We start from the raw sequence: 51,057 nt of genomic DNA on the forward strand, positions 1-51,057 counted from the left end.
CACCCGCCCCTGCACAACCCCCGCGCCCCCCCCCCCCCCCCACCCCGCCGGGCCCCCGCCGCGGCGCCCCACCCCCGGGGGCCCCGACGAGAGGAGTCCGGCTGTGCGCAGCACGGCGGCGAAGGTGGCCCTGGGCACGGTCGCGGCGACGCAGGCCGTCGCGGCGGCGGCCGTCGCAGGTGTCCTCGTGGCGATGCCGGTGGGAGTGGAGGGGGCCGGCGCGGTGCTCGCCGAGCTGCAGGGGCACACGCGGACCACGTCCCGCGCCGAGGCGGCGGAGACCCCGAGGGGAACGGTGCCCTACTGGACCCGCGCGGTGGGCTCCGCCGTCACCGTAGTCCGCCCCGGCGTGGCCTCCGGTGCCGACGACCGGAGCGTGCGCGTGGACATGGACCTCGCACCCGGCGCCGCTCCTCCCGCGGAGTGCAGGCCCGTGGCGCAACCCGGTCCGCCGTGGGACGGCGGCGGCTCGTGGCCCGACCTGAGCGGCGAGCGGGTGCTCCTGTGCGAGGGCTGGGCGACCGTCGTCGTCGACGGCCGTCTCTACGCCTGGACCGTCGGGCACCCGCAGGGCTGACGCGCCGTCCTCCCTCACCGCAGGGCGTCCTCCCCCACGTCCCACCGCGAGGGAGGACGCCCCACGATCAGGTCACCTGATCGTGGCGCACGCCGCCACCGCCTCAGCCGGCCAGCCGGGCGGCGCGCTCGGCCACCTCGGCCCGCAGCGCCTCGGCGTCCACGCCGGTGACCGTCCCACCGGCGACGACCTGCCGGCCCCCGACCCACACGTCGCGGACCAGCCGGGAGACGCCGGACCAGACCAGGTGGGTCAGCAGGTCCGCGGCATCGCCCACCGGCTCGAAGGCGAGGTCGCGGGTGTCGACGTGCACCAGGTCGGCCCGCCGCCCGGCCTCGACCTGGCCCAGGTCGGGCCGGCCGATCGCGTCCGCGGCCGCGCCGGTGGCCAGCCAGAACGCCTCGGCGGCGGTGAGCGCGGTGGCATCCCGGCCGGCGAGCCGCGCCAGCTGGGCGGCCAGCCGGACGTCGGCGAGCAGGTCCAGCCCGTCGTTGGAGGCCGGCCCGTCGGTGCCCAGGCCGACCCGGATGCCGCGGTCGAGCATGTCCCGCACCCGGGCGACGCCGCTGGCCAGCTTGGCGTTGCTCGCCGGGCAGTGCGCGACGGCGACGTCGTACTCGGCCCACAGCTCCAGGTCGGCGTCGTCCATGTGCACGCAGTGCGCGGCCAGCACCCGACCGCCCAGGACGTCGTGCGCGGCCAGCAGCGCCGGCACCGACGCTCCGTGCGTGGCCAGCAGGTCGGCGCCCTCGGTGGCGGTCTCGGCCACGTGCAGGTGCAGCAGCAGCCCGTGCTCGCGGCACAGCTCGGCGGCCCGCCGCAGCAGCGGCAGGGGCACGGTGTAGGCCGCGTGCGGGCCCAGCCCGTACTCGACGGTGCCGTCGTCGCCGACCCCGGCGGCCAGCTCGACGGCCGCGGCCATCTGCTCCTCCAGGGGCGGCATCCCCGGCAGCGGCACCATGGGCGCCGGGATCACCGCGCGGGCGCCGGTCCTGCCGACCGCCGCGGCGATCCGCTCCGGCGAGAAGTACATCTCCACACTGGTGGTCACCCCGCCGCGCAGCATCTCCGCCGACGCGGCGGTCATGGCCACCTCGACGTCGTCAGGCGTCAGCCGGGCCTCCCGCGGCCACATCACCTCGCGCAGCCAGCGGTCCAGCGGCAGCCCCTCGCCCTGGCCGCGGAACAGCACCATCGGCGCGTGCGAGTGGGCGTTGACCAGTCCCGGCACGAGCAGCCCGGGCAGGTCCACGACCTCGGCGTCCCCGGGCGGCGGGGCGTCGGCAGCCGGCCCGGTCCACATGATCCGGCCGTCCTCGACGTCGACGACGGCGTCCGGGACGACGGTGCCGGACCGGTCCCCCACGACGACGGCCCGGGCGGCGAGTCGCTGGCGCATGGCCGAACGCTAGCCCCAGCGGCCCCGTCGGTCCGGCCGACGTCCGGGCAGGTCGCCGGAGGCGCCCTTACCGTGGGGACATGTCGTTCCTCGCCGCCGCGGCCTCCTCCGACCAGGGCGGGATCACCGGCTGGCTGCTCGAGCTGGTCGAGACCCTCGGACCCGTCGGCGTCGGGTTCTCCATCCTGCTGGAGACGGTGATCCCGCCGATCCCCAGCGAGGCCGTGCTCGGCCTGGCCGGCGTGCTCATCAACGACGGCCAGATGGACATCGTGCCGGTCATCCTGTTCGCGACGCTGGGCTCGGTGCTCGGTGCGGTCTTCTTCTACTACGTCGGCCGCGCACTGGGCCCGCGCCGCTCGCACGCCTTCCTCGACCGCCTCCCGCTGGTCGAGACCGCCGACGTCGACCGGACCTTCGCCTGGTTCGAGCGGCACGGCCGCTCGGCGGTGTTCTTCGGCCGGATGGTGCCGATCGTGCGCAGCTTCATCTCCGTGCCCGCCGGCGTCGTGAGGATGCCGTTCCTGCAGTTCGTGCTCTACTCCGCCGCCGGCAGCCTCATCTGGAACAGCCTGCTGGTCACCCTCGGCGTGCTCGCGGGCGACTTCATCCAGGACAACCTCAAGTACTTCGACTACCTCGTCGTCGGCGTGTTCGTCGTCGGCATCGGCTACCTGGTGACCAAGCGGCTCAAGGACGTCCGTCAGCGCCGTCAGCGCGAGGCCACCGTCGGCCGGCCCGACGGCGGCCGCCCGGCCGCGTGAGCCGGGGCCGTCCGGAGGTCGTCGCGCTCGACGTCAACGAGACCCTGCTCGACCTCTCCCCCGTCGGCGCCGCGCTGGTCGAGACCGGGCACCCGGCGCACCTGCTGCCCACGGTCTTCGGCCGCACGCTGGCGACCGGCTTCGCCGCCACCGTGGCCGGCGCCTGGCTGCCCTTCCGCGCCGCCTTCGAGTCGGCGCTGGCGCAGGTCACCGAGCTGTCCGCGGCCGACGTCACGCGCGTGGCCGACACCTTCCTGGAGCTCGTCCCGCACCCCGACGTCGAGCCCGCGCTGCGCCGGCTGGCGGCGGCCGGCGTGCGGGTGGTGACGCTGTCGCACGGCTCTCCCGGGGTGGCCGAGGCCGGCCTCGAGCGCGGCGGGATCGCGCCGCTGGTCGAGCGGACGCTGACCAGCGAGACCGTCCGCGCGTGGAAGCCCTCGCGGGAGGCCTACCTGTGGGCCGCCGGCGCCTGCGGCGTGCCGCCGGAGCGGATGGCGCTGGTAGCCGCGCACGGCTGGGACGCCCTCGGAGCCGAACGGGCGGGGCTGACCGGGGCCTGGTTCCCGCGCAGCGAGCGCGTGTACCCGCCGGCGTTCCCCGCGCCGACCGTCGTCGCCGCCGACCTGGCCGGCGCGGTCGACGCCCTGCTGGCGCTGTGAGCTCGCCGGCGCTGGTCGACACCCCGCTCGGCCCGGCCGCGGTGCACGCCGACGGCCCGGTCGCGGGGGCCCGCGGCACGCTCGTGCTCGGCCACGGCGCCGGTGGCGGGGTGGCCTCCGCCGACCTGGTCGCCGTCAGCGGCTCCGCGGTCGCGGCCGGTTGGCGGGTGCTGCGGGTGGAGCAGCCGTGGCGGGTGGCCGGGAAGCGGATCGCGCCGGCCCCGCCGAGTCTCGACGTCGCCTGGACCGCCGTGCTCGACGCGCTGCGGGCCGGCGGCACGCTGACCGGGCCGCTGGTGTTCGGCGGCCGCAGCGCCGGCGCGCGGGTCGCCTGCCGGACCGCGGCGGGCGCCGGCGCCGACGGCGTGCTCTGCCTGGCGTTCCCGCTGCACCCGCCGGGCCGCCCCGAGCGCAGCCGGGCGGGCGAGCTGACCGGCGCCGCGGTGCCCGTGTGCGTCGTGCAGGGCGAGACCGACGCCTTCGGCCGCCCGGAGGAGGTCGCCGCGGTGCTCACCGGCGTGCCGACCGCGTCGGTCTACGCGGTGCCGGGCGACCACTCGCTGGGCCGGGCGCCCGAGGTGGTGGCCGCCGCGGCGACCTCGTGGCTGGAGGACCTGCTCGGCAGCTGATCATCGGCTGCGTGCACGCGACACGCGCGGACACGCCGCGGAACCGTGCACGCAGCCGGTGATCGACACCCAGGGGGTCGTCAGCGACGGCGGCGCCGGACGGCGAACAGGACCAGCAGCAGCACCGCCAGCACGCCCGCCGCGGGTCCGGCGTAGCGGGCCACCGCGGCGCCGCCCGCCACCTCGAGCAGGTCGATCGGCTCGGGCTCGGCGACCGGCTGGTCGCGCACCGTCGCTGCCGCCGGGGTGCTCCGCGGCGGGGCGCCGGTGGCCGGGCGGCTCGGCGGGGCGGTGTTGCCCGACGGCGGCGTGCTGGGCGCCCGGCCCACCGCGGCCACCGGCGCGGTGTCGGTGGCCGACGGCGTGCTGTCCGCGGCCACGGGAGCGTCGTCGGCGCCGACCGCCGAGATGGAGACGGTGTCCGTCGCGCCCACCGGCGTGATCGGCGCGGTGTCGGTGGGCGGCGGCGGGGCATCGGCGGTCGAGGTGCCCGACGACACCGCGTCGGTGGCCGCGGCCGCCGCCTCGCGGGCCTTCGTGCCGGCCTTGCGCACCGTCGCCGCGGCGGCGTTGTCCCCCGGCACCTGCTCGACGGACTGGGCGACCTCCTCGGCCGCCCCGGTCGCGGTGGCGGCGACCTTCCCCGCCACGGTCGGCTCCTGCTTGCCGGCGGCCGCAGCGGCGTCGACGGTCACGTCGTCGCCGCTGGCGAGCTGGGCGGCGAGCTTGTCGGCGAACTGGCCCAGCAGCTTGTTGCCGACGTCGGTCATGACACCGCGGCCGAACTGCGCCGGCCGGCCGGTGATGTTGAGGTCGGTCAGCACGTCGACCCGGGTGGTGCTGCCCTCCTCCTTGAGCTGGGCGGTGATGAGGGCGGCGGCGGTCCCGTTGCCCCGCTGGTCCTTGCCGCGGCCGTCGATGACCGCGCGGTGCGCGGCCTCGTCCTTCTCGACGAACGACGCCTTGCCCTGGTAGGTCAGGTTGATCGGGCCGAGCTTGACCTTGACCCGGCCGGTGAACGAGTCACCCTCGACCGAGTCCAGGGCCGCCCCGGGCATGCAGGGGGCGATGCGCTCGATGTCGAGCAGCACCCGCCAGGCCTCGTCGACGGGGACGGGGACGGTGAAGGAGTTCTCCAGCTGCACGGTGCGACCTCCGGGGTGGGGAACGGACCTCGGCCGGTCCGCCCGGGCAGGGGCGGGCCGGCCGAGGGCGGGCGGGTGCCGGGTTGTGTCGGAAACTACAACCCGGCGGCGGCGGTCACCGCCCGGCGGGTCAGCACCTGCGCGAGGTGCTGGCGGTAGTCGGCCTGCGCGTTGAGGTCGCTGCTCGGGCTGGTGCCCTCGGCGGCCGAGTGGGCCGCCGCGGCGACCGCGTCCGGTGACGCCGACGCCCCGGCGAGGGCCGCCTCGGTGGCCGCGGCGCGCAGCGGGACCGGGCCCATGTTGGTCAGCCCGATGCGCGCCTCGGCGATGTGCCCGTTCTCCCGCCGCACCGCCGCGGCGACCGCGACGATCGACCAGGCCTGCGCCACGCGGTTGAACTTCTGGTAGCGCACGCCCCAGTCCCCGGCGAGCTTGGGCACCCGGATCTCGACGAGCACCTCCCCCTCGTCGAGGGCGGTGGTGAGGTAGTCGACGAAGAACTCGCTCGCCGGGACGGTGCGCCGCCCCCCGGGCCCGGCGACCACCATCTCGGCGTCCAGGGCCAGCGCCACCGCGGGCAGGTCACCGGCCGGGTCGGCGTGCGCCAGCGCTCCGCCGAAGGTGCCCCGCCGGCGGGTCTGCCGGTCGGCCACCGTCTCGGTCGCCTCGGCGATGAGCCGCGCGTGCCGGGCGATCAGCGGGTCGGCGATGACCTCCGCGTGGGTGGTCATCGCGCCGATCACCAGCACGTCGCCCTCCTCGCGGACGCCGCGCATCTCGGCGACCCGGCCGAGGTCGACGATCGTCTCCGGCGCGGCCAGCCGCAGCCGCATGACCGGGATGAGCGACTGCCCGCCGGCCATGACCTTGACGTCCTCACCGCCCTGGGCGACCGCCTGGACGGCCTCCTCGACGGTGGTCGGCCGGACGTACTCGAACGGTGCGGGGATCACAGGTCACCTCCGGAGGACGACGTGCCGGTGGACGGCGCCTGGGCCGACTCGGCCCCCTGCGCGTTCGTCTTGGCGGTGGCCCGGTCCCCGCCGTCGCCACCCTCGTGGACGGCCCGCCAGACCCGTTCCGGGGTCAGGGGCATGCGGATGTCGCGCACCCCGAGGTGCCGGACGGCGTCGAGGGCGGCGTTGACCACCGCAGGCGTGCTCGCGATGGTGCCCGCCTCGCCGACCCCCTTCGCGCCGATCGGGTTGCCCGGCGCCACGTGGACCGTGTTGTCGGTGTCGAAGTGCGGCAGGTCGGCGGCCGAGGGGACCAGGTAGTCGACGAAGGTGCCGGTGGTGAGGTTGCCGTCGGCGTCGTAGACGGCCTCCTCGTAGAGCGCCTGCGCGATGCCCTGCGCCAGGCCGCCGTGGATCTGCCCCTCGACGATCAGGGGGTTGACGATCGTGCCCACGTCGTCGACGCAGGCGTACTTGCGGATCGTCACCATCCCGGTGTCGGTGTCGACCTCCAGGGCGCAGATGTGCGTGCCGTGGGGGAAGGAGAAGTTCACCGGGTCGAAGGTCGCCTCCGCGTCGATCGACGGCTCGACGTCCTCCGGGTAGTTGTGCGCCGCGAAGACGGCCAGGGCGATCTCCTGGATCGACAGGCCGGTGCCCGGCGTGCCGCGGACGGTGAACTTCCCGCCGGAGAAGTCCAGGTCGTCCTCGTTGGCCTCGAGCAGGTGGGCGGCGACCCTGCGGGCCTTGGCGATCACCTTGTCGGCGGCCTTGACGACGGCGGTGCCGCCGACGACCAGCGAGCGCGAGCCGTAGGTGTCCATGCCCTTGGGCGCGACGGCGGTGTCGCCGTGCAGGACCTCGACGTCCTCGAACGGCACGCCGAGCTGGTCGGCGACCAGCTGGCTCCACGCCGTCTCGTGGCCCTGGCCGTGCGGCGTGGAGCCGGTGACGACCTCGACCTTGCCGGTGGGCAGCATCCGGATCGACGCCGACTCCCAGCCGCCCGCGCCGTAGGACAGCGAGCCGAGCACCCGGGAGGGGGCCAGGCCGCACATCTCGGTGAAGGTGGAGAAGCCGATGCCCAGCTGCACCGGGTCGCCGGACTCGCGGCGGCGGCGCTGCTCCTCGCGGAGCTCGTCGTAGCCGATGAGCTCCAGGGCCCGCTGCGTGGCGCCCTCGTAGTCGCCGCTGTCGTACTCCAGGCCCGCCACGGTGGTGAACGGGAACTCCTCGGCCCGGATCCAGTTCCGGCGGCGCACCTCCAGCGGGTCCATGCCCAGCTCGGTGGCGAGCTCGTCCATGATCCGCTCGACGGCGAACGTGGCCTCGGGCCGGCCGGCGCCGCGGTAGGCGTCGGTGGGCACCTTGTTGGTGAAGATCCCGTCGCACTCGAACCGGTAGGCCGGGAACTTGTAGATGCCCGGGAACATGAACGCGCCCAGCGCCGGGACGCCGGGGGTGATCAGCCGCAGGTAGGAGCCCATGTCGGCGAGGATCCGCACCTTGAGGCCCTTGACGTGGCCCTCGCGGTCGGCGGCGACCTCGACGTACTGGATCTGGTCGCGGCCGTGGTGGGCGGTCATCAGCGACTCGCTGCGGGTCTCGGTCCACTTGACCGGCTTGCCCAGCCGCCGCGCGATCAGGAGCGCGAGGATCTCCTCGGGGTTGACCTGCAGCTTGCCGCCGAAGCCGCCGCCGACGTCGGGGGCGACGACGCGCAGCTTGTGCTCCGGGATGCCGGTGACCATCGCCAGCATCACCCGCAGCACGTGCGGGATCTGGGTGGCCGACCACATCGTGAAGTTGTCGCCCTGCGGCTGGACGACCACCGAGCGCGGCTCCATGAACGCCGGGATCAGCCGCTGGTTGACGAACCGCCGGCTGACGACGACGTCCGCGGAGGCGAAGGCCTCGTCGGTGTCGGTGCCCGTGCCGGCCTCGCCGGCGTCGAAGACGAAGTGGTAGCTGGTGTTGGTGTCGAGGTGGTCGTGGCAGAGCTCGGCCTCCTGCCGGACCGCCTCCTCCATGTCCAGGATCGGCGGCAGCAGGTCGTAGTCGACGTCGACCAGCTCGATGGCGTCGGCGGCCGCGGCCCGCGACCGGGCGACGATGACCGCGACGGCCTCGCCGACGTGGTTGACCTCCTCGACGGCGATCGAGGGGTGGCCGGGGTTGAGCATCTCCGGCGTCACCGGCCAGGCGCAGGGGATCGAGCCCTGCTCCTCGGCGAGGTCGCGGCCGGTGTAGACGGCGACGACGCCCGGCGCCTCGAGCGCGGCGCTGACGTCGACGTTCGTGATCTTCCCGTGGGCCACGGGGCTGCGGACCACGGCCATGTGCAGCATCCCGGGCAGGACCATGTTGTCGGTCCAGGTGGTCCGCCCGGTGATCAGGCGGGCGTCCTCCTTGCGGCGGCGGGCCTTCCCGACCTCCTTCTCCGGGCCGGGGGTCTGGGTGGTGGCCGCGTCCTCGGTGACCGTCACGACTGCGCTCCCAGGGTCTCGGAGGTGCCCGACATCTCGCCGGCGGCCTGCTGCACCGCGCGGACGATGTTCTGGTAGCCGGTACAGCGGCAGAGGTTGCCCTCGATGCCCTCGCGGACCTCGTCCTCGCTGGGGGCCGGGTTCTCCTTCAGCAGGTCGATCGAGGCCATGATCATCCCGGGCGTGCAGAAGCCGCACTGGAGACCGTGCATCTCGTGGAACGCCTTCTGCACCGGGTGCAGGGCGCCGGCGCTGCCGATGCCCTCGATGGTGGTGACCTCGGCGCCGTCGGCCTGCACGGCCAGGACGGTGCACGACTTCACCGCCTGCCCGTCGAGGTGCACGGTGCAGGCGCCGCAGTTGCTGGTGTCGCAGCCGACGACGGTGCCGACCTTGCCGAGCGCCTCGCGCAGGTGGTGGACCAGCAGGGTCCGGGGTTCGACCTCGTCGGTGTAGGTCACGCCGTCGACCCGCATGCTCACCCGTGTCATGGATCCTCCGCTTGGTTGCAGGGGGCGAGTGCACCCGGTGGCCGGGTGCTCCACGGCGGAGTCAACCAACGCGAGAGTGACTTAGGCCACGCTTACCTGCGGTTCGGGGTGGGCCCGTTCCGCGGATGCGGAGCTGTACCACGTCACGACCCGCGCGTGCGGTCGCGCCCGCCCGGGGCGTCGCCGCAGTGGAGAGGTTGCAGGCCCGTTGCAGCGGGGGCTCAGGCCGCCGGGACGGCGCGCAGCTCCCGGCGTCGCAGCAGCGCGCTGGCGGTCAGGGCGACCAGCCCCAGCCCGGCCAGCCCGGCGCCCACCAGGCTCGGCGCGGTGTAGCCGTACCCCGCGGCGATGACCAGGCCGCCGAGCCAGGCCCCGAGCGCGTTCGCGGCGTTCAGCGCCGAGTGGTTGAGCGCGGCGCCGAGCATCTCGGCCTCCCCGGCGACCTCCATGAGCCGCAGCTGCAGGCAGACGACGAGCGTCGAGGCGCTCACGGCGAGCAGGAAGACGACGGCCAGCAGCGTCGGGGCGGTGGTCGTGGCGGGGGCGACGAGCAGGAGCAGCACGGCCAGCGCGACGAAGGTGCCGACCATCGACCGGAACAGCGCCAGGTCGGCCAGCCGCCCGCCCAGCGCGGTGCCGATCACCCCGCCGACACCGAAGGCGAGCAGCACCCACGGGACGGCGCCCCGGGACAGGCCGGTGACCTCGGTGGTCAGCGGCGCGATGTAGCTGTAGAGCGCGAACATGCCGCCGAAGCCGACGGTGGCGACGGTGAGGGTGAGCAGCACCTGCGGCCGGCGCAGCGCGCCGAGCTCGCCCCGCACGGTGGCGTGCGGGTCGCCGGGGGTGGCGGGCACGACGGCCGGCAGCGCGGCCAGGGTGAGCAGGGCGAGGACGACGACGGCCCAGTACGCCGAGCGCCAGCCGAGGGTCTGCCCCAGCCAGGTCGCGGCCGGGACGCCGGCCACGGTGGCCACCGCCAGGCCGAGCATCACCGTGCTGATCGCGCGGCCGCGCAGCGCCGCCGGCACGAGCGAGGCGGCGACCAGCGAGGCGACCCCGAAGTAGGCGCCGTGCGGGAGGCCGCTGACGAAGCGGGCGAGCAGCAGCGTCGTCGACCCGGGCGCCACCGCGCTGAGCACGTTGCCGGCGAGGAAGGCGGCCATCAGCCCGACCAGCAGCCCCCGGCGCGGCAGCCGGGCACCCAGCGCGGCGATGACCGGGGCGCCGACGACCACGCCCAGCGCGTACGCGGAGATGACGTGGCCCGCCGTCGGGATGTCCACACCGACGCCGGCGGCGATGTCGGGCAGCAGGCCCATGGTGACGAACTCGGTGGTGCCGATGGCGAAGCCGCCCAGCGCCAGCGCCCCCAGGGCGACGGCGACCCGCGGGGTGGCGAGCGAGGGCGGGCGGGCGGCGGGCAGGGCGGCGGTGCGGGCACTCACGTAGCCGTGCCAAGAGAACCGGGCGGGGCCGCATTCCCGTCCCGGGCGGGTCGCCTCAGCCGCGGGAGGACCGGCGCAGGGCCAGCAGGTGCGCCGCGACGGCGGCCCGGCGCGGGGAGCCGGTGGGCAGCGCCTCGAGGCAGGCCTGCCAGGCGGCGGCGTCGTCGCGCGCCTCCGGCAGGGCGGTCCAGCGCAGCAGCAGCTCCGGCCGGCGGCTGCGCAGCACCGCCGCGCGCAGGGCCGCGGAGGTGCGGCGGCGGGCGGCGACGACGCCCGGCGCGGCCGAGCGGGGCAGCACCGGCCCGGGATAGCCGTCCAGCGCCGCGCCGGGGGCGCCGCGGTCGAGGGCGGCCCGCACCCGGTCGAGGTCGCTGTCCAGCCGGCCGAGCAGCCGGTAGGGGCGCGAGCCGACGAGGTCGGCGCCCACCAGCCGGCGCAGCCGGGACAGCTCGGCCCGGACGGTGACCGTGGCGGTGGCCCCGGCGTGGCACTCGGCGGCCAGCCGCTCGGCGCTGCGGCCCTCACCGGTGACGGCGGCCTCGGCGAGCAGCAGGAGCAGCTCGGAGTGGCGCAGCGAGAGCTCGACCGGCCCGGCGGGCAGGGTCAGCCGGGCGCGCTCGCGACCGAGCACCTCCAGCAGCGGAGCGGACACCCGGGCCGGCGCGGGGCGCAGCGGCCCGCGGGACTGCTCCTCGCGGTGCAGCCAGCGCAGCTCGGACTCCACGGCCGCCACGGTGGCGCGGACGAGGGTGAGCACGTGCGGGCTGGCCACGTGATCGCCGCCGGTGACGTCGATGGCGCCGAGCAGGACGCCGGTCACCGGGTGGTGGACCGGTGCGGCCGAGCAGCTCCACGGCTGCACCGGGCGGCGGTAGTGCTCGCTGCCGTAGATCTGCACCGGGTGGTCGAGGGCCAGCGCCGTCCCCGGGGCGTTGGTGCCGGCGACCTCCTCGGCCCAGCGGGAGCCCGGGACGAAGTTCATGCCCTCGGCGAGGCTGCGCAGCCGCCGGTCGCCCTCCACCCACAGCATCCGGCCGTCGGCGTCGGTGACGGCCACGATCATCCGGTCGGCCTCGGCGTCCTCGACCAGCAGCCGGCGGATGACCGGCAGCACGGCCGCGAGCGGGTGGGCGGCGCGGTGGGCGTCGAGGTCGTCGTCGAGGAGGTCGACCGGCGGTCCCTGGCCGTCGGGGTCGACGCCGCTGCCGAGGCTGCGCCGCCAGGAGTCCCAGACGACCGACCGCACGGCGGGACGGGGCGGGGGCGCGCCGCGGGTCACCAGCGTCTCGTGCGCGGCCCGCAGCTGCCGGGTCAGCCCGGGGGTGGGCCGGCCGCCGGGCAGGGCGAGCCACGGGCTGACGCCGGTCACGGCGCGCTCCCCGACGTGTGGCTCATGGTCCGCCCATGGTGACCCCTGTCACGGGGTCCGCGCCAGGCACCCCCGCCGCAGGTCAGCCGCCCGGTGGGCGGGCGGGCAGGAGCGCCCGCGCGGACCCGGCCCGCAGCGCGCCCGCCCACAGCCCGGCACCGTAGGCGAGGTCCTCCAGCCGCCGGGCCACGGCGAAGCGCGGCAGGTCCACCTCGGCCCGGTGCGGCCACCACCCGAGCACCGCGTCGGCCACGGCGACGGCGGCCGCCGCGCGCCGGGCCCGGGGGTACGCCGCGGCGGCCACGGCGGTCAGCGGCCAGTGGTGGCGGGTGGCCGCGCGGGCCAGCGTGCGCACGCCCGCGGCGGTGCCGCGCAGCACCAGCCCGGCGGCCAGGCCGTACGGGGGCCGCCCGCCGGCGGGCGCCAGCCGCCGGGCCAGGGCGGCCGCGGCGACGGCGAGGACCCCGGCCGCGGCCGCCCGGCCGGGCCACCCGCCGGCGAGGGCCAGCCCCACGGCCGCCGCCGACCAGGGGCTGACGACCACGGGGGCGACCAGCGCCCCGTGCCGTGCGGCCAGTGGTGCGGCGCCGGTGCCGTAGACGCCGCGGCGGCGCAGCCACGCCGCGGTCGAGGACGGGTGCTCGTGCGCGACCCGCGCGGCCGGGTCGTAGCGGACCCGCCAGCCGGCCGCGGTCAGCCGCCAGACCAGGTCGACGTCCTCGGCCACCGGCATCGCGGCGTCGAAGCCCGCGCCGAGGGCCGCCCGCCGGGCCAGCAGGGCGGCGCTCGGCACGTACGAGAGCGCGGTCAGGGGCGCGACGCGCGCCGGGTCCGGCCCCATGTCCAGCGCGCTGACCGCCGTCTCGTAGGCGGTGGTCCAGCCCGGCCGCGCCGGCGGCAGCGCGACGACCCGCGGCGCCACCACGGCCAGCCGCGGGTCGGCCAGGTGCGGCAGCAGCACGTCCAGCCAGCCGGGCAGCGGCACGCAGTCGGAGTCGAGGAAGGCCACGACGCCGGTGGTCGCCGCGCGCAGCCCGGTGTCGCGCGCCGCGGCCGGGCCGAGGGACCGTCCGTGCCGGAGCACCTCGGCGCCGCCCGGGGCGGTGACCGCGGCGAGGGCGCCGGGGTCGGCCGAGCCGTCGTCGACGACGAGCACCCGCACGCCCGCGGTGGCCGGGTCGGCGCGCAGCGCGGCCAGCAGCCGCGCGACGCCGCCCGCACGGTCCCGGACCGGGACGACGACGGTGACCTCGCCGGGACCGGGCGCGGGACCGGCGGGCTCGGGGACGGCGACGCCGGCGTCGAGCAGCCGGGCCGCCAGCGCGGCCGTCGCCGCCGATGAGACCACGAGCCGGTCGCCGTCGAGCAGGCCGCGGGCGGCCGGGGCGAGCCGGAGCAGCCGCAGCGGTGAGCCGCCGAGCAGCGCCGCGCCGTCCTCCAGCCACCGGGTGCCCGCGGCGAGCCGGACCGCGTAGCCGTCGGGCAGCCGGGCGTCCGGTGGCGGCGGGACGGTCACCCGGCCAGGACGTCGTCGGCGGTGGTGATCTCGACCAGCGGGGCGTAGAGGCCCATCAGGCCCAGCGCCTTGCGGTGGTCGTCGTCGCTGCTGCCCGCGCAGGCGTCGGCGGCCACGCGCACCGGCACGCCGGCGTCGGCGGCGGGCAGCACGGTGGAGACGACGCAGCAGTCGGTGGCCACGCCGGCCACGGTCAGCGGGCCGGCGCCCACCAGCCCGGCCAGCTCCGGACCCCACTTGCCGAAGGTGGTGGCGGTGACCACGTGGGCCGGGCCGGGGTCCTCGACCAGGTCCCACAGCGGCGCGTCGGGCGGCTGCAGCGCGAAGGGCCACTGCTCGTAGTAGGCCACCCAGGCCCCGGTGGGCTGCCGCGGCGCCACGAACCGGGTGAGGACGACCCGCTGGCCGAAGGCGGCCACCAGGTGCTGGATGCGCGGGTGCGCCTCGGCGAAGCGGGGCGCCGCCCACGGGGAGTCCGGGTCGGCGAACACCCGCTGCGCGTCGACCACGACCAGCCAGCCGGGGATCTCTGCCACGGCCGGACCCTAGCCGCGCCGCGGAGCGCCCACCCGACTGAGGTTAGGCTCACCTGAGTAGTCCCACCCGGAGGAGCCCCCGATGTCCCACGCCCTGTCCCGGCGCGCCGCCCTGCTCGCGGCCGCCCTGACCACCGCCGCGTCCCTCGCGGCGTGCGGATCCGACGACGCCGGCGAGGGGGCGGGGTCGGCGGCGTCGGCCGGTGGCGGCAGCGGGGAGTTCCCCGTCACCGTGAGCACCGCGTTCGGCGACGTCGAGGTCGAGGAGGAGCCGCAGCGGGTGGTGGCACTGGGCTGGTCGGACGCCGAGACCGCGCTGGCGCTGGGCGTGCAGCCGGTCGGCGCCAGCGACTGGCTGGCCTTCGGCGGCGAGGGCGTGGGCCCGTGGGCCGAGGGGCGGTACGACGAGGCGCCGGAGATCATCGACACGCTCGAGCCCAGCCTGGAGGCGATCGCCGCGCTGGAGCCCGACCTCATCCTCGACACCCGCTCCGACGGCACCCAGGAGCGCTACGACTCCCTCAGCGCGATCGCGCCGACCGTCGGCGCCCCCGAGGGCGTGGGCGCCTACCAGACCACGTGGCAGCAGCAGCTCGACCTGGTCGGCCGGGCGCTGGGCCGCGCCGACGAGGCCGCGCAGCTGCAGGCCGACGTCGAGCAGACCTTCGCCGACGCCGCGGCCGCGCACCCGGAGTTCGACGGCACCGAGGTCGCCGTCGGCGCGTACACCTCCGAGGGCTTCGGCGCCTACGTCCGCGGCGACACCCGGGTCGACTTCATGGAGGCGCTCGGCTTCACCAACAAGCCGGCCGTCCAGGACCTCGCCACGGAGAACTTCTACGTGCCGGTCTCCGAGGAGCAGGTCTCGCTGCTCGACGCGCCGCTGACCGTCGTCTTCCCGATCTTCGTCGACCCGGCGCAGATCACCGCGAGCCCGCTGTGGCAGACGCTGGGCTCGGTGCAGCAGGGCAACGCCGTCGTCCTGGAGGACCCGACGCTGGTCAACGCCTTCTCCAGCGGCTCGGCCCTGGGCCAGCAGTACGCGCTCGAGCAGGCCGTCCCGCTGTTCGCGCAGGCCCTGCAGCCCTGACCCCGGTCAGACCACAGGAGGCCGTCCCGGCACCGCCGGGGCGGCCTCCTGCGTCCGCACCGCCCCCCGGCGCAGCGCCAGGGTGCCCAGCAGCCCGACGAGGAAGGCGGCCAGCACGCCGAGGTTGGCGAAGGCCCAGTCGCCCTCCCGGCCGCCCAGCCCCAGCGGACCGAGCAGGTAGCCCTGCCAGTCCAGCCAGCCGGCCAGCGAGTTGGTGACCAGCCCCCAGCCGAGCACGGTCCCGGCCGCCAGGAGGACCAGCGGCACCGCCGGGGCGGCGCCGTAGCGGCCGCGGGGGTCGTAGAGGTCGGCCTCGGCGTAGGCCCGGCGGCGCAGCGCGAGGTCGCCCAGGAACACGCCGCACCAGGCGGCGATCGGCACGCCCAGGGTGATGAGGAACCCCTGGAACTGCACGAAGAACCCGCCGGTCGCGACGAAGACGACCCAGATCGCGCCGAGCACCATGAGGGCGCCGTCGATGCCCGCCGCGACCGGGCGGGGCACCCGGATGCCGGCGGCGAGCAGCGAGAGGCCGGACGAGTAGATGTCCAGCAGCGCGCCGCCGACCAGGCCGAGCACCGCCACCACGACGAACGGCACGAGGAACCACGTCGGCAGCAGGCCGGCCAGCGCGCCGATCGGGTCCGCGCCGATCGCCCCCGACAGCTCCGGGTCCGACGCCGCCAGCAGCAGCCCGGTGCCCAGCAGCACGACCGGGGCCAGCGCGCCGCCGAACGTCGTCCAGCCGACGACGCCGCGGGTGGACGCCGCGCGCGGCAGGTAGCGGGAGTAGTCGGCGGCCGCGTTGACCCAGCCGAAGCCGTACCCGGTCATGGCCAGCACCAGGGCGCCGACGACGGCCGCCGCCGAGCCGGCCGGGACGGCCGTGACCGCCGACCACTCCACCGAGTCGGCCACCAGGACCACGTAGACGACGGTCAGCACGCCGCCGACCACGGTGATGACCGTCTGCATGCGGATGATCGCGTCGAAGCCGAGGACGCCGCCGGCCACCACCAGGGCGGCGACGACGAGCAGCGCGACCACCTGGGTCGCCGTCCCCCCGCTCCAGCCGAGCTGGCCGAAGACCGTGGCGGTGGCGAGGGTGGCCAGGCTGACCAGCACCGTCTCCCAGCCGACGGTGAGCACCCAGGACAGCACCGCGGGGACCCGGTTGCCGTGCACGCCGAAGGCGGCGCGGCTGAGCACCAGGGTGGGCGCCGAGCCACGCTTGCCGGCGATCGCGACCAGGCCGCAGAGCAGGAAGGACACCACGATCCCGACGACACCGGCGACGAGCGCCTGCGCGGCGGAGATGCCGAAGCCGAGCAGGAACGAGCCGTAGGCCAGGCCGAGCACGCTGACGTTGGCGCCGAACCACGGCCAGAACAGCGAGCGCGGGGCGCCGTGGCGCTCCTCCTCGGCGATGACGTTGATGCCGTTGGTCTCGACGGCTCCCCGCCCGGGGGACGCGCCGGTCCCCTCGTCCACGGCCTGCCGCTGCGCCATCGGGACCTCCTCGCTCGGCGGGACCGCGGGGGGCGGGCCCGTCCCCGGCCATCCTCCTGTCCCGGGCGGGCGGCGGCCCGCGCAGCCGCGTCCGGCGGTCAGCCGCGCAGCCGCCCGTCCTCCCCGACGTCCCACCGGTGGACGGCGGCCGTGAGGCGCCCGGCCAGGTCGGCCAGCAGTCGCGCGCCCTCCTCCGCCGTGGCGCCGGTGGGGTCGCCGAGCACGCCGATGGGGCTGACCGCACGCACGCCCTCGTCCCGCAGCCGGGGCAGCAGGTCCCCGATCGGCGTCGTCACACCCGGGACCGCACGGCCGGGCCGCACGGCGCCGGGTTCCACGTGCAACAGCAGCGCGGTCTCGGTGCGGCCGGCGTGCGCGTCCCCGCCCGGGACGCCGCAGGGGAACCAGGCGGCGTCGCGGCCCTCGCCGCGCAGCAGCGGGACGGCGCGGCGCAGCGCGTCGAGGTTGCCGCCGTGGCCGTTGACCAGCAGCAGCCGCCCGGCCCAGCGGCCGGCCGACCGGCCGTACTCGACGAGCAGCGTCGTCAGCGCCTCGGTGCCGATCGAGACGGTGCCGGGGAAGCCCTCGTGCTCGCCGCTGGCGCCGTACGGGACGGCGGGCGCGACCAGCGCCGGGCCGAGGTCGACCGCGGCGACGACCGCCGTGGCGACCGTGGTGTCGGTGGCCAGCGGCAGGTGGGGCCCGTGCTGCTCGACCGAGCCCAGCGGCACCACGAGCAGCGGACGCTCGGGCAGCTCCGGCCAGACGGCGCCGGCCAGGTCGGGCACGCGGTCAGCCTAGGCAGGTCACGGTGTCACGAGGCGGATACGGGGAAGGGCAGGGACATGACCACCGACTCCCCAGACGCCACCGCCAAGGTCGCCGGGCTCATCAAGGGGCAGAAGTTCGGCTTCCTCACCACGACCATGCCCGACGGCCGGCTGACCAGCCGGCCCATGTCGCTGCAGGAGGTCGAGTTCGACGGCGACCTCTGGTTCTTCGCCGAGCACGACGCCCCGTGGCTGGCCCACATCGCCGCCTCGCCGCAGGTCAACGTCGGCATCGGCTCGGGCGGCACCTGGGTCTCCCTGACCGGCACCGCGCGCGTCGTCGACGACGTCGCGAAGAAGAAGGAGCTGTGGAACGCCGGCGTCGAGGCGTGGCTGCCGCGAGGGCCCGAGGACCCCTCGGTGGTGCTGGTGAAGGTCGACGGCGACACCGCGGAGTACTGGGACAGCCCCGGCAACCGGCTGGCCACGGCGCTGAGCTTCGTCAAGGCCAAGGCCACCGGCTCCCAGCCCGACACCGGCGAGAAGGACGTCGTCGACCTCCCCTAGGGCCAGGGCACGGGCTGGGCACGGGGCGTCCAGCGGACTCCCAGGCAGGTCACCGGGCCCGGTCAGGGACGGCGGCCAGCCTGGGGGCACGTCCACCGGAGGTGCCCCGTGCTCACCCTCGCCCTGCTCGTCGCGCTGCTCCTGACCATGACCCTGGCCGACCTGGCCCCGGGTCTGCTGCCCGACGGGTCGGGGCCCACCGTGGTGGCCCCGACCCGCTGAGGGGTCATCCGAGCGGCAGGCCCGCCAGCGGCGACTCGTCGCAGGCCTTGGCGGGGATCGCGGGCATGCCGAGCAGCGTCGGCTGGCCGCGGACCGGGCCGGTGTGCGAGTGGTCGAGATGGCTCCTCGGCGTGACCAGGTCGGCGTCGCGGGCGGCCAGCGCCGTCTCGCCGTACCCCTGCACGCACTCGGGGTCGGGGCCGTCCAGCGGCAGGCCGGTGAAGAACTTGGCCGCCATGCAGCCGCCGCGGCAGGCGTCGAAGTGCGCGCACTTCGTGCAGGCGCCGCCGGTCTGCGGGCTGCGCAGCTCGCGGAACAGCTCCGAGGACTGCCAGACGCGCTGGAAGCCGCCCTCGTCCCGCACGTTGCCGGCGAGGAACTGCTCGTGGATGGCGAACGGGCAGGCGTAGACGTCGCCGACCGGGTCGATGAGGCAGACCACCCGGCCGGCGCCGCACAGGTTCAGGCCGGGCAGCGCCTCGCCGTAGGCCGACAGGTGGAAGAACGAGTCGCCGGTGAGCACCCGGTCGCCGTGGGCCAGCAGCCAGGCGTAGAGCTCGCGCTGCTGGGCCTGGGTGGGGTGCAGCTCGTCCCAGACGTCGGCGCCGCGGCCCGAGGGGCGCAGCCGGGTGATCCGCAGCTGGGCGCCGTAGCGGTCGGTCAGCGCCCTGAACTCGTCGAGCTGGGAGACGTTCTCCCGGGTGACGACGACGGAGACCTTGAAGTCCCTCATCCCGGCCTCGGCCAGGTTCTCCAGCGCGCGGGTCGCGGTGGCGAACGACCCGGTGCCGCGGACGCGGTCGTTGACCTCGGCGGTCGCGCCGTCGAGGGAGATCTGCACGTCGACGTAGTCGGTGGCCGCCAGCTGCCGCGCCCGGGCCCGGTCGAGCTTGACGCCGTTGGTGGAGAACTTGACCCCGACCTGGTGGCCGACGGCGTAGTCGAGCAGGTGCCAGAAGTCCGGCCGCACGGTGGGCTCGCCGCCGCCGACGTTGACGTAGAAGACCTGCATCCGCTGCAGCTCGTCGATGACCGCCTCGGCCTCCGCGGTGGACAGCTCGCGGGGGTCGCGCCGGCCCGAGGAGGACAGGCAGTGCACGCACGCCAGGTTGCAGGCGTAGGTGAGCTCCCAGGTCAGGCAGATGGGAGCGTCGAGGCCGTACTCGAACTGGTCGACCAGGCGCCCGCCGGTGGGGCGCTGGGGGACGACGGCGGTCACAGAGGCTCCTCGCTCGTCTCGGCCTCGCTGCAGGGGCCCGCCGCGAGGGTTGACCGGCCCTCCTGCAGGGCCCCACCGCGAGCGCGCGAGCGGTGGGGGGCAGGAGGGTCCTTCTCGGGGGGCAGCGAGGTCCTTCGTTCGATCATCTGGGAGCGGGCGAGGTCGGCCAGTGCCGTCACGTAGGCACGCCGCTGCGCCTGGGGGACGCCGCACGCGACCAGGGCGGCGTCGGCGCTGGGGTGGTCGGCCAGCGTCTCGACGACGGTGACCAGCGTCCTCGACTTCAGGAACGACAGCTTCCGGTTGCCGAAGTGGTAGGCCAGCGCCCCGAACGGCTCCGGCCGCAGCGCCACCGACCGGGCACGCCGCCAGGGCAGGGCGGGGTCGAAGACGTCCGCGGCCGGAGCGGGGGAGCTCATGGCCGTCGGCTCAGTAGACGCCGCACATGCCGTCGATGGAGACCTCCTCGACGAGGGACTCCTCGACCAGCGCGTCCTCGGCCACGGCGTCCTGGATCTCGGCGGCGTCCTGGGTCTCGGTCTGGGCGGGCGTCTCGGGCATGCCGACCTCCGGGAGAGGGGAGCGGGGATGCCGAGGACCGTAGGGGCACCGGGTGCCACCGGCAAGCGAGGGGCTGAGCGCGGACACACCGGGAGTGGCCTCCCCGTCGCCGGGCGCGAAGATGTGCCGGTGAGCGTGCTCCGCGAGTCCGTCCGGACCGTCCCCCGGGACGACCCCCGTGGGGACACGCGCGCCCGGATCGAACGGGCGGCGCTGGAGCTGTTCACCGCCGCGGGCTTCGAGCAGGTGACGATCGAGGACATCGCCACCGCCGCGGGCACGAGCCGGCGCACCTTCTTCCGGACCGTGGGCAGCAAGGCCGACGCCGTGTGGGGCGACTTCGACGGGCACGTCGCCCGGCTGGCCGCGCTGCTCGAGCGGTCCGGCGACGACGTCCCCGTGCTGACCGCCGTCCTCACCGCCTACGTCCAGGCCAACGACTACGCGGCCGGCGACCTGCCCGTGCTGCGCCAGCGGATGCGGCTGATCCTCACCGAGCCGGCGCTGCAGGCCCACTCGCAGCTGCGCTACGCCGACGTCGACCGGGTGGTCGCCGGCTACGTGGCACGCCGCTGTGGGCAGCGGCCCACGGCGCTGGTGCCCCGGCTGGTCGCCACGGCCACCCGGGCAGCGGCGACGACCGCGTTCGAGGTGTGGCTGTCCGGCGACGTCGCGTCGCTGGCCGAGGCGTTGCGGACGGCGTTCGGCCAGCTCGCGGAGGGCTTCCCGGGCCTGCGCTGACGGCGGCCCGCCCGGCATGGGAAGCCATCCGCACGTCCGGGGGCGCCGGACGTGCGGATGGCTTCCCATGCCTCAGGCCAGCACCGCGCGCAGCCCGGCGAGCAGCCGGTCGACGTCGTCGTCGTCGGTGTAGGGCGCCATGCCGATCCGCAGCCCGCCGGCGTCGCCCAGCCCCAGCCGGCGGGACGGCTCGATGGCGTAGAAGCTCCCAGCGGGCGCGTTGACGCCCCGCTCGGCGAGCGCCCGGGAGACCTCCGCGGCGGGTCGGGCGGCGAACGTGTAGAGCAGCGTGGGCGTCCGGTGCCGGGCGCGCGACCACAACGTGACGCCGGGCAGCTCCGCGACGCCCTCCTCGACCCGCTCGCGCAGCCGGTCCTCGTGCGCCTCGACGGCGGTCATCCCGGCGACCAGCCGCGCCCGGCGGTCGCCCTCGGCACTCCCCAGCCCAGCCAGGTGGTCGATCGCCGCGGTGGTGCCGGCCAGCAGCTCGTAGGGCAGCGTGCCGAGCTCGAACCGCTCGGGGACGGCGTCGGTGGAGGGCAGCAGCTTGTCCGGGTGCAGGGTCTCCAGCAGCGCCGGCGCGGCCACGACACAGCCCAGGTGCGGGCCGAGGAACTTGTACGGCGAGCAGGCGAACAGATCCGCCCCCAGTGCGGCGACGTCGACCGGCGCGTGCGCGGTCAGGTGCACGCCGTCGACGTAGGTGAGCGCGCCGGCCCGGTGCGCCAGTGCGGTGAGCGCGGCGACGTCGGGCCGGGTGCCGATGAGGTTCGAGGCGCCGGTCAGCGCGACCAGCCGGGTGCGGTCGGAGAGGACCGCGGCCAGCGCCTCGGCGGTGAGCTCGCCGGTGTCCGGGTCGAGGTCGGCCCAGCGGACGGTGGCGCCGCGCGCCGCGGCGGCCTGCACCCACGGCCGCACGTTGGCGTCGTGGTCGAGCCGGGTGACCACCACCTCGTCCCCCGGGCCCCAGCCGGCGGTCAGCGCACGCGACAGGTCGTAGGTCAGCTGGGTCATCGACCGGCCGAAGACGACACCGCCGGCGTCCCCCGCGACCAGGTCGGCCACCGCCGCCCGGGCGGCGAGCACGACCGCGTCGGCGTGGCGCTCGGCCGCGGTGACCTGCCCGCGGTTGGCGATCGGCGCGGTGAGCGTGGCGGCCACCGCCTCGGCCACCTGGCGCGGCACCTGGGAGCCGCCGGGGCCGTCGAAGTGGGCCGCGCCGGCGCGCAGGGCGGGGAAGTCGGCACGGACGGCGGCGACGTCGTAGGCGGTGCTCGCGGGTGAGGTCACCTCCGCAGCATGCCCGCCGGCGCCGCCGTCCCCGCGGACGGGACCGGTCCTCCTCCCCTGGCCGGTCGGGCAGGTGCACCTGACCGGGTGGCCGGATGTGCTCCTCCGGTCGGCCGGTTCTCCCCCGCGGGTCCTGCCGCCGGTGGGACGCCGCTCGTAGCGTGCGCCGACGGCTCCCCGCTGGCAGACGGAAGGACCCCTCTCATGCAGGTCGAAGAACTCCTCAAGCCCTTCCCGATCAAGGAGTTCCACCCGTTCCCGCGGGCGCTGATGGGCCCCGGAGCGCACGAGATCATCGGCCCCGAGGCGCTGAAGCTGGGGTTCCGGAAGACGCTGGTCATGACGTCGGGCCTGCGCGGCTCGGACATCGTCGAGAAGATCGCCGGGTCGATGCGCTACCACGGTCTGGAGGTCGTGGTCTACGACAAGGTGGAGTCCAACCCCAAGGACTACAACGTCATGGACGCGGTCGCCCTGTACCAGGAGAACGAGTGCGACAGCTTCGTCTCCATCGGCGGCGGCTCCAGCCACGACGCCTGCAAGGGCGCGCGGATCTCGGTGGCCCACGACGGCCGCAGCGTCAACGAGTTCGAGGGCTTCAACCAGTCGGAGAACCCGAAGAACCCGCCGCACATCGCCGTCTCGACGACGGCCGGCACCGGCTCGGAGACCTCCTGGGCCTACGTCATCACCGACACCACGACCGACCCGGAGAACCCGCACAAGTACGTGGCCTTCGACGACCACTGCCTGGCGACGCTGGCGATCGACGACCCGGTCCTCTACTACGACTGCCCGATCGACTACACCGCCCAGTGCGGCTTCGACGTCCTCGCCCACGCCAGCGAGCCCTACGTCTCCCGGCTGGACTTCCCGCCGTCGCTGGGCAACGCCCTCTACGCCATCAAGCTGACCAACCAGCACCTGCGCCAGGCGGTCTGGAACGGCCAGGACCTCGGTGGCCGGCAGGGGATGATGTACGCCCAGTACATCGCCGCGCAGGCGTTCAACTCCGGCGGCCTGGGGATCATCCACTCGATCAGCCACGCGGTGAGCGCCTTCTACGACACCCACCACGGGCTCAACAACGCCATCGCGCTGCCCCGGGTGTGGGCGTTCAACATGCCCACGCAGTACCAGCGCTTCGCCGACATCGCCGAGGCCATGGGCGTGGACACCCACGGCATGACCGCGCCGCAGGCCGCCGACGCCGCCCTGGCCGCGGCCATCCGGCTGCTGCGCGACGTCGGCATCCCGGAGAAGTTCACCGACGTCACCCAGGACAGCTACTCCAAGAACCGGCTGGGCGTCGGCCCGACGACGTTCTACGAGAACGCCGCCGTCATCACCGGGGACGACAAGGACGTCGACCGGATCACCCACCACGTCCTCGGCGACGCCTGCACCCCCGGCAACGCCAAGGAGTGCACGTTCGAGACGGTGCGGCCGGTGGTGGAGCACTGCATGCACGGCGACCTCGACGACCTGCTGTCCTGACCGACTCCGGGGGGGGGGGGGGGGGGGGGGGGCGCGCTCCCGCGCCACAGCCACCCCCCCCCCCCCCCCCCCCCCCCCCCCCCCCCCCCCCCCCCCCCCCCGCCCCCCCCCCCCCCCCCCCCCCCCCCCCCCCCTCTCCTGCCCCAGGGAGCCCCGTTGAGCGTCCAGCCCGTCCCCGCCGACCCTGCCCCGCACGACTTCGACAGCCCGGACGACGTCGCCCGGGCCTTCGCCGAGCAGGGCTACATCGCGGACCGGCGACTGGCGACGACGACGTTCGTCATGTCCCGGCTGGCCAAGCCGCTGCTGCTGGAGGGCCCGGCCGGCGTCGGCAAGACCGAGCTGGCCAAGACGCTGGCCGCCGCCACGGGCCGCCGGCTGCTGCGCCTGCAGTGCTACGAGGGCCAGGACGAGACGAAGGCCCTCTACGAGTGGGACTACGGCAAGCAGCTGCTCTACACCCAGATCCTGCGCGAGAAGACCGCCGCGCTGCTGGGGGACGCCGACACCCTCGAGGCGGCGGTGGAGCGGATCGCCTCCGCCGACAGCGCGTTCTTCACCGAGCGGTTCCTCGCCGCCCGGCCGCTGCTGGAGGCGGTGCGCTCGGAGGAGCCGGTGGTGCTGCTGGTCGACGAGGTCGACCGCGCCGACGAGGCGCTGGAGGCGGTGCTGCTGGAGATGCTGGCCGAGTACCAGGTGTCGGTGCCCGAGATCGGCACCTTCGTCGCCCGGCAGCCGCCCTACGTCGTCCTGACCTCGAACAACACCCGCGACCTCTCCGCCGCGCTCAAGCGCCGCTGCCTGCACCTGTTCCTCGAGTACCCCGACGCCGACCGCGAGCTGGAGATCCTCCGGTCCAAGCGCACCGGCCTCGACGACGCGACCGCGCGACGGCTGGTGGAGATCGTCCGCGGCCTGCGGGGACTGGACCTGCGCAAGGCACCGAGCATCTCCGAGACCATCGACTGGGCCCGCACCCTCGCCGTCCTCGGCGTCGGCGAGCTGTCGGCCGAGGTGCTGTCGGACACCGTGTCCGTCGTCGCCAAGTACGAGCGCGACGTGCAGCGCTCCCGCGACGCGCTGCCGCGGCTGGTCGACCCGAACGCGACGGTGCCGCCGCCCCTCGGGCACACCCACTCGCACGGGGCACACACCCACGGCGGGCACACCCACGACCACGACCACTCAGGGGCGCACGACCACGGGCACGAGCACCCGGACGACGACGGCCGCCGCGTGCGGGCCGCCAAGGACGCCCCCGGCCGGCACGACCGCAACTACTACGGCCAGCAGGCGCCGTCGGAGACGCCCGACGCGGCGCCCGCGCCGAAGCGGCAGGTGGGCGCCGGGCAGGGGGCGCGCTCCTTCCCCGCCGGCAACCGCGGCAGCGCGCGGCGCCGGCCGGTGTGAGGTGGAGGACGCCCTGCACCGGTTCGTCCGGCTGCTGAGGCTGCGCGGGATGCGGGTGTCGACGGCGGAGGTCGTCGACGCGGCGGCGGCCGCGGCCGCCGTCGGCGTCAGCGACCGCGCGGCGCTCGAGGCCGCGCTGGGCGCGGCACTGCTCAAGGACCGCCGCGACGCCGAGGTCTTCGCCGACACCTTCGACCGCTTCTTCACGCTGCGGCCGGTGGTCGAGGACGAGCAGGACCACGGCCACGCCCACGACGACCTCGAGGACACCGGCGAGCTCACCCGGATGACCTGGTCGGCCGACCCGCCCACCGACGTCCAGGAGGGGCACAGCCACGGCAAGCCGGTCGACATCCGCGACTTCTTCCGGCCCGAGGACCTCGCCGCGCAGTACAACCTGCACCAGGAGGCGAACAAGATCGACCTCGCCTCGCTGACCCAGCAGATCGTGCTGTCGTCGGAGAGCCCCGCCGGTCCGGCCGACGACGCCCAGCAGGTCCAGCTGGAGGTCTCGCGGCTGCACGACCCCGGCCTGCCCGGCGAGCTGGTGCGCGCCGGCGGCACCCCGCTGGACGTGCAGCTGACGGTGGCCCAGCAGCAGGCGCTGCGCGACTGGCTGGCCGACCCGGTCGGCGACCTGGACCCCGAGGTCGCCGAGGCGCTGCGCCGCCGGCTCGCCGGCGTCATCGAGGACCTGCCCGAGCTGCTGGCCGCCCACCTGCAGAAGCTCGCCGAGATGACCGACCTCGCGATCGAGGAGCGCGAGCTCGCCCGGGCGCCGGTCGAGAAGGTCTCCGAGGCCGAGCGGGCGCGGATCGAGGACTCGCTGCGCCGCCTGGCCGGCTCGCTGCACGGCGGGCTCACGCACCGGAAGCGGCAGTCGCCCCGCGGGCGGGTCGACGTCGCCCGGACGATGCGGCGCAACATGCGCTACGACGGCGTCCCGTTCCGGCCGGTGACCACGCGGCTGGCCGAGGACCGGCCGCGGCTGGTCGTCGTCGCCGACGTGAGCCTGTCGGTGCGGACGGCGGCGCGGTTCAGCCTGCACGTGGTGCACGCGCTGCAGGACCTGTTCGCGCAGGTCCGCACGTTCGCCTTCGTCGACGACGTCGTCGAGATCACCGACCTGTTCGACGAGCACCCGCTGGAGCACGCCCTCGGGCTGGTCTTCGGCGGCGACGTCATCGACGTCGACGCCGCCAGCGACTACGGGACCGTGTTCGCGCGGCTGGCCGCCGACCACTCCGGCGCCTTCACCCGCCGCTCGACGCTGCTCGTGCTCGGGGACGGCCGCGGCAACGGCAACGCCCCGCGGCTGGACGTCTTCGCCGACCTCACCCGCCGCGTGCGCGAGACGATCTGGCTGACCCCCGAGCCGCGGTACTCCTGGGCGCTGGGCGGCTGCGACCTGCCCGCCTACGCCGAGCACTGCGACCGGGTGGAGGTCATCCGCGACCACAGCGGCCTGGAGAGCTGGGCCACCGACGTCGTCACCCGCGCCTCCGCCCGCTGACGGGTGTGCACTTCCGCGGAAGTGCACACTGCGGGCGTGACCGACCTGACCCACTCCGACTCGATCGTCGTCGCCGCCTCGCCGGAGGAGGTCTACGACCTGGTCAGCGACGTGACCCGCACCGGCGAGTGGAGCCCGGTCTGCGTGGCCTGCTGGTGGGACGAGGGCGCCACCGGGCAGGTGGGCGACTGGTTCACCGGCCGCAACGTCACACCCGCCCGCACGTGGGAGACCCGCAGCCTGGTCGTGGCGGCCGACCGCGGCCGGGAGTTCGCCTGGCTGGTCGGCGGCCGGCTGGTCCGCTGGGGCTACCTCATGGAGCCGGTCGCCGGCGGGACCCGGCTGACCGAGACCTGGGAGTTCCTGCCCGCCGGTCACGAGTTCTTCGCCGAGCGCTACGGCGAGGACGCGCAACACCAGATCGAGCAGCGCACCCGGGCGGCACACGAGGGCATCCCGGCCACGCTGGCGGCGGTCAAGCGCATCGCCGAGGCCGGCCGCCGCGGCGGTGACGCCGGCGCCCCGGCGCCGGGGTGAGCGACGACGCCGGTCCGGAGCGGATCGCCGAGGGCTACCGGGCGTTCAGCGCGGAGACCGTCACCGAGGCGCCGGCGTACTCCGCGCTGGCGGCCGCCGTCGCCCGCGACCGGGACGTCCTGGACTTCCTGGCCGGTCTCCCGGCGGGCAAGCGGGGCCCGCCGCTGTTCCTCGCCGCGCTCCGGTTCCTCGGCGGCGTCCCCGCCGACGGCGCCGAGCTGCACGAGCGGGTGGTCTCCGACGGCGAACGGCTGCGGGCGACGGTGCTCGCCCGGGCGACGCAGACCAACGAGCCCGCGCGCTGTGCGGCGCTCCTGCCGGCCCTCGCCACGATCGGGGGCCCGCTCGCGCTCGTGGAGGTGGGGGCCTCGGCCGGGCTGTGCCTCTACCCCGACCGCTACTCCTACGAGTACGACGGCCGCCGGGTCGGGCCGCCGAGCCCGGTGCAGCTGCGGTGCGCCACCAGCGGGCCGGTGCCGGTACCGACCGCGCTGCCCGAGGTGGTCGCGCGCATCGGCGTCGACCTGGACCCGCTCGACGTCACCGACCCGGACGACCGCGCCTGGCTGCGCACGCTCGTGTGGCCCGGTCCGGTCGAGGCCGAGCGGCTGCAGCGGTTCGACGCCGCCGCGGCCATCGCCGCGCGGGAGCCGCCCACCCTGCTGGCCGGCGACCTGCTCGACCGGCTGCCCGACGCCCTCGCCCTGGTGCCGGACGGGGCGGTGCCGGTCGTCGTGCACACGGCGGTGCTGCCCTACGTCGAGGCGGCCCGGCGCACGGCGTTTGTCGACCGGGTGCGCGGCCTGCCGGTGCGCTGGGTGGCGCAGGAGGGGGCGGGCATGGTGCCCGGCACGGGGGAGCCGTTCCCCGGCGGGTGGGGGCCCTACTTCGTGCTGTCCCTCGACGGCCGCCCGCTGGCGCACACCGCACCCCACGGCGGGCGGATCGACTGGCTCGGCCGCGACCCCGAGCCGGTCCCTGCTGGATGAGGCCGAGCCCGGAGCCGGCGTAGCCGGCCTCGGCGCGCCGGGAGACCGCGAGCTCGCCCATCAGGTCGGTGACGTGGAACTCCGCCGTCGTCGCCGAGATGCAGGGCTCGCGGCCGGTCAGCTCCGGGGACGACCGGCCCGGCGGCGACGAGGGCGCCGGGGCGGCCAGCGAGCGCACGACCATCGCCGCGCACGAGGGCATCCCCGCCACGCTCGCCGCCGTCAGGCGGATCGCGGAGCGCGCCCGATCTGGTGCACTTCCGCGGAAGTGCACCAGATCGAGCGCGTCAGTCCTGGCAGAGCGACGTCTCGTACCGGCAGGCCACGACGTCGGGGGTGTCCACGGGACGACCGGCGTCGACGGCGTGCGCGAGCCGGATGAAGCCCGCGTGGCTCCAGGACAGCGGCGTCGCGGAGAACGTCGGCTCCCCCGGCACGAACTCCGTCCCCTCCGCGGACGGCGGCTGGTCGTCCCACACCTGCTCGGCGAGGAAGTAGGACCGGTCGTCGGCCGAGCGGGCCATGGTGTCCAGCCGCCCCTGGGCGGCCGCGGCCGCATCGCCGCCGGCGGCCAGCTCGTACTCGCCCCGCTCGCCGGTGAGCAGCGGCCAGCCGCGGCCGATCGTCTCCCGCGAGCCCGGGTCCACCGGCTCCCACTGGGTGCCGTCGGCCTTCTCCCCGTAGCCGTCGAAGCTCGACCGGTGCCAGAACCGGCCGTTGGCCGTGTCGTAGGCCAGCTGCTCGTCGACCAGTCGCAGGGTGTTGAGCACGACCGGGTCGTCGGCCGGGACGATGCCGAGCCGGACCAGGTCGAGGAAGCTCGGGTCGAGCACCTCCCGCTGGTCGACCAGCGGGCCGCCGTCGGCGATCTGGATCTGCGTGCCGGCGTCGGCGTCCCCGTCGGCGGTGATGCGCAGGTAGTACGGCTCGGGCGACAGCGGGCCGGTGGTCGTCACGGTCCACTCCGCCAGGCCGGCCCGCCACTCGTCGGCCGTGGCCAGGTAGGTGTCGGCCCGGGCGTCGTCACCGTTGGCGCGGGCGATCTCGGCCGCGGTCACCAGGCCGGCGATCTCGGCCGCGATGGTGTTCGGCGACCACCCGCCCAGGTTCTCCCACCGCTCCTGCTCGGTCTGCGGCCCCTCGGCCACGATGAAGTCCGCCGAGAGCCGCACCCGCTCCCAGTCCTCCGGCCCGGTCCGACCGAGCTGCCAGGCGAGCACGATCGGCAGGGCGACCTCGTCCATCTGCAGCCCGCCGAAGACCGCCTCGCCGTCGAGGCGCGCGTTCTGCGGGAACGACCCGTCGGGACGCTGCTGGACCGTCCACAGGTGGTCCAGCGCGCGCTCGGCGGCCGCCTCGTCGCCCATCGCGATCAGGGCGGTCGCGTGCTGGTACAGGTCCCGGGACCAGACCTCGTGGTAGACGGGGAAGTGCTGGAGTTCGTTCGCCCAGGCCCACGGCTTGCCCGGGGAGGCGATGAACCCGCCGCGGAAGGTCTTGTCCTCGCTCGCCGCGACGACCATCGCGGACACGTCGTACTCCGTGCGCCACTGCTCGGCGCTGGCCGGCACCGGCGCCAGGCCGTCGAGGTAGTCGTGCCAGCCCTCGGTGTAGGCCGCCAGGGCGTCGTCGTAGCCCCGCTCCAGCGCCTGGTCGGCGGCCTGCGCGGCGTCGTCCTCCGTCGTCCCGAAGCCGAGGGAGAGGGTGAGGTGCTGCCCGTCGTCGGTGCCGGTGAGGCCGGTGCGGCCGATCTGCACCACGTTGCCGGGGGTCGGCGCGTCCCAGGTGTCGTCGAGGACGTAGTCGTCGCGCAGGTCGGCCCACCCGTCGCTGCGCTCGAGGTAGCCGCTGGAGGTGTCGGTGAGGCCACCCGAGACGGTGACGGCGCTGCTCAGCGCACCGTCGGTGGCCAGCAGCCGCCCGTCGGCGGAGCGACCGGTGTCGTCGTTGGCGTTGAGGCCCAGGCCCACGTCGTGGAGCAGGTAGACCTGGTAGGGCTGCCCGTCGAGGGACTCGAACTGCACGTCGACGAGCACCGCGGACCGGTCGGGGTCGGTGGTGTAGGTCTTGGTGATCCGGTAGCGGCCGCTCTGCGCGGTGTTGACCTGCCGGTAGACCAGGGCCCGCGGGTCGACCAGCTCGACGACGGAGTCGGTGGCCTCGTCCTCCCGCTCGGCGAAGGTGGCGCCGTCAGTGACGACGAACTGGGTGTCCCGGGAACTCGGCGTGTCGATCCGCGGGGCGTAGACCTCGCTGAGCGTGCCGTCGTTGAGCGTGTACCAGACCGTGCTGTCGAGGGCGCCGATCGCCGTCCCGAAGCCGTCCTTGTCCCCGGGCGACCAGGTCGCCGCCTCGCCGGGGTACCCGGGCGCCGCGTCCGCCGCCTGGGCCGACGCCGGCACCACCGCGCCCAGGACGAGGGCGCCCGCGACGACGGCCCCGCCGAGGACCGGCCGTCTCCCCGGGGGCCACGGCCCGTACGGCCCGGCCGGGCCGTACGGGCCCCTGCGGCGTGGCGTGCGGGGAGACAGGTCGTCGCGGTCCACCGGCTGGTCCTCCGTCCCGGGATGCCGCCCCGGGACGGTCACGGGCGTCCGGATCGGGGGCAGGCAGAGCCCGTCTGGGTCGAGCGGGTTCGGCCCGGGGTGCCGGTCGCACAGCCGGGCTCTGTGTGACGTGCACCACACCCTAAGGCGTCCCGTGCGTGCCCGGTCAACGTCAGATGAGACCGAGCTTGGAGCCGGCGTAGACGGCCTCGGCGCGCCGGGAGACCGCGAGCTTGCGCATCAGGTTGGTGACGTGGAACTTCGCCGTCGTGGCCGAGATGTAGAGCTCACGGCCGATCGCCTCGTTCGACAGTCCCCGGGCCAGCAGGGCCAGCACCTCCCGCTCGCGGCCGGTCAGCTCCGGGGACGGCCGGCCCCGCGGTGACGAGGGCGCCGGGGCGGCCAGCGAGCGCACGACCATCGCCGCGCTGTGGCTGTCGAAGGCGCTCTCGCCCCGGCGGACCGCCCGGATCGCGGCGACCAGCGCGACGGCGTCGACGTCCTTCAGCACGTAGCCCCGCGCGCCGTGCCGGATCGCCTCCACCACCAGCCGCTCGTCGAGGAACGTGGTGACCACCAGCACGCCCGGCGCCGGGGTCCGGGCGGTGAGCTCGCCGCACAGCGCCAGGCCGGCGACGTCGGACCCCGCCGAGAGCTTGAGGTCGAGCAGCACGATGTGCGGCCGGACCGCGGCGACCAGGTCGAGTGCGGCCGCGGCGGTGGCCGCCTCGCCCACGACCTCGATGTCCGGCTCGCGCTCGAGGATCGACCGCAGGCCCCGCCGGACGATGGCGTGGTCGTCGACGATCACCAGCCGGATCGGCTCAGTCACCGGTCTCCTCCGGGGGCGTGTCGGGCGGGAGCGGCAGCCGGACCTCCACCCGCACCCCGCCCATCCGGGCGCGGGCGACGCGCAGGCCGGCGCCGAGCTCGCGGCAGCGGGAGGCGATGTTGCGCAGCCCGCAGTGGTGGCCGTCGCCGCGCCGGGCGGCGGCCCGCAGCGCGCGGCGCAGCGTCTCGGGGTCGCCGGTCCCGTCGTCGGCGACCGACAACCGGACCCCGTCGGGTCGGTACCCGAGCCGCACGGTCGCCCGGGTCGCGCCGGCGTGCCGGGCGGTGTTGGACAGGCACTCCGTGGCGATCCGCAACAGCTGGTGCTCGGCCCCCGGCGGCAGCACCCGCGGCCGGCCCTCGACGCGCACCGCGACCGCCAGCCCCGGCACCGACGGCAGCCGGCCGAGCAGGTCGGGCAGCGCCGGGCCGGGCGGGTCGTGCTCGTGCTCCGACAGCGCGTGGATGGCGCCGCGCAGCCGCTCGACCGCCTCCCGGGTCAGCGCCTTGGCGTGCCCCAGCCGCTCGTGCACCTCGGCGTGGTGGGCCACCTCCGGCCGGCACCACTCGATCGTCATGCCGGCCGAGAGCACGTGCTGGGCCACGCTGTCGTGCAGCTCGCGGGCGATCCGGTGCCGCTCGGCGTCGACCGCCTCGCGCTGGGCGGCGACGTCGAGGCGGTGCTCGGCCTCGGCCAGCTGGCGGTGCCGCTCGGCGAGGTCGCGGGCCCGCTGGTCGGCCTCGGCGTAGAGCCGCTCGGTCTGCCGGCGCAGCGCCTCCGAGCGGGCCAGCAGGTGGTCGGCGTGCAGCGCGACGGCCGACTGGTTGGCGACGATCCGCAGGATCGACAGGTCGGCGTGGTCGGCACGGCGCGGCGCCCCGCCGCAGGCCACCAGGGCCCCGACCGGATCGCCGTCGACCACCAGCGGGACGACGACGGCGCCGTCGCCGGTCCGCCACGGCCCGGTCTCCACCGCAGCGAGGGCGGCGGCGACCGGCCGGCCCACGTCGGGTGGCAGCTCGGCGAGGTCACCGGCCGTCGCGTCGCCGGGACCGCGGCCGACCAGCCGCGGCCGGGCCAGCGGCAGCGCGTCCTCGGCGAGGGCGAGCACCACCCACGGGACGGCGAGCTGGCCCGCGGTCGCGTCGACGACGGCGCGGCACAGGGCGTGGGCCCCCTCACCGGTCGCCGAGAGCACGTGGGCGACGTGCTCGAGCTGGGTGAGCGCCCGGGAGAGGTCCTCGGCCGTCTGCCGGTACTCCGCGTACCAGCTGGGCTTGGACGAGCGCAGCCCGGTGAGCTCGGGGATCCCGGGGACGGGGGTGCGCGAGGTCACCGGCGCCCGCTCAGACCCGGCGGGCGGTCACATCGCCGCCCGGAACAGCGCGGCGATCTCGGCCCGGTCTGCGTCCCGGGGGTTGGTCGACAGGCACGCGTCGCCGAGCGTCGTCGTCGCGAGCCGCTCGACGTCGGACTCGCGCACGCCCAGCGGCCCCAGCCGACTCGGGCAGCCCAGGTCGGCGGCCAGGCGGGTGACGACGTCGGCCGCTGCCTCCGCCGCCGCCTCGCCCGACAGGCCGGTGACGTCGACGCCCATGGCGCGGGCCACCGGCAGGAACCGCTCGGGGACGGCGCGGGCGTTGAACCGGATGACGTGCGGCAGCAGCACCCCGTTGACCACGCCGTGCGGCACGTCGAGCAGCCCGCCGACCTGGTGGCTCATCGCGTGCGTGGCACCGAGGATGGCGTTGGTGAAGGCCAGTCCGGCCTCCAGGCTGGCCTGCGCCATGGCGGTGGTGGCGGCGGTGTCGTCGGGCGCGGCAAGCGTCCGCCGCAGCGAGGTGCAGATGAGCTCGACGGCGTGCAGGGCGTGCACGTCGGTGAGCGGGCCCGACGCCCGGGAGACGAACGCCTCGATGCCGTGGGTGAGCGCGTCGAGGCCGGTGGCGGCGGCCAGGTCGTCGGGCATCGTGGTGAGCAGCCGCGGGTCGGTGAGCGAGATGTCGGGGACCAGCGCCCGGCCGATCAGGGTGGCCTTGAGCCGCCGGGTGGTGTCGGTGACGACGGCGAACTGCGACACGTCGGCGCCGGTGCCCGCGGTGCTCGGGCACATGACGGTCGGGGGGATCGCGGTGGTGACGCGGTCGACCCCCTCGTAGTCGAGGATCGACCCCCCGTTGCTCACCACGACGGCGACCGCCTTGGCCGCGTCGATGACCGATCCGCCGCCGAGGGCGACGATCACGTCGCAGCCGCCCTCGAGGTAGCGCTGCACCCCCTCGGCGACCTCGTGGTCCTTGGGGTTGGGCGTGAGCCCGGTCCAGACGGTGGGCCGCAGGCCGACGTCGGCGAGGTGGCCCCCCAGCTCGGCCGGCCACCCGGCCTCGACCAGGCCGGCGTCGGTCACCACGAAGGGCCGGCGGGCACCCAGTCGGCGGGCGGCGAAGCCGGCCTCGGACAGCGCACCCCAGCCGAACACCACCTCGGGGACGAGGTACTTGCTGAAGCCCGGTGCGGCCGGCTCGGCGCAGGGGCGGGGCGCGGGGCGGATCTCCTGGTCGAGCGCGCGGCGGGCCGGCGGCCCGGACCGCAGCGGGACGGCGGTCACCGCACGGGGCGGGGCAGGGGAGCGGGCACGGGGGCCTCCAGGGCTCGGACGGCCCGACCACGATAACCGCCTCCGTGACGCGCATCACACGATCGCGCGCCGCCCGTCACAGACGTGCACTTCCGCGGAGGTGCACGGTGCATCTCCGCGGAAGTGCACGAGGACCCCCGCGGGGTCAGCGGCCGAGGATGCCGCCGATCGCCCCGCCGAGGCCGCCGCCACCGCCCTGGTCGTTCCCACCGCCGCCGAGGCCACCGAGGCCACCGCCGCCGAGCATGCGGACGAGGTCCATCGGGTCGAGCCCGAGGCTCTGCAGCAGCCCGGCGTGCTGCTCGGTGTCCACCTGCCCGGGCAGTTCCTGGTCGGCCTGCTGCGCCTTGGCGTCGTCGCCCTGGGACTGCAGCAGCTGGAGGATCTGTGCCTTGTCGATCTGCATGGGCCGCCCGGTACCCGCAGGTGGCGCCGGGGATGCACTCATCCCGCGGCGCGCACGACCCGGTCGGGCCGGACGACGGCGAAGCGCGCCCGCCCCGCCTGCAGCCACGCGGTCAGCACGCCGTCAGCGTCGTCCACCTCGGTGCGCCGCCCGCCCGCGGTGACCGTGATCCGGCCGGCGGCGGCCAGCGCCAGCACCGCCGTCCCGGTGCCGAGGACGTCGTCGAGCCGGCACTCCCGCCCGCCGGCGCGGACCCGCGCGCGCGGGACGAGCGAGCCCGCCAGCCGCCGACCGGCCCGGCCGCGGCGGTCGACCAGCGGGCCGGGGCGCAACGGCGGCGTCCGGCTGTCGGCGGTGTAGGCGGCCAGCGCCGGCACGCGGGCGACGGCGGCCAGCACCGCCCGGCGGGCCGGGACCGCCGCCGCTCCCCCACCGGTCATCAGCAGCCCGAGCAGCGCCGCCAGCCGGACCAGCGCCCGGGCGTGCGGCGCGCGCTCGGCGCCGTGGGTGTCGAGCAGGTCCTCGCCGGCGTCCCCGGTCACCACCGCGGCCACCTTCCAGGCGACCTGGTGCACGTCGCGGAGGCCGAGGCCGAGACCCTGGCCGACGAACGGCGGGGTCAGGTGGGCGGCGTCACCGGCCAGCACCACCCGTCCCCGGCGCCACCGGTCGGCGACCTGCGCCCGGTAGACGTACTCCGCGGCGCGCACCACCTCGGCGTCCGCGGCACCGAACGGCGCGAGCAGCCGGGGCAGCGCGCCGGCGAGGTCCGCCGGGGTCTCGCCGGGCAGCAGCCGGGTCTCGAAGCGGTAGCGGTCGCCGGTGACCGGCATGAACGTCGCGGCGCGGGCCGGGTCGCACACCTGGTGCACGCCCGGCCACACCGGCAGCGGCGACGGCGTGCGCAGGTCGACCACCAGCCAGCGGTCGGGCCGGCCGAGGTCGCGCATCCGGCCGCCGACCAGTCGCCGCACGGTGCTGTTCGCGCCGTCGCAGCCGAGCACCGCCGCGGCGGGCACGTCGGCCCGCTCGCCGGTGCGCCGGTCGACCGTCGCCACCGTGACGGACCGGTCCGCCCGCTCGGTCAGCCCCACCACCTCGGCCGGTGCCCGGAGCGTGATCCCCGGGGCACGGGCGACGGCGGCGCCCAGCACGGCCTCGAGGTCGGGCTGGTGGAACATCGACGCCTGCGGCCAGCCGTGCCGGCCCGTCCCGGGCACCCGGCCGAACTCGGCCAGCACCCGGTGGTCGGCGTCGACCAGCCGCAGCCCCGCCAGCGGCCGGCTGACCGCGAGGAACTCCCCGGCGACGCCGGCGTCGGCCAGGGCGCGCAGCGCCTCGTCGTCGAGGTGCACCGCCCGCGGGACCCCCGGCGGCCGCGGCTGCCGGTCGAGCAGCAGGACCGGCAGCCCGCGCGCGGCGAGCAGGAGCGCGGCGGTGGCGCCCACGGGACCGGCGCCGACGACGACCACCGGCTGCTGCGACACGCCGCCCACTCTGCCGGACCGGGACGTGCACCTCCGGCTGGCATCGTGGAGTCGCCATGGCCTCACCCTCCGCGACCGCACCGTCCCCCACCGAGGGGCGCCGGTACGGCCGTCCGCGGCGTGACCGCTGGCGCACCCTCGCCGGCGGCCTCGGCCAGACGCTGGTCACCACCGGCGTCGTGCTGCTGCTGTTCGTCGTCTACGAGCTGTGGGTCACCGACCTGTTCGCCGCCCGCGAGCAGGACCGCCTCGCCGACGAGCTGCGCACCGGGTGGGGCTCCGACGCCCCCGTGGTCGGTGTCCCGACCTCCCCCACCGATCCCGGGGTGGGCGAGCCCTTCGCGGTGCTGCACGTGCCGCGGCTGGGCGAGGACTGGTCGCGGGTCGTGCTCGAGGGCACCACCGAGGACCAGCTGTCCCAGGGGCCGGGGCACTACGTCGGCACGGCGATGCCCGGCCAGCAGGGCAACGTGTCCATCGCCGGTCACCGGGTGGGCCGCGGCTCGCCGTTCCTCGAGCTCGACGCGCTGCGCCCCGGCGACCCGATCGTGGTCGAGGTGGCCGACGGCTGGTTCACCTACCGCGTGCTCGGCGACGAGACCACCGGCGACTTCGCCGACCCCGGCGGCATCCCCGGCCGGCGGGTCGTCACGCCGGCGCAGGTGGAGGTCATCGCGCCGACCCCCGGCGGCCCGGCCGACGCCGCGCCCACCGGCGCCTACCTGACGCTCACCACCTGCCACCCGCGCTACTCCGCCCAGCAGCGCCTGGTCGTGCACGCCGTCCTCGACGGACCCGGCATCACCCGGGCCGACGCACCCGACGGGCCGCCGGCCCTGACCGAGGACTGAGAGGGCCCGTGTACCGCTGGATCTGGCGCCACCTGCCCGGGGGGACGGCGAGCCGCTCGGCGCTGTCGCTGCTGCTCGCGCTCGCCGTCTGCGCGCTGCTGCTGTTCGTCGTCTTCCCGGTCGTGGAGCCCCACGTGCCGTTCACCTCGGTGACGGTCGACCCCGGCCGCTGACCCGGCCCGCGGACGCGGAACCGGACCGGCCGCCCGGCTTGACGGCACCCGGTGTCACACGGAGTCTGTGGCCCGGCGCACAGTAGTCCCGGCGGCCCGTCGACGGCGACGGGCGGTGACCGGGCACGGACGAGAGGGACACCGGGTGAAGACCAAGGGCGCGATCCTGTGGGGCGTGGGCGAGGAGTGGTCGGTCGAGGAGATCGAGCTCGGCGATCCCAAGGCGGGTGAGGTCCAGGTCCAGCTGGCCGCCTCGGGGCTGTGCCACAGCGACGAGCACCTGGTCACCGGCGGCACGCCCGTGGCGTTCTACCCGGTCATCGGCGGGCACGAGGGCGCCGGCGTCGTCACCAAGGTCGGCCCCGGCGTCACCGGGCTGCAGGAGGGCGACCACGTCGTCACCGCCTTCATCCCCGCCTGCGGGCAGTGCCCGCCGTGTTCCAAGGGGATGCAGAACCTCTGCGACCTGGGCGCGAACCTGCTGGCCGGCACGTCGATCTCCGACGGCTCCTACCGGGTCCGGGCCCGCGGCAAGGACGTCATCCCGATGTGCCTGCTCGGCACCTTCTCGCCCTACATCACCGTGCACCAGGCCTCGGTCGTGAAGATCGAGCCGGACATCCCGCTCGAGGTCGCCGCGCTGGTCGGCTGCGGGGTCACCACCGGCTGGGGCTCGGCCACCAAGGTCGCCGACGTCCGGCCGGGCGAGAACGTCGTCGTCATGGGCGCCGGCGGCGTCGGCATGAACGCCGTCCAGGGCGCCGCGGCGGCCGGCGCCAAGCGGGTCATGGTCATCGAGCCGGTGGCCCGCAAGCGCGAGTGGGCGATGGACCTCGGCGCCACGCACGTCTTCGAGTCGGCCGAGGAGGCCACCGAGAAGGTCAACGAGCTGACCTGGGGCCGGATGGCCGACAAGACGATCATCACCGTCGGCGACATCCAGGGCGAGGACATCCAGACCGCGCTCAGCCTCACCGGCAAGGGCGGCCGCGCCGTCGTGACCGGCATGGGCAACTACGCCAACACCGACGTGACGCTCTCGCTGTTCGAGCTGACCCTGCTGCAGAAGGACCTGCAGGGCGCCATCTTCGGCGGGCTGGCCCCGCGCGCGGCGATCCCCGAGCTGCTCTCGCTGTACCAGGAGGGCCAGCTCAAGCTCGACGAGCTGGCGACCACGACGTACTCGCTCGAGGACGTCAACCAGGGCTACCAGGACATGCGCGACGGCAAGAACATCCGTGGGGTGGTCGTCTACACCGACGCCGACCGCTGACACCGTCCCCGTGCCCGCCGGCGCCGCCGGCGGGCACGGGGCTCCCGCTCAGCCGCGCAGCTCGGGGAAGTCCGTGTCGGCCCAGTCGGTGCCGGTGCCGGCGGGCGCGGCCGCCTCCTCGCGGTGCCGCAGCTCGACCCGGCGGATCTTGCCCGAGATGGTCTTGGGCAGCTCGGCGAACTCCACCCGGCGCACCCGCAGGTAGGGCGCCAGCCGCTCGCGCGCGTGGCGCAGCACCGCCAGCGCCGTCTCCGGGCCGGGCTCCCACCCCGGGGCCAGGGTGACGTAGGCCTTGGGGACCGCGGCCCGCACCGGGTCGGGCACCGGCACGACGGCGGCCTCCACCACCGCCGGGTGCTCGATGAGCACGCTCTCCAGCTCGAACGGGCTGATCTTGTAGTCGCTGGCCTTGAAGACGTCGTCGGTGCGCCCGACGTAGGTGATGTAGCCGTCGGCGTCCCGGGTCGCGACGTCGCCGGTGTGGTAGTAGCCGCCGGCCATGGCCTCGGCCGCCCGCTCGGGGTCGCCCTGGTAGCCGGTCATGAGCCCGACCGGCCGCTGCGAGAGGTCCAGGCAGATCTCGCCGTCGTCGGCGGGCTTCCCGGTGAGCGGGTCGACCAGCACCACGGGGACGCCGGGCAGCGGGCGTCCCATCGAGCCGGGCCGCACCTCCGCGCCCGGGCTGTTGCCCACGGACGCCGTCGTCTCGGTCTGCCCGTAGCCGTCCCGCAGCGTCAGCCCCCAGTGCCGGCGGACCTGCTCGATGACCTCCGGGTTGAGCGGCTCCCCGGCGGCGACCACCTCGCGCAGCCCGCCCGGGCCGCCGGACAGGTCGGCCTGGATGAGCATCCGCCACACCGTCGGCGGGGCGCAGAACGTGGTGACGCCGGCGCCGCGGACGTGTCCGAGCACCGCGCCGGCGTCGAAGCGGCGGTAGTCGAACAGGTCGACGGTGGCCTCGGCGGCCCACGGGGCGAAGAAGCAGCTCCAGGCGTGCTTGGCCCAGCCCGGCGAGCTGATGTTCAGGTGCACGTCGCCGGGCTGCAGGCCCAGCCAGTACATCGTCGACAGGTGGCCGACCGGGTAGCTGACCTGCGTGTGCTCGACCAGCTTGGGCCGGCTCGTGGTGCCGCTGGTGAAGTACAGGAGCAGCGGGTCGCCGGGCTCGGTGCCGGGGTGGCCCGGGGGCTGGTCCGGGGCGCCGGCGGCGTCGGCGTAGGGCGCCCAGCCGGTCGGCGCCTCCCCCACGGCGATCCGGCCGTAGTCACCGGGTACGCCGTCGAACTTGGCGGCGTCGGCGGCGTTGACGACGACGTGCCGCGCGCCGCCGCGGCCGATCCGGTCGGCGAGGTCGGCCGGACCGAGCGCGGTGGTGGTCGGCATGATCACCGCGCCGAGCTTCATGACGGCGAGCATCGACTCCCACAGCTCGACCTGGTTGCCGAGCATGAGGACGACGCGGTCGCCGCGCCCGACGCCACGCTCGCGCAGCCAGCCGGCCACCTGGTCGGAGCGGCGGGCCAGCTCGGCGAACGACCAGCTCGCCGTGGCGCCGTCCTCGCCGGTGATGCGCAGGCCGGGCCGGTCGACCCCGCGGGCGATCTCGTCGAACCAGTCCACCGCCCAGTTGAACGGGCCCTCGACCTGCGGCCAGCGGAACCGGTCGGCCGCCGCGACGGGGTCCGCGCGCAGCGCGAGCAGCTGGTCGCGGGCCTCGCGGTAGGCGCTGGTGGCGGTGCCGGGCATGGGGTGCGCTCCTCGCTCGTGCGGTCGTCTGCCCGGGGATGGTCGCCCGGTGCCCGCGAGGCCACCACCCCCGTTCTCGCCGGGCGGCCCGCCGACCTGCGCTAGCGTGACCTGGATCACGACCGTCGGTGCCGGTGAGGAGGTCCCGGGTGTCCCTTCCCGCGGCGGCGCGTCCCGACGACCGCGACGCGCTGCGCGCCGCCGTCCGCGAGGTGCACGCCCGGTCGGGGATGAGCGTGGTCTTCGCCGCCGGGCCGGTGCAGGGCCCGACCGCCCGCATCGACGAGCTGGTCGGCACGCGCACCCCCCACCTGCGGGGGCTGGAGATCCGCACCGGCGCCGGGCTGGGCGGGCGGGTGCTCAGCGAGGGCCGGCCGGCGGGCGTGGAGGACTACGAGCGGGCGCTGGACATCACCCACGAGTACGACGGCCCGGTGCTCGCCGAGGGGCTGCGCACGGTCGCCGCCGTCCCGGTGCTCGTCGGCGGGCGGGCGCGGGCGGTGCTGTACGCGGCCAGCCGGGAGGGCGGGTCGATCGGCGACCGGGTGCGCGACGCGCTGGCCCGCGCCGCCGCCCGCATGGGCGCCGAGCTCGCCGTCCGCGACGAGGTGGACCGCCGGCTGGCGCTGATGGCCACCGCCGCGGCCGGGCCCGCACCGGCCGAGGACCCGGCCCGCTGGGAGGAGGTGCGCGCGGTGCACGCCGACCTGCGGCTGGCCGCGCAGGCCACCGGCGACGCCGCGCTGCGGGAGCGGCTGCTCGACGCGTGCACCCGGCTCGCGGCGCTGGGCGCGGCCCCCGACGCCGCGCCGGCGCCGGTGCACCTGTCGGCTCGCGAGGTCGACGTCCTCACGCAGGTGGCGCTGGGGTGCAGCAACCGGGAGACGGCGACCCGCCTGTCGCTGCGCCCAGAGACGGTGAAGAGCTACCTCGGCTCGGCGATGACCAAGCTCGACGCGCACACGCGCCTCGAGGCCGTCGTCCGGGCGCGGAGGCTGGGCCTGCTGCCGTAGCAGGTCACTGCCGGTCCGCTCAGCGCTGCCGGCGGAGCAGGTCGGCGCGGCGCCGGAGCCGCGCGGGCGTGACCAGCACGAGCACGGACAGGCCGATGCAGACGACGACGCCGGCCCACCACCACGGCGACCGGGTGAGGGCCACCCCGGCGCACAGGAGCGCGAGGACGACGGTGGTGACCACGGCGCGTGTCCGGGTCCGCGTCACCAGCGCCAGCCGGCCCTCGACCACGCGCAGCGCGGCCTCCCGCAGGTCGTCGTCCTCGGGGACGGGGCCGCGCCGTGCCGCCCGCTCGACGAGCGCACGGTCACGGTGCGGGACCGGGCCGGACGCGTCCAGCGTGTCCCGGGTGTCCCGGGCGACGAGGAGCCCGAGCACCGGCGCGCAGACGACGGCCGCCACGACGCCCGTCACGACCGCGGCGGTCCAGCTCTCGTCCCCCACGAACCGGACCACCAGCACCAGGCCGGGGGCGACCAGCGCGCCCATCACCAGCGACAGCGCCCACCACGGCGCCCGCAGCAGCCACGCGTTCACGTCGTCATCCTGCGGGGCGGACAGGCCGCCGGGATCGCGAGTCACCCGGTCGTGATCATCGGTGATCCCCGAGTCGATCATCGGACGTGTGCACGCGACACGGGACGACACGCCGCGCGGACGTGCACGCATCCGATGATCAACACCGCGCGTCCGCTTCCTCACCCCAGCAGGCGGGTGAGCGCGGGCCCCAGGTCGCGCACCGTGCGCACCATGTGCGCGGTGCCCCCGCCGCGCCCGGCCAGCGCCCGCGCCGCCGCCTCGGCCTCCGGGGTGGGCAGCGGGCACAGCACGTCGAGCCGGTCGATCCCGGCCAGGGCGCTCTCCGGCGGGTCCCCGGTGGTGTGCAGGCAGTCCGACAGCAGCACGACCGCGCGCTCGTCGGCGACCTCCGCGGCCAGTTGCAGCCGGGCGGCCCGCAGCGCGGCGGCGAGGTCGGTCATCCCGTGCCCGCGCAGGCCGATCAGGTGGGTGACGACGTCCTCGGCGGCGCGCCGCTGCCCCGGACGCTGCACGACGTCGACCTCGCGGCCGAAGGTGATCAGGCCGGTCCGCAGCTTCTCGTCCCCGGTGAGGACGACGCCGGCCGCCGCCACCGCGGCGATCGCCACGCCCAGGCCGGTCATCGACCCGGAGGTGTCGACGGCGAGGCACACGACCCGCCGGTGCCCGGCCCACGTGCGGGTGACCAGGTCGCCCGTGGCCAGCGGCGTCCCGACGTCCCAGCGGTCGAGGGTGCGGTCGAGGTCCAGGTCGCCGTCGCCGCGCCGGTCGGGCACCAGCCGCCGCGTGCCGCGGGTCCGCGTGCGGCCCACCCGCCCGACCTGCACGAACACCCGCGCGGCCAGCCGCTGGGCCGCCGAGCGCAGGTCGCGGTCGGTGGCGGCGGCGAGGTCGGTGAGCAGCGCGGCCGCGGCGTCGGCGTCCTCGGCCATCAGCGCGGCGAAGGCCTCCTCGTCGAGCTCGCCGACCTCCGGGCTGACCTCCTCGAAGGCCTCGTGCCGCGCCGCCATCTCCCGCCGGCTGGTCTGCCGGCGGGTGGTGCCCGAGCGCCGGTCGCGGCGCAGCGACGACGCGGAGTCGGCGCCCGCCGGGGACTGCGGCGCGCCCTCACCCCCGCCCTGGTCCGGGGGCCTTCAAGGATCGGCGGCCTCGTCCTCCGGCGGTGGTGTCCCGTCGGGGGGCCAGACGTCGTCGAGGATCTCGTCGATGACCGCCTCGGCCGTGCGCTCGACGCCGTCGGCGATGCGGATCCGGCCCGACAGCGCCGCGTAGGCGGCGTCCCGGGCGGTCTCGCGGGCGCCCTCGGCGCCCAGCCCCGACTGGCCGCGCACGTCGAGGAGGCCGCCCAGCAGCAGCACCAGGTCGGTGGCACCCCGCACCGAGGAGCCCATCCGGACGTCGCGGTGCTCCCGGGAGGCGCGCACCAGCCGGACGGCGAGGCCGATGAGCGCCGGCGGGGCCCCGGTGACGGCGGCGACGATGGCCCGCTCGGCGGCGGCGTCCTGGTAGCCGAGGACGACCCGGCACATGCGGTCGGCGATCGCCTGACCGACCCGCGCGGTGCCGATGGCGTCGAAGGGGTTCATCGCGGCGATGAGCCGGAAGCCGGCGGCCGCCTTGACGTGGCCGAGCCGCGGCACGGTGATCTCGCCCTCGGTGAGCACCGTGATGAGGACGTTGAGCGTCTCCTCGGGGATCCGGTTGAGCTCCTCGAGGTAGAGCAGCCCGTGCCCGCGCATCGCCGTCAGCAGCGGCCCGTCGGTGAAGCTGCTGGGCACGTAGCCGTCGGCGAGGACGGCGGCGGGGTCGTACTGGCCGATGAGCCGGGCCGGGGTCAGCTCGGCGTTGCCCTCGACGAAGACGACCTCCTGGCCGACGTCGGCGGCGATCGAGCGCAGCAGCGTGGACTTGCCCGTCCCCGGCGGCCCCTCCAGGACGACGTGCCGGTTGGTGCGCAGCGCGACGGTGAGCACCTCGCGCTCGCGGCGCAGCCCGATGACCGGGTGCGGGGCGGTGGCGGCCACGCGACTCCCCTCGGAGGACTCAGGACGGCCGACGAGGTCTGCCCACCGGCCGCGCGGACCAGTGTGCAGACCTCGTCGGGGGACCGCTCAGGCCTGGGCACCCTCCAGCGGCGGGGTGTCGTAGACGATCACGCCGCGGATGTTCTTCCCGTTGACCAGGTCCTCGTAGCCCTGGTTGACCTGGTCGAGCGTGTAGGTCTGGGTGATGATCTCGTCGAGCTTGAGGTCACCGGCCTGGTAGAGCTCCACCATCTTCGGGATGTCGTGGAACGGGTCGCCCGAGCCGAACAGCGAGCCCTTCACGGTCTTCTCGAACAGGGTGAGCATCGAGCTGTTCAGCTCGATGTTGGGCTTGGTCGGGTCGGCCAGGCCGGTGATGACGACGGTGCCGCCCTTGCGGATGACGTCCACGGCGCTGCTGACGACCTCCTTGTCGACGACGCCGACGGTGATGATCGCCTTGTCCGCACCGACGCCGTGGGTGAGCTGCTGGGCCAGCGCCTGGGCCTCCTCGGCGGTCTCGCAGCTGTGCGTGGCGCCGAGCTGCTCGGCCGCCTCGCGCTTGTTGGGCAGCGGGTCGACGGCGATGACGTTGCGCGCGCCGGCCAGCGCCGCGCCCTGCACGCTGTTGATGCCGATCCCGCCGATGCCGTAGATGACGATCGTGTCGCCGGGCTCGGTGGCCGCCGCGTGCACCGCCGACCCCCAGCCGGTGGGGACGCCGCAGCCGATGAGCACGACCTTGTCCAGCGGCAGGTCGGGGTCGACCTTCACCGCGGAGTTCTCGCTGATGACGGAGCGCTCGGAGAAGGTGCCGAGCATGCACATGCCGCCGTAGTCGTTGCCGTCCTCGTCGTGGAAGCGGTAGGTGCCGTCGGCCATGTGGCCGTCGAGGATGGCCGCGCCCATGTCGCAGATGTTCGACTGGCCGGTCGAGCACCAGCGGCAGTGCCCGCAGACCGGCAGGAACGAGCAGACCACGTGGTCGCCCGGCTGCAGCCGGGTGACGCCCGGGCCGACCTGCTCGATGACCCCCGCACCCTCGTGGCCGGCGACCACCGGGAAGCGGGGCACGATGTCGCCGTGCCGCAGGTGCTCGTCGGAGTGGCACAGCCCCGCCGCCGACCAGCGGATCAGCACCTCCCCCGCCCGGGGTTCGTCGAGCTCGAGCTCGGTGATCTCGAACGGCTGTCCGACGTCGCGCAGTACGGCTGCCCTGGTCCTCATCGACCCTCCCCGTCCTCGGCCGCCGCGGCTCGACGGCACGTCCTCGGCGGGGTCATCGTCCGGGCGCGGGAGGACGCCGGGCACCCCCGGACGGGGGGAGCGGGGTCAGGCGGGTCGCGGGCGGGGCAGCACCCGGCGGGGCAGTCCCGCGCGGGCGGCGTCGAGCGGCACGGCGCCGGCGAGCACGGCGGCCCCGAGCCGCAGCACGCCGTCGGTCAGCGGCGCGCAACGGACCCCGCCGCGGCCGCGCATGCCGCGGTGCGCGCCCGGGACCAGCACGGTGTCCAGCCAGGCGCACGGGTTGGCCGGCCGCCCGCCGCGCAGCACGACCACGCCCTCCCCGCAGTCGAGGGAGAACACCTCGCCGCGCAGCGCCTCCACCTCGGCCCCGCGCAGGACGACGTTGCGGCGGGCCAGCAGGGGGTCCAGCGGGCCGGAGCCCAGCTCCTCGGCCAGCGCCTCCACCGACTCCGCGGCCAGCACGGTGACCGCGGCGTCGCGGTGCGCGGGCCGGCCGGCGTAGCGGTCACCGACGATCCCGTGCCCGGCGCGGACCTCGACGCGCGTCACCCGGTCGCCGTCCTGGGGCGGGACCACCCCGGCGGGCCGCCCGTCGTAGCGGTGCACCGGCGAGACGAGCAGCCCCACGACCTCGACGTCGTACCGGTACGGGAGGTGCCCACCGGCGTGCCCAGCGGTGCGGCCATCCTGCAGGGGCCCGCCGCGAGCCTGCGAGTGGTGGGGGGCAGGGTGGTCCTTCACCGGTCGGCGGTGCGGTGGATCGGGCCCTCGATGCCGGTCAGCCGCTCGCCCGTGCCGCCCCAGCGCCCGGCGATGATCTCCGCGGCGATCGACACCGCGGTCTCCTCGGGCGTGCGGGCGCCGAGGTCCAGCCCGATCGGCGAGGACAGCCCGGCCAGCTCGGCGTCGGTCAGGCCCGCCTCGCGCAGCCGCGCCAGCCGCTCGTCGTGGGTGCGCCGCGACCCCATGGCCCCGACGTAGGCCACCGGCAGGCGCAGGGCCACCTCCAGCAGCGGCACGTCGAACTTCGGGTCGTGGGTGAGCACGCACAGCACGGTGCGCTCGTCGATCCGCCCGGCGTCGACCTCGGCCTGCAGGTAGCGGTGCGGCCACTCGACGACGACCTCGTGCGCGTCGGGGAAGCGGCGCGCGGTGGCGAACACCGGACGGGCGTCGCACACGGTGACCCGGTAGCCGAGGAACGCGCCCACCCGCGCGACGGCGGCGGCGAAGTCGATGGCGCCGAAGACGACCATCCGCGCGGGCGGGGCGAACGAGGACACGAACAGCGTCAGCTCGTCGCCGCGCCGCTCGCCGTCGTGGCCGTAGGTCAGCGTGCCGGTGCGGCCGGCGGCGAGCATGCCGCGGGCGTCGTCGGCGACGGCGTCGTCGAGGCGCTGCAGGCCCAGGCTGCCGGAGGTGCGGTCGGGCCAGAGCACCAGCCGCCGGCCGATCCGGTCCTCGGGACCGCGGACGACGGTGACGACGGCGACCGGCTCGTGCCGGCCCACCGACTCGGCGATCTCGCCCAGCTCGGGGAAGGACTCGCGCGAGACCGGCTCGACGAAGACGTCGAGGATCCCGCCGCAGGTCAGGCCGACGGCGAAGGCGTCGTCGTCGCTGACGCCGTAGCGCTCGAGGGTGGGCACGCCGGTCTCGACGACGTCCTTGGCCTCCTCGTAGACCGCGCCCTCGACGCAGCCACCGGACACGCTGCCGACCGCCGTGCCGTCGGGGCCGACCAGCATCGAGGCACCGGCGGGGCGCGGCGCGGAGCGCCAGGTGGCGACCACCGTCCCCATGCCGACCGTCTCCCCGGCCTGCCACCAGCCGACCAGGTCATCAAGGACATCACGCACGTGAGATCACTCCCGACAGTTCCTCGAACGCCGCCAGGCTGTGCCCGGAGACGAACGCGTCAACGGACGGCAGCGCCGCCTGCATCCCGCCGGTCAGCGGTTCGTAGCCGCTGCGCCCCTTGTGCGGGTTGACCCAGACGACGGCGTGCGCGAGCCGGCGCAGCCGCGCCATCTGCTCGCGCAGCAGGTCGGGACTGCCCCGCTCCCAGCCGTCGCTGCACACGACGACGACGGCACCGCGCGCGGTCCCCCGCTGGCCCCACCGGTCGAGGAAGGCCTTGAGCACCTCCCCGAGCCGCGTGCCGCCCGACCAGTCGGGGATGGCGTCCCCGCTGGCGGCCAGGGCCCGGTCGGGGTCGCGCAGCCGCATCTCCCGGGTGACCCGGGTCAGCCGGGTGCCGATGGTGAACACCTCGGTCGACGCCGGCCGGGAGCGCACCGCGGCGTGCGCGAAGCGCAGCAGGGCGTCGGCGTAGGGGCTCATCGACCCCGACACGTCGACCAGCAGCACCACCCGCCGCGGCCGGGGCCGGGCCCGCCGGCGCAGCAGCCGGGTCACCTCGCCGCCGTCGCGCAGCGCCCGGCGGACCGTGCGCGCCGGGTGCACCGACCCGTGCGGGGCCGGCCGGCGCCGGCGGGCCGGGCGCATCGGCGTGGCCGGGCGCACCAGGGCGAACAGCCGCCGCAGGTGCTCGCGCTCGGCCGGGGTCAGGTCGGCGACGTCGCGGTGGCGCAGCACCTCGTCCCCCGACGCGGCGACGGCGAGGTCGGCGGGGTCCTCCCCCTCCTCGCCGCTCCCGCTGCCCTGCTCCAGCGGCGCGGTGGCGCTCAGCGCGGGCGGCGTGCGCGTCACCGACGTCGACCGGCGGGGTGCCTCGCCGCCGAAGTACGCGGCGAACGCGGCGTCGTAGCGGTCGAGGTCGTCGGGGCCGGCGCACAGCGTCAGCCGGCCGGCCCAGTAGACGGCGGTGGCGTCGAGGACGTCGAGCGCCGCCACGGCCGAGAGCATCGCCTCGACCCGGTCGGGGGAGGCGGTCACCCCGGCCACCCGCAGCGTCCGGGCGAACCCCAGCACGACGCCGACCACATCCCGCGGCGCCGAGGCATGGGAAGCAATCCCCACGTCTCCGGCCCGGGAGCCGTGCGGATCGCTTCCCATGCCTGGCTCAGCCGCCACCGAACAGCGCCCCCCGCGCCAGCGCGTGCACCCGGTCGGTGTCCTCGCGGTACTTCAGCACCGCGCCGAGCGTGCGCGCGGCGAGGTCGGGGTCGAGGTCGCGCGCGCCGAGGGCGTGCAGCGCGCTGGCCCAGTCCATCGCCTCGGCCACGCCCGGCGGCTTGAGCAGGTCCAGGGTGCGCAGCGTCGCCGTCGCGCGGGCCACCTCGCGGGCCAGCCGCTCGGTGACCTCGGGCAGCCGGGTGCGCAGGATGGCGACCTCGCGGTCGAAGTCGGGGTGCTGCAGCCAGTGGTAGAGGCAGCGCCGCTTGAGCGCGTCGTGCACCTCGCGGGTGCGGTTGGAGGTCAGCACCACCAGCGGCGGGACCTCGGCGTGCACGGTGCCGAGCTCGGGGATGGAGATCGTGAAGTCGGACAGCACCTCGAGCAGGAAGGCCTCGAACTCGTCGTCGGCCCGGTCGACCTCGTCGACGAGCAGCACGCTCGGGGAGTCCTCGAGGGCCTGCAGCAGCGGCCGGGCGAGCAGGAAGCGGCGGTCGTAGAGGGAGGCCTCGAGCGTCTCGGTGTCCGCGGTGGCGTGCGCGGCCTCGGCGGCCCGCAGGTGCAGCAGCTGGCGGCCGAAGTCCCAGTCGTAGAGCGCCTGGCTGGCCTCCAGGCCCTCGTAGCACTGCAGCCGGTAGAGGGGGCGGCCGGTGACGTCGGCCAGCGCCCGGGCCAGCGCGGTCTTGCCGACACCGGCCTCGCCCTCGAGGAAGAGCGGGCGGCGCATGACCAGTGCCAGGTAGGCGGCGGTGGCCAGCCCCTCGTCGGGCAGGTACCCGGTCGCCTGCAGGGCGGCGGCGAGCTCGTCGGGGCCGGCCGGGAGCCCGCCGGTCCCGGGAGGGGTCGCCGGCGCTGCGGCCGTGGTGTCGGTCACGCCGCCGAGCATCCCACCTGCGCAGGCGGGCCGGTCCGCCCGTCCGGGTCCCCGGCCGGCACGCACCACGGTGGCCGGCCGGGAGTCGAGGTCTCCGGCCGGCCACCGCCGTCTGGTGCGCCCGGTCGGTCCCGGGCCGTGGTGCTACGAGGCCGTGGTCAGCGGCCGATCTTGCCGTCGTTGTCGCGGTCGAGGGCGTCCTTGGCCTTCTGCACGAAGCCGCGCTCGTCCCGCCCGGTGGTCCCGGTCGTGGTGCCGGTGCCGGCCACGCCGGTGGTGCCGCCGTCGACCTCGACCTCCTCCTTGCGCACCTGCTCGGTGACCTGCTGCTGCTCGGTCACCGTCTGGGTGTCCAGGCGGACCCGCTCGACCGGGGTGGCCTCCTTGGACACCACGGGCTGCTCGGCGTGCAGGACGACCTCGTGCTCCTCCTCGGAGATGGCCGGCCCGTCCATCGCCTTGCCGTAGTTGGCGTCGGTGATGGGCTCGCGCTCGACCCGGACCTCCTCGTGGGAGACCGGCACGGTCTGGGACACGTTCTCGGTGACCACGTACTTGCGCAGCCGCGCCCGGCCGGCCTCGACCCGCTGGGTGCCCACGTTGAGGTGCTCCTCGGAGCGGGTCATCGCGTCGTCGGTGGTCGGGCCGGAGGTGTCGTGGCCCACGGTGCGGCCCTGGACGTCGTCGTAGACGCCGTCGCCGTCACGGTCGGCCCGGCCGGTGGTGCCCGTGCCCGCGGTCGTGCCCATGCCGGCACCGCCGGTGGTCAGGTCCTGCTGGGTGCGGGTCTGGTCGGCGCTGTAGGTGCCCGCCGTCCCGGTGTCGGTCACCGTGCCCGTGGTCTGGGTGGTCTGCGTCCCGGAGCCGAGGCCGTAGTACCGGTACAGCTCCTGCTCCTCCTGCGGGGACAGGTGGCCGTCGGTGTCGATGCGGGGCGCGTCCTTGACCTTGGCCTTGCTCACGCGTACGCGCAGGCCGTCGCCGGCCAGGTCGGCGTCCCGCAGCGGGATGAAGGACTCCTTGGTCCCGAACAGGCCGGTGCGCACCGTGGCCCACTCCGGCTGACCGGTCTCGTCGTCGAGGTAGACCTCGGACACCGAGCCGATCTTGTCGCCCGAGTCGTCGTAGACGTCCTGTCCGATCACACGGCTGATGGTGTCGGTACCGATCATCGTCGTCTCTCGCTCCCATCTGAGCTCAGGTGTTCCGGTCCCTGGATGGGTGACCGGGCACGTCCGGCCGAAACGACCCGATGCGATCTCCGTCGCGCCGGGCGGGCCGGGCGCCGTCCCGGACGGGCCGCGCGGTCGGCTCACCGCAGCGCATCCGCCCAGGTCAGACGGCGAGAACGAGGCGTACCGGACGGCCGCCGCCCCGCTCGTCCCGCGGCGAGGGACGTCCACGGATCGTCACCGGCGTGTCGCCCGGGCGTGTCGCGCACCACTCCGGTGCCGCCCGCCCCGGCGCGTCGCCGCGTGCCGCGCGGGGTCATCGGCTCTCCTGGGGAGGTGCCGCCCCGCTCGCCCTACGACGACCTGGTCCACCCGCGCACGGTGAAGAAGCCGCCGCCCCAGGTGGCCGCCGAACGCGACCTCGTCGTCGAGGACCCCAGCTCCGGCTTCGTCGGCGCGGTGGTCCGCTGCGAGAAGGACGTCGTCCATCTCGAGGACCGGTTCGGCAAGGTGCGCGCCTACCCCCTCGGGCCGGGATTCTGGGTCGACGGCCGGCCGGTCGTGCTCGTCCGCCCGACGCCGAAGGGGGCGGTGGCACCGAGCCGCAGCGCCTCGGGATCGACCTACGTGGCCGGCGCCCGCGCCCGGGTGGCCCGCGAGGGTCGCATCTACGTCGAGGGCAAGCACGACGCCGAGCTGGTCGAGAAGGTGTGGGGCCACGACCTGCGCATCGAGGGCGTCGTCGTGGAACCGCTGCACGGCGTCGACGACCTGCCCGGCATCGTCCGCGAGTTCCGCCCGGCGCCGGGCCGGCGGCTCGGCGTGCTGGTCGACCACCTGGTGCGCGGGTCGAAGGAGTCGCGGATCGCCGAGCAGGTCACCGGGCAGCACGCGCTCGTCGTCGGCCACCCGTTCATCGACATCTGGCAGGCGGTCAAGCCGCAGGTGGTCGGCATCCGCGCCTGGCCGGAGGTGCCCAGGGGCGAGGACTGGAAGACCGGCGTCTGCCGCCGGCTCGGCTGGGAGGACGACACCGGCTACGTCTGGGCACAGCGGATCCTCGCCCGGGTGCGCACCTGGACCGACCTCGAGCCCGCCCTCATCGGCCGCGTCGAGGAGCTCATCGACTTCGTCACGCAGGACGGCTGACCCCCGGGGGGGGGGGGGGGGGGGGGGGGGGGGGGGGGGGGGGGGGGGGGGGGGGGGGGGGGGGGGGGGGGGGGGGGGGGGGGGGGGGGGGGGGGGGGGGGGGGGGGGGGCGTGGG

48 protein-coding genes are annotated in these 51,057 nt (G+C 75.9%); 17 read left to right on the top strand and 31 right to left on the bottom strand.

Annotation, left to right across the window (positions count from 1 at the left end; translation table 11 throughout):
* The first annotated feature begins 103 nt into the window (after positions 1–103).
* Entirely contained in the window at positions 104–577 is a 474-nt protein-coding gene (locus ACI79V_RS19050; protein ID WP_456891733.1) for a hypothetical protein, read from the top strand.
* A 103-nt stretch (positions 578–680) separates the two neighbouring features.
* Here the strand turns inward: ACI79V_RS19050 and ACI79V_RS19055 are convergent, their stop codons facing one another.
* Positions 681–1,976, bottom strand: a complete 1,296-nt coding sequence (locus ACI79V_RS19055) for an amidohydrolase family protein (protein WP_456891735.1) — start codon at positions 1,974–1,976, stop codon at positions 681–683.
* An 80-nt stretch (positions 1,977–2,056) separates the two neighbouring features.
* On the opposite strand from ACI79V_RS19055, the gene ACI79V_RS19060 reads away from it, so the two are divergent.
* Genes ACI79V_RS19060 through ACI79V_RS19070 form a run of 3 tightly spaced genes read left to right on the top strand, consistent with a single transcriptional unit; the run spans position 2,057 to position 4,028 of the window.
* The gene (locus ACI79V_RS19060; RefSeq protein ID WP_456891737.1) at positions 2,057–2,740 is read left to right on the top strand and encodes a DedA family protein; all 684 of its coding nucleotides are present in this window, start codon (positions 2,057–2,059) and stop codon (positions 2,738–2,740) included.
* Positions 2,737–3,399 (top strand): HAD family hydrolase, encoded by a 663-nt coding sequence (locus tag ACI79V_RS19065; protein WP_456891739.1) that lies wholly within the window; start codon positions 2,737–2,739, stop codon positions 3,397–3,399. The genes ACI79V_RS19060 and ACI79V_RS19065 overlap by 4 nt, the downstream gene beginning before the upstream one ends.
* Positions 3,396–4,028, top strand: a complete 633-nt coding sequence (locus tag ACI79V_RS19070) for an alpha/beta hydrolase family protein (RefSeq protein WP_456891740.1) — start codon at positions 3,396–3,398, stop codon at positions 4,026–4,028. Before ACI79V_RS19065 ends, ACI79V_RS19070 begins: the two co-directional genes overlap by 4 nt.
* 80 nt (positions 4,029–4,108) lie before the next feature.
* Here ACI79V_RS19070 and ACI79V_RS19075 read toward each other — a convergent pair whose 3' ends face one another.
* The 8 genes from ACI79V_RS19075 to ACI79V_RS19110 form a co-directional block, all read right to left on the bottom strand.
* Positions 4,109–5,173 carry an SRPBCC domain-containing protein gene (locus tag ACI79V_RS19075; protein WP_456891742.1) on the bottom strand — a complete coding sequence of 355 codons (1,065 nt, stop codon included), beginning with the start codon at positions 5,171–5,173 and terminating at the stop codon, positions 4,109–4,111.
* A 95-nt stretch (positions 5,174–5,268) separates the two neighbouring features.
* A complete protein-coding gene (locus tag ACI79V_RS19080) occupies positions 5,269–6,126 on the bottom strand; it encodes an FAD binding domain-containing protein (protein WP_456891744.1) in 858 nt (285 codons plus the stop codon).
* The gene (locus tag ACI79V_RS19085; RefSeq protein ID WP_456891746.1) at positions 6,123–8,615 is read right to left on the bottom strand and encodes a xanthine dehydrogenase family protein molybdopterin-binding subunit; all 2,493 of its coding nucleotides are present in this window, start codon (positions 8,613–8,615) and stop codon (positions 6,123–6,125) included. The genes ACI79V_RS19080 and ACI79V_RS19085 overlap by 4 nt, the downstream gene beginning before the upstream one ends.
* Positions 8,612–9,106 (bottom strand): (2Fe-2S)-binding protein, encoded by a 495-nt coding sequence (locus ACI79V_RS19090; protein WP_456891748.1) that lies wholly within the window; start codon positions 9,104–9,106, stop codon positions 8,612–8,614. Before ACI79V_RS19090 ends, ACI79V_RS19085 begins: the two co-directional genes overlap by 4 nt.
* 221 nt (positions 9,107–9,327) lie before the next feature.
* Entirely contained in the window at positions 9,328–10,554 is a 1,227-nt protein-coding gene (locus tag ACI79V_RS19095) for an MFS transporter (RefSeq protein WP_456891750.1), read from the bottom strand.
* Positions 10,555–10,609: 55 nt separating this feature from the next.
* The gene (locus ACI79V_RS19100; RefSeq protein ID WP_456891752.1) at positions 10,610–11,923 is read right to left on the bottom strand and encodes a GAF domain-containing protein; all 1,314 of its coding nucleotides are present in this window, start codon (positions 11,921–11,923) and stop codon (positions 10,610–10,612) included.
* An 82-nt stretch (positions 11,924–12,005) separates the two neighbouring features.
* Positions 12,006–13,439, bottom strand: a complete 1,434-nt coding sequence (mftF, locus tag ACI79V_RS19105; protein ID WP_456891754.1) for a mycofactocin biosynthesis glycosyltransferase MftF — start codon at positions 13,437–13,439, stop codon at positions 12,006–12,008.
* Positions 13,436–13,975 (bottom strand): cysteine hydrolase family protein, encoded by a 540-nt coding sequence (locus tag ACI79V_RS19110; RefSeq protein ID WP_456891756.1) that lies wholly within the window; start codon positions 13,973–13,975, stop codon positions 13,436–13,438. Before ACI79V_RS19110 ends, mftF begins: the two co-directional genes overlap by 4 nt.
* Positions 13,976–14,057: 82 nt before the next feature.
* Between ACI79V_RS19110 and ACI79V_RS19115 the strand changes: the two genes are divergently transcribed.
* Positions 14,058–15,065, top strand: a complete 1,008-nt coding sequence (locus ACI79V_RS19115; RefSeq protein WP_456891758.1) for an iron-siderophore ABC transporter substrate-binding protein — start codon at positions 14,058–14,060, stop codon at positions 15,063–15,065.
* Positions 15,066–15,071: 6 nt separating this feature from the next.
* Here the strand turns inward: ACI79V_RS19115 and ACI79V_RS19120 are convergent, their stop codons facing one another.
* Both ACI79V_RS19120 and mftE read right to left on the bottom strand, forming a co-directional pair.
* On the bottom strand, positions 15,072–16,574 hold the full coding sequence (locus ACI79V_RS19120) for a purine-cytosine permease family protein (protein WP_456891760.1): 1,503 nt from the start codon (positions 16,572–16,574) through the stop codon (positions 15,072–15,074).
* A gap of 98 nt (positions 16,575–16,672) precedes the next feature.
* Positions 16,673–17,362: a mycofactocin biosynthesis peptidyl-dipeptidase MftE gene (gene mftE, locus ACI79V_RS19125; protein ID WP_456891762.1), complete on the bottom strand. Its 690-nt coding sequence runs from the start codon at positions 17,360–17,362 to the stop codon at positions 16,673–16,675.
* A gap of 57 nt (positions 17,363–17,419) precedes the next feature.
* On the opposite strand from mftE, the gene ACI79V_RS19130 reads away from it, so the two are divergent.
* On the top strand, positions 17,420–17,911 hold the full coding sequence (locus tag ACI79V_RS19130) for a pyridoxamine 5'-phosphate oxidase family protein (protein WP_456891764.1): 492 nt from the start codon (positions 17,420–17,422) through the stop codon (positions 17,909–17,911).
* Between the two features lie 226 nt (positions 17,912–18,137).
* On the opposite strand, the gene mftC is transcribed toward ACI79V_RS19130, so the two are convergent.
* From mftC to mftA, 3 genes are read right to left on the bottom strand one after another with little or no spacing between them, the layout of a single operon-like run.
* Positions 18,138–19,352, bottom strand: a complete 1,215-nt coding sequence (gene mftC, locus ACI79V_RS19135) for a mycofactocin radical SAM maturase (RefSeq protein ID WP_456876971.1) — start codon at positions 19,350–19,352, stop codon at positions 18,138–18,140.
* Positions 19,349–19,771, bottom strand: a complete 423-nt coding sequence (gene mftB, locus ACI79V_RS19140) for a mycofactocin biosynthesis chaperone MftB (RefSeq protein WP_456891766.1) — start codon at positions 19,769–19,771, stop codon at positions 19,349–19,351. Before mftB ends, mftC begins: the two co-directional genes overlap by 4 nt.
* 10 nt (positions 19,772–19,781) lie before the next feature.
* Complete coding sequence (gene mftA, locus ACI79V_RS19145; protein WP_456876973.1) at positions 19,782–19,913, bottom strand: mycofactocin precursor MftA; 132 nt, start codon at positions 19,911–19,913, stop codon at positions 19,782–19,784.
* 129 nt (positions 19,914–20,042) lie between these two features.
* Between mftA and mftR the strand changes: the two genes are divergently transcribed.
* The gene (gene mftR / locus ACI79V_RS19150; protein ID WP_456891768.1) at positions 20,043–20,654 is read left to right on the top strand and encodes a mycofactocin system transcriptional regulator; all 612 of its coding nucleotides are present in this window, start codon (positions 20,043–20,045) and stop codon (positions 20,652–20,654) included.
* Between the two features lie 72 nt (positions 20,655–20,726).
* Here mftR and ACI79V_RS19155 read toward each other — a convergent pair whose 3' ends face one another.
* Positions 20,727–21,944, bottom strand: coding sequence for a cysteine desulfurase-like protein (locus tag ACI79V_RS19155; RefSeq protein ID WP_456891770.1), 1,218 nt, complete (start codon positions 21,942–21,944; stop codon positions 20,727–20,729).
* A 204-nt stretch (positions 21,945–22,148) separates the two neighbouring features.
* Here ACI79V_RS19155 and mdo point away from each other — a divergent pair, with 204 nt between their 5' ends.
* The 5 genes from mdo to ACI79V_RS19180 all read left to right on the top strand — a co-directional run bounded on the left by mdo (position 22,149) and on the right by ACI79V_RS19180 (position 27,890).
* A complete protein-coding gene (mdo, locus tag ACI79V_RS19160) occupies positions 22,149–23,441 on the top strand; it encodes an NDMA-dependent methanol dehydrogenase (RefSeq protein WP_456891772.1) in 1,293 nt (430 codons plus the stop codon).
* Positions 23,442–23,597: 156 nt separating this feature from the next.
* Complete coding sequence (locus ACI79V_RS19165) at positions 23,598–24,851, top strand: AAA family ATPase (protein WP_456891774.1); 1,254 nt, start codon at positions 23,598–23,600, stop codon at positions 24,849–24,851.
* A gap of 1 nt (position 24,852) precedes the next feature.
* The gene (locus ACI79V_RS19170) at positions 24,853–26,364 is read left to right on the top strand and encodes a VWA domain-containing protein (protein WP_456891776.1); all 1,512 of its coding nucleotides are present in this window, start codon (positions 24,853–24,855) and stop codon (positions 26,362–26,364) included.
* A gap of 36 nt (positions 26,365–26,400) precedes the next feature.
* Entirely contained in the window at positions 26,401–26,901 is a 501-nt protein-coding gene (locus tag ACI79V_RS19175) for an SRPBCC family protein (RefSeq protein ID WP_456891778.1), read from the top strand.
* Positions 26,898–27,890, top strand: a complete 993-nt coding sequence (locus ACI79V_RS19180; protein WP_456891779.1) for a DUF2332 domain-containing protein — start codon at positions 26,898–26,900, stop codon at positions 27,888–27,890. The genes ACI79V_RS19175 and ACI79V_RS19180 overlap by 4 nt, the downstream gene beginning before the upstream one ends.
* Before the next feature lie 287 nt (positions 27,891–28,177).
* Here ACI79V_RS19180 and ACI79V_RS19185 read toward each other — a convergent pair whose 3' ends face one another.
* The 6 genes from ACI79V_RS19185 to ACI79V_RS19210 form a co-directional block, all read right to left on the bottom strand.
* Positions 28,178–30,436 carry a glycoside hydrolase family 15 protein gene (locus ACI79V_RS19185; protein WP_456891781.1) on the bottom strand — a complete coding sequence of 753 codons (2,259 nt, stop codon included), beginning with the start codon at positions 30,434–30,436 and terminating at the stop codon, positions 28,178–28,180.
* Between the two features lie 172 nt (positions 30,437–30,608).
* Entirely contained in the window at positions 30,609–31,268 is a 660-nt protein-coding gene (locus ACI79V_RS19190) for a MadR family response regulator transcription factor (RefSeq protein ID WP_456891783.1), read from the bottom strand.
* Positions 31,261–32,604, bottom strand: coding sequence for a histidine kinase (locus tag ACI79V_RS19195; RefSeq protein WP_456891785.1), 1,344 nt, complete (start codon positions 32,602–32,604; stop codon positions 31,261–31,263). The genes ACI79V_RS19190 and ACI79V_RS19195 overlap by 8 nt, the downstream gene beginning before the upstream one ends.
* A gap of 27 nt (positions 32,605–32,631) precedes the next feature.
* Entirely contained in the window at positions 32,632–33,876 is a 1,245-nt protein-coding gene (locus ACI79V_RS19200; RefSeq protein WP_456891787.1) for an iron-containing alcohol dehydrogenase, read from the bottom strand.
* Positions 33,877–34,051: 175 nt separating this feature from the next.
* Positions 34,052–34,312, bottom strand: a complete 261-nt coding sequence (locus ACI79V_RS19205; protein ID WP_456891789.1) for a hypothetical protein — start codon at positions 34,310–34,312, stop codon at positions 34,052–34,054.
* 38 nt (positions 34,313–34,350) lie between these two features.
* Positions 34,351–35,799, bottom strand: coding sequence for a bifunctional 3-(3-hydroxy-phenyl)propionate/3-hydroxycinnamic acid hydroxylase (locus tag ACI79V_RS19210; RefSeq protein ID WP_456891791.1), 1,449 nt, complete (start codon positions 35,797–35,799; stop codon positions 34,351–34,353).
* Between the two features lie 56 nt (positions 35,800–35,855).
* Between ACI79V_RS19210 and ACI79V_RS19215 the strand changes: the two genes are divergently transcribed.
* From ACI79V_RS19215 to ACI79V_RS19225, 3 genes are all read left to right on the top strand, one after another.
* Positions 35,856–36,650 (top strand): class E sortase, encoded by a 795-nt coding sequence (locus tag ACI79V_RS19215; protein ID WP_456891793.1) that lies wholly within the window; start codon positions 35,856–35,858, stop codon positions 36,648–36,650.
* A gap of 8 nt (positions 36,651–36,658) precedes the next feature.
* Entirely contained in the window at positions 36,659–36,823 is a 165-nt protein-coding gene (locus ACI79V_RS19220; protein WP_456891794.1) for a hypothetical protein, read from the top strand.
* A 145-nt stretch (positions 36,824–36,968) separates the two neighbouring features.
* Complete coding sequence (locus ACI79V_RS19225) at positions 36,969–38,096, top strand: NDMA-dependent alcohol dehydrogenase (RefSeq protein ID WP_456891796.1); 1,128 nt, start codon at positions 36,969–36,971, stop codon at positions 38,094–38,096.
* A 48-nt stretch (positions 38,097–38,144) separates the two neighbouring features.
* On the opposite strand, the gene ACI79V_RS19230 is transcribed toward ACI79V_RS19225, so the two are convergent.
* Positions 38,145–39,842, bottom strand: coding sequence for an AMP-binding protein (locus tag ACI79V_RS19230; RefSeq protein WP_456891798.1), 1,698 nt, complete (start codon positions 39,840–39,842; stop codon positions 38,145–38,147).
* Between the two features lie 149 nt (positions 39,843–39,991).
* Between ACI79V_RS19230 and ACI79V_RS19235 the strand changes: the two genes are divergently transcribed.
* Positions 39,992–40,855: a LuxR C-terminal-related transcriptional regulator gene (locus ACI79V_RS19235; RefSeq protein ID WP_456891800.1), complete on the top strand. Its 864-nt coding sequence runs from the start codon at positions 39,992–39,994 to the stop codon at positions 40,853–40,855.
* A 19-nt stretch (positions 40,856–40,874) separates the two neighbouring features.
* Here ACI79V_RS19235 and ACI79V_RS19240 read toward each other — a convergent pair whose 3' ends face one another.
* The 9 genes from ACI79V_RS19240 to ACI79V_RS19280 all read right to left on the bottom strand — a co-directional run bounded on the left by ACI79V_RS19240 (position 40,875) and on the right by ACI79V_RS19280 (position 49,765).
* Positions 40,875–41,393 (bottom strand): hypothetical protein, encoded by a 519-nt coding sequence (locus tag ACI79V_RS19240; protein WP_456891802.1) that lies wholly within the window; start codon positions 41,391–41,393, stop codon positions 40,875–40,877.
* A gap of 161 nt (positions 41,394–41,554) precedes the next feature.
* Positions 41,555–42,406, bottom strand: coding sequence for a VWA domain-containing protein (locus ACI79V_RS19245; protein WP_456891803.1), 852 nt, complete (start codon positions 42,404–42,406; stop codon positions 41,555–41,557).
* Positions 42,407–42,529: 123 nt separating this feature from the next.
* Positions 42,530–43,420: an AAA family ATPase gene (locus tag ACI79V_RS19250; protein ID WP_456891805.1), complete on the bottom strand. Its 891-nt coding sequence runs from the start codon at positions 43,418–43,420 to the stop codon at positions 42,530–42,532.
* Positions 43,421–43,507: 87 nt separating this feature from the next.
* On the bottom strand, positions 43,508–44,647 hold the full coding sequence (locus ACI79V_RS19255) for an NDMA-dependent alcohol dehydrogenase (protein WP_456891807.1): 1,140 nt from the start codon (positions 44,645–44,647) through the stop codon (positions 43,508–43,510).
* Positions 44,648–44,752: 105 nt separating this feature from the next.
* Positions 44,753–45,295, bottom strand: coding sequence for an MOSC domain-containing protein (locus tag ACI79V_RS19260; RefSeq protein WP_456891809.1), 543 nt, complete (start codon positions 45,293–45,295; stop codon positions 44,753–44,755).
* A gap of 110 nt (positions 45,296–45,405) precedes the next feature.
* Positions 45,406–46,527, bottom strand: a complete 1,122-nt coding sequence (locus ACI79V_RS19265) for an XdhC family protein (RefSeq protein ID WP_456891811.1) — start codon at positions 46,525–46,527, stop codon at positions 45,406–45,408.
* Entirely contained in the window at positions 46,520–47,602 is a 1,083-nt protein-coding gene (locus tag ACI79V_RS19270; protein WP_456891813.1) for a vWA domain-containing protein, read from the bottom strand. The genes ACI79V_RS19265 and ACI79V_RS19270 overlap by 8 nt, the downstream gene beginning before the upstream one ends.
* Positions 47,603–47,693: 91 nt before the next feature.
* Positions 47,694–48,620, bottom strand: a complete 927-nt coding sequence (locus ACI79V_RS19275; RefSeq protein WP_456891815.1) for an AAA family ATPase — start codon at positions 48,618–48,620, stop codon at positions 47,694–47,696.
* Positions 48,621–48,778: 158 nt separating this feature from the next.
* A complete protein-coding gene (locus tag ACI79V_RS19280; RefSeq protein WP_456891817.1) occupies positions 48,779–49,765 on the bottom strand; it encodes a PRC and DUF2382 domain-containing protein in 987 nt (328 codons plus the stop codon).
* Positions 49,766–50,128: 363 nt separating this feature from the next.
* Here ACI79V_RS19280 and ACI79V_RS19285 point away from each other — a divergent pair, with 363 nt between their 5' ends.
* Positions 50,129–50,941, top strand: a complete 813-nt coding sequence (locus ACI79V_RS19285; protein ID WP_456891818.1) for a DUF3097 domain-containing protein — start codon at positions 50,129–50,131, stop codon at positions 50,939–50,941.
* Positions 50,942–51,057: the final 116 nt, after the last annotated feature.

This window comes from Geodermatophilus sp. SYSU D00700, assembly GCF_054050255.1.

Bases quoted from the DNA above. Each gene is read 5' to 3' on its own strand.
- ACI79V_RS19120 (WP_456891760.1), bottom strand. From the start codon at position 16,574: ATGGCGCAGCGGCAGGCCGTGGACGAGGGGACCGGCGCGTCCCCCGGG.
- ACI79V_RS19230 (WP_456891798.1), bottom strand. From the start codon at position 39,842: ATGCCCGGCACCGCCACCAGCGCCTACCGCGAGGCCCGCGACCAGCTG.
- ACI79V_RS19090 (WP_456891748.1), bottom strand. From the start codon at position 9,106: ATGACACGGGTGAGCATGCGGGTCGACGGCGTGACCTACACCGACGAG.
- mdo (WP_456891772.1), top strand. From the start codon at position 22,149: ATGCAGGTCGAAGAACTCCTCAAGCCCTTCCCGATCAAGGAGTTCCAC.
- mftA (WP_456876973.1), bottom strand. From the start codon at position 19,913: ATGCCCGAGACGCCCGCCCAGACCGAGACCCAGGACGCCGCCGAGATC.
- ACI79V_RS19115 (WP_456891758.1), top strand. From the start codon at position 14,058: ATGTCCCACGCCCTGTCCCGGCGCGCCGCCCTGCTCGCGGCCGCCCTG.
- ACI79V_RS19205 (WP_456891789.1), bottom strand. From the start codon at position 34,312: ATGCAGATCGACAAGGCACAGATCCTCCAGCTGCTGCAGTCCCAGGGC.
- ACI79V_RS19060 (WP_456891737.1), top strand. From the start codon at position 2,057: ATGTCGTTCCTCGCCGCCGCGGCCTCCTCCGACCAGGGCGGGATCACC.
- mftB (WP_456891766.1), bottom strand. From the start codon at position 19,771: ATGAGCTCCCCCGCTCCGGCCGCGGACGTCTTCGACCCCGCCCTGCCC.
- ACI79V_RS19130 (WP_456891764.1), top strand. From the start codon at position 17,420: ATGACCACCGACTCCCCAGACGCCACCGCCAAGGTCGCCGGGCTCATC.
- ACI79V_RS19255 (WP_456891807.1), bottom strand. From the start codon at position 44,647: ATGAGGACCAGGGCAGCCGTACTGCGCGACGTCGGACAGCCGTTCGAG.
- ACI79V_RS19215 (WP_456891793.1), top strand. From the start codon at position 35,856: ATGGCCTCACCCTCCGCGACCGCACCGTCCCCCACCGAGGGGCGCCGG.
- ACI79V_RS19055 (WP_456891735.1), bottom strand. From the start codon at position 1,976: ATGCGCCAGCGACTCGCCGCCCGGGCCGTCGTCGTGGGGGACCGGTCC.
- ACI79V_RS19245 (WP_456891803.1), bottom strand. From the start codon at position 42,406: ATGGCGGCGCGGCACGAGGCCTTCGAGGAGGTCAGCCCGGAGGTCGGC.